The following is a 43406-nucleotide window of genomic DNA, read 5'->3' on the forward strand; positions in this document are numbered from 1 at the left end:
GGCCACCTCCGTCGCGCTCGCCTCGCGGGGGTGTTCGAAGTAGCCGAGGCGCTGAGCGGTACGGACCACCTCCCGCTGCCGGTCCGTGAGCCGCCCCCACTACGCCCACCGACTGCCCCCGAAGCGACTCGTCGCTCATGTGTGCGATTTGGTCTCGGTCCCCGTCAGTCGACGCCAACTCTCGACGGGGCTTTATTACGCGCTCCAGCGAGCGGCGGCGACGCGTACTCGTTCGGCTCGCTTTTTTTCCGACTTCGACCGTTTGATCGACATATGGGACGGCGGTCGCGGTCGTCTGACTCCGGTCCTGCCGATCGCTTCGGATCTTCCGGCACCGCCGGAGCCGACGGCGCTCCGGACGCGGTCGGGAGCGGAGCGCCGGTCGCCGCGAGCGACGGCGGCGTCGCCGACGCCGAGGCGGCCCGGAGCGGTTCGGACGGGTCGCGGGCGGCCGGCAGACCCGGCACCGCCGGCGTCCGCGTCGAGGTGGTCGTCCGCGACCCGACGCCGGCGCCGGTGGCGGCGGTGCTGCCGCCCGGCGCGGTCGCGGAGGACGTCGACCGCATCCGCGTCGACGACGGGGTGGTCTCGCAGTTCCGCGCCGACCGCGCCGTCGACGCCGAGCTCGTCTTCGACGGCGGCGACGAGTTCGTCTACCGCTGCCGGAGCAGGGCGCCGGGGCAGTTCCCCGCCGACGCGGTCGAGTCGCTCGGCTACCCGGTCTCGTCGGTGACGGTCCGGACGGCGCCCGACCGCGTCCGGCTCGGGCTGTCGCTGCCCGCGGCCGACCCGCTGGGCGACGTGATCGACGCGCTGGAGGCGACCGGCGAGTCCGCGCGGCTCGAACGGCTCACCAGCTCCGGCGGGGCCGACAGTCGATCGGACCCTGTCGTCGTCGACCGGGGGCGGCTCACGGACCGGCAGCGGGAGGTGGTCCGTACCGCTCAGCGCCTCGGCTACTTCGAACACCCCCGCGAGGCGAGCGCGACGGAGGTGGCCGACGCCATCGGCATCGCCCGCGCCACGTTCTCGGAACACCTCGCGGCCGCGCAGCGCCGCGTCTTCGAGGACCTCGTCGGCGGGTAGGTTCCCGCGCGCCGAGGGCGACCGCGGTATTGAAACCGTTCTGGCCCCGAGGAGAGGTATGTACCGGAGACGGTTCCTTCGACGGGCCGGTGCCGTCGGGAGCGCGGCGACGGCGGTCGGCCTCGCCGGATGCGCGGGCGTCGGCGGCGAACCCGGCTTCGACGTGGGGATGCTCGCCGCCGCGTATCAGCCCCGAGAGATCACGGTCTCGGTCGGCGACACCGTCGTCTGGGAGAACACGAGCGCGCGGTCGCACACCGTCACCGCGACCGAGGGCGGACTGCCTGACGGCGCGGAGTTCTTCGCCTCCGGCGGCTTCGACGACTTCGAGACCGCCAAGGCGGCGTGGCAGTCCGACTTCGGCGGCATCCTGAAGAACGGCGACCGCTTCGAACACACCTTCACGGTCCCCGGCGCCCACGAGTACGTCTGTATCCCGCACCGCGAGGGCGGCATGTACGGGACCGTCGTCGTCGAGGAGTGAGCCGTGAGCCCGCCCGCCCCCCGCCGAAATCCATTCCCGCCCGCGTCACGAACGAGGGGTGACTGAGAGATGGACCTCTCGCCGCTCCTCGGGACCGACGTCCTGCTGTTCCTCGCGATCGGGCTGCTCGGCGGCGCCCACTGTATCGGCATGTGCGGCCCGCTCGTCACCGTCTACGCGAGTCGGATGGACGCCGACGGCGGCCGGACCGACGGCGGCGGGGCGGGCGCCGCGCGCACGGCGGACAGGGCGACCGGCCGCGAGGGGCACCTCACCACCTACGAGGTCCGCCAGCACACGCTGTTCAACCTCGGACGCGCGGCGAGTTACGCGACAATCGGAACGCTGCTGGGCGCGCTCGGCGGCGCGGTGTTCGTCACCACCGCGACCCTGACCGGCGCCGCCGAAACCGTCCGCGGCGGGGTCGGCCTCCTCGTCGGCGCGGCCGTCATCCTCGTCGGCGTCAGGTACCTCTTCGGCGGCGCGACCGGCGGGGTCCACCTCCCCGGGCTCGAACGCGTCACCGGGTGGCTCACCGGGTACGTCGACCGCCTCGCGAACGGCCCGGGGATCGTCGCGCTCGGCGCGGTCCACGGGCTGTTACCCTGTCCGATCCTCTACCCGGCGTACCTCTACGCGTTCGCCAGCGGCTCGGCGGTCGCCGGCGGCGTCGCGCTCGGCGCGCTCGGGCTCGGGACGATCCCGGCCGTCTTCGCCTACGGGACGCTGATCGAGAGCGTCGACCCCGTCCACCGCCGCCGGGTCCACCGGCTGCTCGGCGTCGCGTTCGTCGCGCTCGGCTACGTGCTGTTCGCTCACGGGCTGATGTCCGTCGGGATCCACGTGCCGCACCCGCGGCTCCCGTTCTGGAACCCGCTCGACGCCGGCATGGGGGGTATGTGAAATGAGCGGGGCCGCTCGACCGCCGGACGCGGGCGACGACCCCTCCGCGTGTACCCTCTGTGAGCTTCCGACCGAGGGCGTCAACGTCACCGACGGCGAGGGCAACCGCTTCTGTTGTACCGGCTGCCGCGACGTGTACGCCGCGCTCGGCGACGTCGACGTCGACGCCGACGCGGTCCGCGAGCGGCGGCAGGAACGCGGCGACGACGGTGCGGGCGGGCCCGACGACCCCGACGCCAAGGGCGGGTCCGGCGACCGCGACGTGCCCGAGGGTCACGAGGCGACGTTCCTGGAGGTCGACGGGATGCACTGCGCGACCTGCGAGGCGTTCATCGAGACGGTCGCGACCGACGCCGACGGCGTCAGCGGCGCGAGCGCGAGCTACGTCACCGACACGGTGCGGATCGACCACGACCCGGACGCGGTCACCACCGACGACCTCACCGAGACCGTGAGCGGGCTTGGATACAGCGCGTACGACCGCGACGACGCCTTTTCGCGCCGACAGGCGCGGAACATGGCGACGGCGCGGCTCGCCGCGGGCGTCCTCGTCGGGATGGCGGTCATGCTCCAGTACATCGTCCTCATCTACCCGACCTACTTCGCGTTCCCGTTCTACAACGAGCGCACGCTGGAGTACCTCAACCAGGCGATGGCCTCGACCTCCGGAACGTACTTCTTCATCGTCATCGGCGTCCTCACCACCATCGTCCTCTTCTTCACCGGGAAGCCGATCCTGCGGGGCGCGTACGTCAGCGCGAAGACGCGCTCGCCGAACATGGACCTCCTCGTCGCCATCGCGGCAGTGAGCGCCTACCTCTACAGCACGCTCGCGGTGATATTCGTCGAGTCGCCCTCGATATACTACGACGTGACCGTCGCCATCGTCGTCATCGTCACCGTCGGCAACCACTACGAGGACTCGGTGAAGGACCGCGCGACCGAACTGCTCTCCGAGGTCACCGCCGTCCAAGTCGACGACGCCCGGCGGCTGACCGCGGACGGAGAGCCGGAGTCGGTCGCCGTCGACGCGCTCGAACCGGGCGACCGGCTCCTCGTGCGCGCCGGCGAGCGAGTCCCGGTCGACGGCGAGGCGGTCGACGGCGACGCCGCGGTCGACGAGTCGGTCGTCACCGGCGAGTCGCTCCCGGTCCGGAAGGTCGCCGGCGACGCGGTCGTCGGCGGCTCCGTCGTCGCCGACGGGTCGCTCACGGTCGCGGTCGGCCCGGACGCGACCTCCAGCCTCGACCGCGTCGCGGAGCTGGTGTACGACCTCCAGAGCGGGAACCACGGCGTCCAGAAGCTCGCCGACCGGCTCGCGACGGTGTTCGTCCCCGCCGTCCTCGGCATCGCGGTCGTCGCCGCGGGCGCGTCGCTCGCGCTCGGCGGGGCACCGACCGACGCGATGCTCGTCGGGCTGACGGTGCTGATCGTCTCCTGCCCGTGCGCGCTCGGGCTGGCGACGCCGCTCGCGGTCGCCGCCGGCATCCGCGACGCGCTGGAGCGCAACATCGTCGTGTTCGACGACACCGTCTTCGAGCGGATCCGCGACGCGGACACGGTGGTCTTCGACAAGACCGGGACGCTGACCACCGGCGAGATGCGGCCGATCGCCCGCGAGGTCGACGACGACCTGCTCCGGCTCGCTGCCGCGCTCGAATCGCGCTCCGCGCACCCGGTCGGGCAGGCCGTCGCGGCGGCGCGAGCCGAGGTCGGCACCGAGGGCGCCGCGCTCGGCGGCGCGACCGGCGACGGCACCGGGCCGGCCGTCGCCGACGGCGGCGCGGAGGCGGTCGACGCCTCGACGGAGGGGCCGGACCCCTCGGCCGACGCGGGCGGGCCCGCGGTCGAGTCCTTCGAGGACCACGCCCGCGGCGTCTCTGGCGTCGTCGACGGGGTCGAGGTCGTCGTCGGCCACCCGGACCTGTTCGACGAGCGCGGGTGGACCGTCCCCGACGCGGTCCGCGAGGCGGTCGCCGACGCGCGGGACGTGGGGCGCGTCCCGGTCGCGGTCGGCCGCGACGGCGCCGCGGAGGGGTTCCTCGTGGTCGGCGACGAGCTCCGCGAGGGCTGGGAGGAGACGGTGACGGCGCTCGATCGCTCGGGCGTCGAGGTGATCGTCCTCACCGGCGACGACGAGCGCGCCGCGACTGTGTTCGCCGAGCACGCCGCCGTCTCGTCGGTGTTCGCCGGCGTGCCGCCCGAGGGGAAGGCCGAGGCGGTCGGGCGGCTGAAGGAGCGCGGCGTCACCGTGATGGTCGGCGACGGCACCAACGACGCGCCGGCGCTCGCGGCGGCCGACCTCGGGGTCGCGCTCGGCGGCGGCACCGCGATGGCGGCCGACGCCGCCGACGTGGCGATCGTCGACGACGAGCTCGGCTCCGTGGCGACCGTCTTCGAGCTCGCCCGGGCGGCCGGCCGGCGCGTGAAGGGGAACATCGGCTGGGCGTTCTGCTACAACGCGGTCGCCATCCCGCTCGCGGCGACCGGACTGCTGAACCCCCTCTTCGCCGCCGTCGCGATGGGGGCGTCGAGCCTCCTCGTGGTGACGAACTCCTCGCGGGCGCTGCTCGCGGACGACTGAGGGCGGCCCGTGACGCGGCCGCGCCCGCCCCTACCGCAAGCGACTTTCGGCTCACGCGAGTAGACCTGAGCGATGACAGACCAACAGCAGCAGCCCGCGACGCCGACGCGGAACGGAATGCCCGTTTTCGGGCTCGGCACGTGGGAGAACGACGACCCCGCCCAGTGTACCGAGTCGGTCGCGAACGCGCTCGACGCCGGCTACCGCCACGTCGACACCGCGCAGATCTACGGCAACGAGGCGGCCGTCGGCGACGGGATCGCGAAGAGCGACGTCGACCGCGACGACATCTTCCTCGCGTCGAAGGTGTGGATCGACGAGCTCGCGCCCGCGGACGTCGCCTCGTCGACCCGCGAGAGCCTCGACAAGCTCGGCGTCGACGCGGTCGATCTCATGTACGTCCACTGGCCGGCCGGGGAGTACGAGCCCGAGGAGACGCTGCCGGCGTTCGCCGAGCTCCGCGACGACGGCCTGATCGACCGCATCGGCGTCTCGAACTTCGAACCCGAACACCTCGACGCCGCGACGGACGCGCTCGGCGAGGCGCCGTTCGCGAACCAGGTCGAGATGCATCCGCTGCTCCGTCAGGAGGAGCTCCGCGACTACGCCGACGCCAACGGCATCGAGCTCGTCGCCTACTCGCCGCTCGCCCGCGGGGAGATCCTCGACGACCCGGCGATCGCCGACATCGCCGAGAAGCACGGCGTCAGCGCGGCGCAGGTGAGCCTCGCGTGGCTGCGCGAGTCCGGCGTCACCGCCATCCCGAAGGCGACCGGGATCGACCACATCCGCGACAACCTCGCGAGCCTCGACCTCGAACTCGACGACGAGGACGTCGAGGCCATCGACACGCTCAGCCGGACCGACCGGCAGCTGAACCCCGACTTCGGGCCCGACTGGTAGGGCGTCCGGCTCACTTCGCCGCCCGCGGGAGCGACACCGTGATCCGGTTGCCGCGCTCGCGGCCGGCCGGATCGGAGTCGACCGCGACGTCCCCGTTGGACAGCTCCACGCTCCAGTAGACGACCCAGAAGCCGAGGCCGCTGCTGTGGTAGACGTGCGTCATGTCGTGGTCGCCGGTGAGCACGTCGGCCTCGACCGACGGTATCGCCGGGAGGTCGTCTTCGATCACGAGTTCGGCGCCGTCGTCGGTCCGACGCAGTCGGACCGTCACCGTCGGCCTCCCGTCGTCGCTGTGCTGAAACGGGTTCTCGAGGAGTTCGGTCACCGCCGACCGGAGTTCGCAGCGCCCGTCGACGGTGACCGCGTCGAGGCCGTCGACCGTGATCGACCCCTCGGGGTATCGGTCCCTGACGGTCTCGACGCACCCCTCGACCACGCTCCGGAGGTCGATCCGATCGGTCTCCCGCTGGTCGGTGATGAGATCGATGACCTCCCGTTCCTTCTCTGCGGTCTGGAGGAGGCGTTCGCCGACCCGTCGGATCACCGCCGTGTGTTCCGCCGCCTCCGGCACGTCGGCCTCGAGGTCCTCGACCGTCCCGAGGACGATGTTGAGTTCGTTCCGGAGGTTGTGGCGCAGGAGGTTGTCCATCACGACGAGCTGTCGTTCCCGACGGCGGCGGTCGGTGACGTCTTTGGTGAACCCCGTGATGCGGACGACCTCGCCGTCCTCGATTATCGGCTCGCCCTGGACCCACACCCACCGGTTGTAGTTCTCTTCGGGGTTCACCCGGTACTCAATATCGACGGAGTCGCCCGCGGCGAGCAGTTTCATCGCCTCCTCGACCGCGGGCCGGTCGTCCGGATGGACCGCGTCGAGGAACTTGTCCGGGTCGCCGCGGATCTCGTCAGTCGGTGTGCCGTATATGTCCTCGTACGCGGGGTTCACGAAGAGGAGCTCCGACCAGTCCGCGTCGAACATCCAGAGGACGTCGCCGGAGACCGCCGCGATTTCTTTGAGGTGGGAGGTGGCCTCCGCGCGCTGCCGCTCGGCGCGGACGCGGTCGGTCACGTCCCGCGAGCTGACGACGTACCCGTCGAGTTCGTCGTCGGTGAGATTCGACATCCGGCTCTCCAGCCAGACCCACGACCCGTCCGCAGTGCGGTGGCGGTACTCGACGGTCTCCTCGGCGAACCCGTCGCTGGTGATCGTTCGCTGGAACGCCGCACGGACCGCCTCACGGTCGTCCGGGTGTATGTACTCGAAGGCGACCTCGCCCACGAGCTCCGCCGGCGGGATGCCGAGAATCCGCTCTGAAGCCCCGTTGACGAACGTGAACCGACCTTCGTCGTCGACCAGGGCGATCTTGTCCTGGGCCTGATCGAGCAGCAGCCCGAGCGGTTCGGACCCGTTCATTCCCTCATGCTCCCACGCGTACGCGTATAATCGTCACGGCCGTTCGCGTCCGTCGGCGGTCACGGACGAACTACGCCACCGGAAGGGACCACGGCGTGTCGGGACGCGATCAGACGGTCCGAGTGGACCCCGTTCAGTCGTCGCTCGCCGAGAGCGCCTCTCGAATCTCTTCCAGCTTGAAATAGGATGCGAGACCGAGTATCGTCACGGGCCACAGACCGACGAACTGCCCGCGCTGCTTGTCGCCGCGCACGTAGTAGAAGTACAGCGCGAGCGCCACCGACCCCACGGACGCGAACACTGCGGGTCCGAGTCCGTCACTACCGACCTCTTCGACAACTTCTGCCGCCGTCTCTTCTGTTGTATCGCTCACATACGATTAACGCCCCAGACGGGCATATGTGTTTCCTTGCTGTGAGCCCTACTTCGGGCCGTATTCGTCTCACGTCGCCGGCGGCGGCGTCACGATGACCCCGACCGCTCGCTCCGAAACACGAGCACGAAGATCAGGACCGACAGCACGATCATGACCGCCGCGAACACGCGCTCGTCGTCTGTCACAGCGTCGACCGGACCTTGGAGCATACGTCCGGTACGGCCCCCACGCTAATGTATCTCGGTATCAGCGGCGAACGCGACTCGTCCCCGTCAACACTGGCGACTCCGCACGAGCGGACGCCGTCGCTCGGACCGCCGACGGCCGGCCCACCCTCCCGCGAACCGCACGAAACGATTTGAGGCCGCGGACCGTATTGCGAGCATGCGTGACATTAACCCGGACACGCTGATGCTGGTGGCGGGTGTGGCGATCTCACTGATCGCGCTCTTAGAGCTGTATCCGCTCTGGAAAAATCGGAGAGACGACCGACGGTGACGGCCGTCCCTTTCACACCGGACCCGCATTCGGCGGCCACGGCGCACCGACTCCCCGGCGGCCACGGCGACGGGCGTGCCGGTCCTGAGCGCGACACGGGGACCGGGCGGCGACCCTTCAGACGTGTTCCGCGAGGAAGTCGACGATCCCGCGGTACGCCTCGATCCGGTTGTCGAGCTTCGCGAACCCGTGTCCCTCGTCCTCGAAGATCAGTTTCCGCACCGGGACGCCCTGTTCGCGCGCCTCCTCGACGATCTGCTCCGCCTCGCCGACGGGCACCCGCGGGTCGTTCTCGCCGTGGAGGACGAACAGCGGGGCCGCGATCCGGTCGATGTTGTTGATCGGGGAGACGGACTCGAGGAACTCGCGGTCCGCGTCGAGCGAGCCGTACTCGGCCTCGCGCAGCGACCGCCGCCACTCCCCGGTGTTCTCCAAGAACGTCACGAAGTTCGCGATGCCGACGATGTCGACCCCGGCGGCCCACAGCTCCGGGTACTCGGTCAGCGACGCGAGCACCATGAACCCGCCGTAAGAGCCGCCCATCGCGACGACGCGGTCCGGGTCGACCTCGGGGTGGTCGTGGAGCCAGCCGACGCCCTCCCGGACGTCCTTTACCGAGTCCATCCGGTTCTCCACGTCGTCGAGCCCGGAGTACGCCTTCCCGTACCCCGAGGAGCCCCGGACGTTCGGTTCGAGGACCGCGTACCCGTTGTTCAGCAGGTACTGCGTCACAGCGGCGAAGGATGGCCGCCGCTGCGACTCCGGCCCGCCGTGGATGTCGACGACGACCGGGTACCCAGACTCCGGCGGCTCCGTCTCGGGCACGGAGAAGAACGCTGGGATCTCCCGGCCGTCGAACGTCGGGTAGTGGACCAGCTCGCGCTCGACGAACGTGTCCGCTGGGATCCCCGCGGTCGAGGCGCGCGTCCACCGCTCCGCCTCGCCGCTCGTCGCGTCGACGACGTGGACGTTCGCGTTGTGGGTGCTCCCCGTCGTCGTCACGGCGAACCGGTCGCCGTCGGGCCCGAAGCTCACGCCGCCGGCGACGCCGTCCGGGAGGTCCGGCTCCGGGAACTCGTCGATGCGGTCGGGGGCGACGAGTTCGCCCGCCGTGAGTTCGGTGTAGCCGTCGACGTTCCGGGAGTAGACCACCCGGCGGGAGGACTCGTCTATCGCGACGCCGTCGACGTTCCACTCGCCCCCGTCGGCGACGACGGCGAACTCGTCGGTCTCCAGGTCGATCCGCTCCAGGCGGAGCGTGTCGGTGTCGCGGTCGGTGACGAGGTACACGCTCTCGCCGTCGGGCCCCCACTCCGGACCGGCGTACCGCACGTCGCCCTCGTGGGGCGTGTGGTGGGTCAGGTCGCCGCTCGCGAGGTCGAGGGTGTACACGTCGTGGTCGAACGAGGAGTGCGCCTCGTGGACGATCAGCCGGTCGTCGCTCGGCGACCACCCGGCGACGGAGAGCCAGCCGTCCCCCTCGTGGACCAGTTCCGCATCGTCGCCGGTCTCGTCGCGGGCCTGAACGTACACGTCGAAGACGGCCTCGTCGCGGCGGTTCGACGCGAACGCGAACCGGTCGCCCGCCGAGTCCCAGCCGCCCCACCGGTGTTTCGCCTCCGGCTTGGCCGTCAGCTCGGTGATCCCCCCCGACTCGTAGTTGAGCAGGTACAGCTGCGCGCGCTCGTTACCGCCCTCGTCCATTCCGAACACCGCTTCGGACCGCTCCGGCGAGGAGTCGACGAAGGAGACCGACTCCTCGAAGAACGTGTGCTGCTCGGGCCACGACTCGGGCCCGCGGACCGACCACACCTGCCCCGTGCCGGTCGTGTCGAGGAGGAACGACAGCCGACCGTCGGGGCCGAGGTCGGCGCCGCCCGCGTTCCGCACGTTGAGGTAGCGTTCGATGTCGTACTGTCGCATGACACTCGGTTCCGCGCCTGCCGTGAAACCGTTTCGGGTGACGGAATCCTCGCCGCGGTCCCGCGACTCCTCGAGATGCCGTGTCTTTTTACCGACTCCCCCCGTGCGGTCGGCGTATGCGCGTCGCGTTCGCCTCGCTCTTCGCCCCCGGACACGGGGAGACCCCGGCGCGAACGCGGACCCTGCGGACCGCCCGCGCGCTCGCCGACCGCGGCCACGACGTGGTCTGGCTCTGCGCACAGTGGTGGGGCGGCGACCACGACGCCTTCGAGGAGGACGGGATCGAGTTCCGGGCGGTCACCGTCGAGCCCGCGCCGATCCCGTTCGCCGCGCGGCTCCCGGCCGCGGTCCGGCGCGCGGGAGCCGACGTGGTCCACGCGGTCAACAGCCCGCCGACGCCGGCGCTCGCCGCCACGGTCGCGGGGTCGCTCTCGCGGGTCCCGGTCGTCGTCGACTGGTGGCGCGACCACCCCGCCGACGCCCGCCGGTGGTACCGGCCGCTCGCCCGCCGCGCGGACGCGGTCTCGACCCCCTCGCGGACCACGAAGACCCGCGTCCGCGAGCACGGGGCGGACGGCGACGACGTGCGCGTGCTCCCCGAGAGCATCGACTTCGACGCGGTCGAGTCCGCCGGCGTCGACGACCGCTTCGACGCGGTGTACGCCCGGCGACTCGACCGCCACGCCAACGTCGAGACGTTCCTGCTCGGGCTCGCCGAGCTGCGCGGCCGCGACTGGACCGCGGCGGTGATCGGCGACGGCCCCGAGCGCGGCCGGATCGAGGCGACCGCCAGCGACCTCCGGATCGCCGACCGGGTCGAGTTCCTCGGCGACCTGCCGCTCGACGAGCGGCTCCCGATACTCAAGGGGACGCACGTCGCGGTCGCCACCGCCACGTGGGAGACGTTCGCGACCGACCTGCTGTGGGCGGTCGCGTGCGGCTGCGTCGCCCTCGTGGAGTACCAGGCCGACTCCAGCGCCCACGAGCTCGTCGAGGGGCGCGAGCGCGGGCGACTCGTCACGAGCCCGGCGGAGCTGGCCGACGAGTTCGTCGCGGTCGGCGACCTCGAACGCCGTGCGGTCGACCGCGAGTTCGCGTCGTTCGACCGCGAGGCGGTTATCGACCGGTACGTCGCGCTGTACGAGGAGCTCGTCGACGGGGAGTGACGGGACTGCGGGGTGACCCGCGAACGGAGGAAGAACCGCGAACTGTCGGGAGGACCGCGGACCGGCGCGACGGACGGCGAGAGGGGAGCGACCGCCCGCTACGCCTGGTCCTGCCCGGTGATCGTGCCGCCGTACTTCATGAAGACGAACGCCAGCCCCAGCGTGCTCACCATCGCGATGAACGTCGCGATGCCGAGCGCGCGGGCGGCGTCCGGGACGAACACCGCGTTCGACCCGCCGCCGCCGACCTCGACGGTGGGGATGTCCTCGCCGACGGCGAGGCCGGCGTGCATGCCGACCGCGGTGTGGGGCACGCAGTGGTAGTGGGTGATCCCGGCGTCCTCGCTCGACGTCTCGTACTCGTACGTCGCTCCCTCCTCGCCGACGGGGTCGCCGCTGTCGAGGCTGGCCGGGCCGCCGCCCTCGACCGTCTGGACGTTGTGGGAGCCGCCGGCGCCCGTCCACTCCCAGGTGATCGTCGTCCCCTCGTCGACCCACACGAGTGTCGGGTCGAACGCCAGGCCTTGGTCGCCCGCCCCGACCGAGATGGTCACCGAGTCCTGACCGCGGGCGTCGGTGTACGACCCGACGTTCCCTTCGGTCGCGCTGGGCCAGTCGGGCTCCACTTCCTGTGCCGCCGCCGTCCCCGCCGTCGCCGTCGCCGCGCCGGCGGCGGCCGCCGCACCGCCGGCCGTCCGCATGAACGCGCGCCGAGAGACGTCGTCCGAACTCATACGAGGCGGTTCGTGGTGACCCGTAGTGAATATGTTGATCCGAACGCGGCGTCGACCCCGCTCTACTTATAAGAAATCGCCGCCTCGGCGGCCGGAAATCACAGCGAAATCTACCGCCGGATCCGGTCGAGGTCGTCGACGAAGGCCCGGAGCGCCGAGCGCGTCACGTGCGGCATACACACGACGCGGAGTTCGCCGGCGCCGGTCCGCGACACCTTCCAGCCGGCGTCGCGGAGCGACTCGAACTCCGACTCGGGCACGTCGGCCGCGACGAGCGGGAGCTCCGGCTCGACGACGCGGTAGCCGCGATCCGCGAGCTCGTCGGCGAGCCAGTCGGCGTTGTCGGCCGCGCGTTCGGCCGCCTCGCGGTAGCCGTCGGGCCACAGCGCGTCCATCGCCGCGACGGCGCCCGCGACGCCCGCGCCGCTCCGGGTCCCGGTCAGCGTCGCCTGCGACCGGGACTCCAGGTAGGGGGTGTCGACCGCGAGCGCGTCGAGCGCGGCGTCCTCGCGCGCCAGCAGGCCGCCCGCCGGCACCGGGGCTTGCCCGTACTTGTGGGGGTCGATCGTCAGCGTGTCGACCGCGGCGTCGGCGAACGACCACGCGTGGTCGGTGAACGGGAGGACGAACCCGCCCCACGCGGCGTCGACGTGGAACCCCGCCCCGACTTCCTCGGCGATCGCCGCCAGCTCGGGGATCGGGTCGACCCGCCCGTACTCCGTGCTGCCGGCGACGCCGACGACGAGTGCGGTCCCGTCGTTGACCGCGGCCGCGACGGCGTCGACGTCGGCCCGGAAGTCGTCGTCAAGGGGGACCGTCCGCAGCTCGACCCCGAGCACCTCCGCGGCCTTCGTGAACGAGAAGTGCGCGCTCGCCGGCGCGACGACGTTGACCTCGTTCCCGTCGCTCCCGTCGTGTCGGTTCCGCGCCGACCGCACCGCCTGGACGTTCGCCTCGGTGCCGCCGGAGGTGACGTACCCCGCGGCGTCGGCGGGGGCCGAGTGGGCCGCGAGCGTCGCGAGCCCCTCGACCGCCCGGGCCTCCAGCTCCGCCACCGACTCGTACGTCGCGGGGTCGCCGGGGTTCGTCGCGAGGAATCGCTCGGCGGCCGCGCGGGCGTCCGGGTGCGGCTCGGTACACATCGAGGAGAGCACCCGGTCGAACGACTGCGGCTCCGGTTCCGGCTGTCGCATCTGCCACCCTGTTACGTGGGGCGGCTCTTACCCGTTCCGCTCTCGGCGCCGGGAGAGAAACGCACCGCGAGCGGACTCAGCGAACCGAATCGAGTAGGAGGCGCTGTTCGGTCCGCTTCACCTCGTGTTGGACGTCGCGGACCGCGTCGATGTTCGCCGAGATCGAGGAGACCCCCTTCTCGACGAGGAACTCGACCATCTCGGGCTTCGAGCCGGCCTGCCCGCAGATGCTCGTGTCGACGCCGAGCTCGCGGCACGTCTCGATGGTGTCGCCGATGAGCCGCAACACGGCGGGGTGGAGCTCGTCGAACCGGTCGGCGACGTGCTCGTTGTTGCGGTCGACCGCGAGCGTGTACTGGGTGAGGTCGTTGGTCCCGAAGGAGGCGAAGTCGATGCCCGCCTCGGCGAGCTCCTCGATCTGGAGCGCGCTGGCGGGCGTCTCGATCATCACGCCCCAGCGGTGCGTCTCTGGGTCGATCCCGGCCTCGCGCATGTGCCGCGCGATCCCCTCCACGTCGGCGGCGTCGTTGACCAGGGGGAACATCACCTCCAAGTTGTCGTACCCCATGTCGTAGAGGCGCGCGAACGCGGCCAGCTCCTGCCGGAACGGCTCGGGCTTGTCGAGGCTCCGGCGGATCCCGCGCCAGCCGAGCATCGGGTTGTGCTCGGCCGGCTCGCCCTCGCCGCCCTCCAGCTCGCGGAACTCGTCGGTCGGCGCGTCGATGGTCCGGACGCGGACCGGTCGCGGGTAGAACTCGTCGGCGACGCGCCGGACGCCCTCGATCAGCTCGTCCTGATAGGCGCGGGCGCCGTGGTCGGCGATGTACGTCTCGGGCGTCTTCCCGAGCGACAGCACCATATGTTCGATCCGGAGCAGGCCGACGCCGTCGGCGCCCGTCGCCGCCGCGCGCTCGGCCGCTTCCGGGATCGAGACGTTCACCTTCACCTCCGTCGCCGTCATCGGCTTGACGGGGGTCTCGGGGCGCGCGGCCTCGACCGGCTCGAACTCCTCGCCCGGCTCGGCCGACTCGTCCTCGCCGGCCCGGAGCGTCCCCTTGTCACCGTCGAGCGTGACCTGCTGGCCGTCTTCGAGGACGCGGGTCCCGTTGCCCGTCCCGACGACCGCGGGGACGCCGAGCTCGCGGGAGATGATCGCCGCGTGGCTCGTCATCCCTCCCTCGTCGGTGACGATGCCGGCGGCGCGCTTCATCGCCGGCACCATGTCGGGCATCGTCATCTCCGTCACCATCACGTCCCCCTCCTGTACCTGATCGAGGTGGTCGAGCTTGTGGACGAGCCGGACGGCCCCGGAGACCACGCCCGGGCTGGCGCCGAGCCCGTCGACGAGCACGTCCGCGTCGTCGTCGCCGCCCCGCGCAGTCGTCGCGCCCTCGCCGTCGGCGGCCGCCGCGTCGGCGCCGCTCGCTCCGCCCTCGTCGCCGGCGTCCTCTCGGATCGTCGTGATCGGGCGCGACTGGAGCATGTATATCTCGCCGCCGTAGATCGCCCACTCGACGTCCTGCGGGGCGCCGTAGTGGTCCTCCACGCGCTCGCCGAGCTCGACGAGGTCGCCGATCTCCCCGTCCGAGAGGACCCGCTCGCTCCGCCGGTCCTCGTCGACGTCGAGCTGGACCGTCTCGCCGGTGTCGGGGTCTTTCACCATCTCGACTTTCTTGTCCGCGACGGTGACCTCGTCGACCGCGCCGCGCTCGCGGTCGTACACGTAGTTGTCGGGCGAGACGGTTCCGGAGACGACCGCCTCGCCGAGCCCCCACGCCGCCTCGATGGTGACCTGCGGGTCGCCCGTCGAGGGGTGGCTGGTGAACATCACGCCGGACTTCTCGGCGTCGACCATCCGCTGGACGACGACCGCGATGTCGACGTCCGCGTGCGGGAACCCGCGCTGCTGCCGGTAATAGATCGCGCGCTGGGTGAAAAGCGAGGCCCAGCACTCCTTGACGCGCCGGAGGAGGTCGTCCTCGCGGACGTTGAGGAACGTCTCCTGCTGGCCGGCGAACGAGGAGTCGGGGAGGTCCTCGGCGGTCGCGGACGAGCGGACCGCGACGAACGCCTCCTCGCCCTCCTCGCCCATCGCCCGGTACTGTTCCAGTATCTCCTCGCGGACCTCCTCGGGGAACGGGGTGTCGAGGATCAGCCGCTCGGCGGTCGCCTCGGCCTCGCGGAGGGCGGCGGAGTCCTCCGGGTCCACGTCGACCGCGTCGAACAGCTCGTCGTCGATCCCGGCCTCCTCGATGAACGTTCGATACGTGCCCGCGGTGACGGCGAACCCCGGCGGCACCGGGAGCCCCGCACCGATGAGTTCGCCGAGCGACGCGGCCTTCCCGCCGACGGTCCCGACGTCGTCGGCGTCGACGTCCTCCAGCAAGAGTACTGCCATTCGTGTACCCGGAGGATCCGCGAGGCGACCTATGAAGCTTCCGGCATGAGAAACGGTGAATAAAACACAACTCGGGACCGAGTTGTCTCCGACGGCGCAGCATGGGGGATCGTCCCGGACGCGAACCCGCGAACGAGCGACGGGCACCGTGCGGTAGCCCGACCGGAAACAGTTCGTCGACGACTGAACACCGATCGTCCGTCAAAACGAGGGCCGGAGCGTCGGGGACAGCGAACCGGATACCGGTTCGTACAACCTCGTAATCGATGAATCGGCCTATACTTACCTCCCGTTCCGCGTTCGGATCCCGTAACGAGTTACAGGGGCTGTAACAGCATTCCGGACTACTGTCCTCGGCTCGGAGTTCGCGTCGTCAGCTCTCGTCGAGCCGCCGACGCTCGTCGCGCAGCAGTCGCTCCCAGAGCCCGAACAGGGCGCTGTCGAGGTCGTACGCCTCGTCGACGCGCCGGACCCAGCGGTCGTCGGCGAACAGGTGCCGCTGGAACCGACGCACGTCCGGCGAGAGGTGGTCCCGATCGCCGCCGTAGTACGACAGCGACTCCTCGCGGGTCCGCGCGATAAGGTCGGCGGGCACGTCGATGCCGTCCGCGGCCGCGACGTGGACGAACCACTCTAAGTGGAGCAGCGAGTCGGCGAGCAGGAACCGCTCGCGGAAGCCGGAGGCCCGCGACAGCGCCGGCGCGCCGTCGATCCGCACGTCGGCCGGCCGCGAGAACCGCGGCGCGGTCGCGGTCACGGACGCCCGGTCGGCGACCGCGCCGGCGACTCGGCGCAGCCGCCAGTCGCAGTACCGCACCGGCGCGATGAGCGCGAGCTCGTACCACGTCGGCAGCCACTCGCAGTACGGCTCCGAGAACGCCCCGTCCGCGAGCAGCGTCGCCGCGACCGACCGGGCCTCGTCCGGCGTCAGTTCGTCGGGGGCCGTCCGGAGGCGGCGCTCGACTCGGTCGCCGTTGAGGCTGTCGACGCCCGAAAAGCCCATTCCCTCGGCGACGCCGGCCGTGTACGCGCGGCCGGCGGCGTACCAGCTCGCGAAGTCGGCGGTCGTCGTCAGCCGCAGCAGTCGGAGGACCGTGATACTGACATGACGGGCCGGGCCGGAATAACCGTTCGGTCAGCGGTCGACCGCGCCCCCACTCACCGCACCGTCCCCGGCCGCCGCGTCGGCGTCGTCCCCGTCCGGTTCGGCCGATCCGTCGAGCGCGTCGTCGAGCCCCCACTCGGCCGCGCGGTCGCGGGCCTCGGCTCGCGCCTGCTCGCGGATCGCATCGATCCGGTCGTCGTCCGCGAGGAAGGCGGCGACGGCGTCGTCCTCGTCGTCGCCGTCGCGCAGTCGCTCTCCGGGCGCCGCGTCGCGGGTCCGCTCTGCGAGGGCGGCGTCGTCGGCCAGCTCGGTCGCGGCCGCGTCGGGCGCGACCCGCAGCGACTCCTCCTCGTGGGCCGCCGCCAGTCCGCTCCGGTCGACGGCGTACAGCTCGACGCGGTAGGGGCCGGGGACCGCGAGCTCCGCGAGCGCGTCCGGCCCGCCGCTGTCCGTCACCGTGTTGTACGCCAGCACGGGTACGCCGTCCTCGAAGGTGAGGACGCCGCGTGCCTTGCCCGAGAGCAGCAGCGTCTCCTGCGGGACGAGCGTCGCGTAGCCGGTCAGCCCGCGGTCGAGCGCGCGCGACAGCGTCGTTCCCACGTCGGAGACTACCCGCGAGCGCAGGAGCGTCCCCCGCGGGACGGTGAGGGTCGGCGACGCCGACCCGTCGCCCTCCGGGCTTCCGCTCATGGCGTGTCGGGCACGACCGCGCTGCGGAACCGGTCGGCGACCGCGTCGCCGTCGCCGTCGCGCACGTCGAGCCGGTCGGCGGCCCGCCGGTAGCGCGCGGCGGCCTCGCTCTCCGGCGCGTGCGCGATCAGCGGCTCGCCGGCCCGGCGCGCCGCGCGGACCGCGTCGCTCTCGGGGACGTTCGCGAGGACGGGGCCGCCGAAGTGGCGCTCCGCCTGCGCGGCGACGTCGTCGGCCCCGCCTCTGACCTTGTTGAACAGGACGCCGGCCGTCTCCGTGCCGTACGAGCGCGCGTACTCCTGGACCTTCAGGCCGTCAGAGAGCGCGGGGATCGTCGGCTCGACGACGACGACGACGCGGTCCGCGAGGACGACCGGCAGCACGGCGGACTTCGAGCCCAGCGCGGCGGGCGAGTCGAGCAGGAGCACGTCGGTGTCGCGCGCGAGCTCGGCCACCACGTCGCGGAGCCGCTCCGGCTCCGCGGCCTCGAAGCCCGCGAGCGAGGTGCCACAGGGGACGACCGAGAGTCCGAACCGCTCGTAGGTCGCCTCGTTCACGTCCGTCGCGGTGCCCTCGACGAGGAGGTCGTGAAGGGTAACCGCCGCGTCGTCGAGCCCGGCGTGAAAGAGGAGGTTCGCCATGCCGGTGTCGGCGTCCACGACGGTCACGTCGTGGTCGGCCGCGAGCGCCATCCCGAGCGCGAGCGTGCTCGTCGTCTTCCCCGTGCCGCCCTTCCCGCTGGCGACCGCGAACGCCTCGACCATACGCCCGGTCGCCCGGCGGTCCGAATAAATCCTCTTCATCGCGCTCGCCCGCTTCGCTCCTCGGCCGTGTCGGCGGCAGCGCTTTTGATCCCGCGGCGCGATGGGAGCACCATGGCCGAGACGATAGCCGCCGACGAGTTCCGCGACAGGATCGACGAGCGACGGCGCGGCGAGCGCTCGTTCGCCGTGGTCGACACGCGACCCGAGGAGAGCTTCGCGGGGTGGCGCGTGGCGGACGCGGTCCACTACTTCTACAAGCCGTTCCACGAGTTCGACGTCGACGACTTCGAACGCGAGACCGGGCTCTCGCCCGACGACAGCGTAATCACGCTGTGCGCGAAGGGGAAGGCCTCCGACGACTTCGCCGCCGAGCTCGACGCCGCGGGGTACGAGGACGTGACCGTCGTCGCCGACGGCATGCGCGGCTGGTCCGCGGTGTACGACAGCACCGAGGTCCCGCTCGGCGACCCGCCCGACGCGGCCCCGCCGCTCGACCTCGTCCAGGTCCAGCGCCGCGCGAAGGGGTGTCTGGGCTACCTCGTGGTCGGCGGTCGCGAGCCGGGCGACGCGGATCACGTTCCTGCCGACCGATCCGACGCCCGGGACGGCTCCGACCGCGTCGCCGTCGCTATCGACGTCTCCAGACACGGCGACGAGTGGGTCGAGGCGGCCGCCGAACGCGGCGCGTCGATCGCGGCCGCCGTCGACACGCACGTTCACGCGGACCACCTCTCGGGCGGCCGGGCGCTCGCTGACGACCTCGGTGTCCCGTACTACCTGCCCGCCGCGGCCGCTGCCCGCGACGTGGCCTCCGAGTTCGAGCCGATCGAACGCAACGAGACGCTGGACGCCGGCGGCGTCGACCTGAAGGCGCTTGCGACGCCCGGGCACACCGACGACGGCGCGAGCTACCTCGTCGGCGACGCGGCGGTGCTCACGGGCGACACGCTGTTCACCGACAGCGTCGGCCGGACGGAGCTCCAGTTCTCGGCGGACGACGGCGGCGAGGGCGGCGCGGACGGTGGAGGCGTCTCGGACGGGGGTGCCGCGGGCGCGGCCCGTCGGCTGTACGACTCGCTCCACGGGACGCTGCTCGCGCAGCCGGACGGCGTCGTCGTCTGCCCGGGCCACTTCGCCGTCGCGAACGACGGCTCGACCGGGGAGGTCGAGCCCGGCGAGCCCGTCTTCACGACGGTCGGCGCCGCGCGCGGCGAGATCGACGTCCTCGGCCTCGACGCGGACGACTTCGTCGAACGGATCACGCGGACGCTGCCGGAGAAGCCGCCGAACTACGAGTCGGTGATCGCGGCCAACCGCGGGGTCGAGTCGCCGGCGGACGAGACCGCCGCGATCGAACTCGAACTCGGTCCGAACCGCTGCGCCGCCGAGCCGGACGCCGGCTCCCCCGCGGACGACGACTGACGGCGTCGCGCCGGACCGCTTACTCGTCGTGGATGAAGACGAGCCGCTTCGACTCCGTGTTGACGAGACAGAGGTCGATCCCGTCGCGGGTGGCGCCGATCTGCTGCCAGCCGTGGTCGCTGACGAACAGCGTCTGGAAGACGCCGCGGTCGCAGTCCGGGTTCGGACAGCCGACCCCCGCGGCGTTCTTGTAGACGGTGGTCCCGCCGCCCGAACTCTGTCGCACCAGCCCGTCGGTCAGCGACCGGAACTCCTCGGCGGACATCGGACTCTCGGCGTCGTCGTCTCCCATGTCTCTGCGTTCGCGGGCGACCGTCTAAAAACCGCCTGCCCGTGGCAACAGGTGACACAGTGTCGGTCCGAAACGGCCTCCGCGCTCACTCCGCGTCGCCTTTCGCCCGCTCCGCGTGCGCGTCCGCGAGCCGCGTCGGCTCGGGGAGCTTGTAGCCCGAGCACAGCGCCGCGACGAGGTCGACGGCGCTCTCCGCGGACACGCGGTGCCCGGGACTGACGTAGAGGGGGTTCACCCGCCTGCTGTTCGGGTACTGGCGCGACTGGAACGCGTGGCCGATCACCGTCCCCGGCTCGGCCGTCGTCACCGCGTCGTCCGCGCGGATCGGCGTCCGCCAGCCCGCGGGGCGCTCGGCCGTCGGCTCGTCCGGCTCGCCGCAGAGGAGGCTCTTCGCGACGCCGACGCTCGGCACGTCGCACAGGACGCCGACGTGCGTCGCGAGCCCCGCCTCCCGGAAGTGGATCCGCCCGGAGCCGTCGCAGACCAGCAGATCGGCCTCGGCGTCGAGCGCGTCGAGCGCGGCCAGTATCGGCTCACCCTCCCGGAACGCGAGCAGGCCCGGAATGTACGGGATCGACAGCGGCGTGGTCGCGCTTGCGTACTCGACCACGGTCCCGCCGCGGAGCGCGACCGCGGCGGAGACAGCGGCGTCGGGACGGTCGCCCGCGCGGTCGGTGCGGAACGCCTGGTCGACGCCGACGACGGTGGGCACACCGGACTCCTCCACCGCGCCGCCGGTACCGGGGAGCGTCTCGTTCGCGACCGCGTCCGGGCGAGCCGGCGGGAGGCCGTCGGCGAGCGAGGCGGCCGACTCGACCGCGACGGCGGCCGGGTCGAGCGCGTGGTCGTCGTCGAACGCCGCGGCCGCCGCGATCTCGCGCTGGAGCGACTCCATCTCCTGCCGCGACAGCGACGGGTCGGGACGGAGATCGGGCCGCGCGAGGTCCATTAGAAGCGTCCGCCCGGACCGCCGGGGCCTCCCGGACCCCCGGGGCCGCGGGCGCCGCCCATCGAGACGCCGCCCATGCCGCCCGCGGAGCGGGCGAGCCCCTCGTTGCGCTTGCCGAACGCGAGCCCGATGGCGAACCCGATCAGGTGCGCGAGGTGCGCGATGCCGCCCACGCCGCCCGTGCCGCTCGTGACCACGAGCAGCGCGGAGACGACCGCGATCCCCCACGTGAGGTACTTGATCTTCATCGGGATGACGAAAAAGAGGAGGACCTGCATGTTCGGCCGCCAGACGGTGAGGACACCGAGGATCGCGAAGCCGGCGCCGCTGGCGCCGAGGACCCCCGTCGGCGGGGCGTTCGTCGCGATCGCGAAGAGGACGTGGCCGAGCCCCGCGGCGATCCCCGCCCCGAAGAAGAACGCCGCGAACCGCTTCGACCCGACGGCGCGCTCGACGAGGGGGCCGAAAAACAGGATGACCACGCTGTTGCCGATGATGTGGAACAGCTGTCCCGGGGCGTGCGAGAACACCGAAGTCACCCACGTCCAGACGTTCGTGACCGCCTCCGACTGGAGCACGAACAGGGTGTTGTGGAGCGATTGGCCGCCGACGAACAGCGCGACCCACTGCGCGACGAACGTGACCCACATCGCCAGCAGGATCGCGTACGTCGCGTTGTTGCGGAAGAAGCTCACGAACCCGCCGGTGCCGGTCTCGCGGTCGACCCGACGCTTGACGCGGTCGACGACTCCGCCCCCGCCGCCCCGCGCGTCGGCGGCGCCGCCCGCGGCCCCGCCCCCGCCGCCCTCGTCGAAGCCGCTGTCGAAGACCCCGCCGGGGTCGTCCCACTCGGCGAGGCCCGGACAGTTGTGGTTCTCGGGCAGTCGGTGCTCGGCGCAGAACGTCTGGCCGCACCGCTTACACTGGTACGGGAGGTTCTCGTACTCCCCGCATTCGTCGCACGTCGCCATTGACGACACTTACGCGGGCGGTCGTAAAGCGGTTTGGCTCCGTCCCGGGCGCGTCGGCCGGTCGGCGACGCGGCGAGCCGGGCCTGGCGACCGGATCGACGTGCGCGACGGCGACGCGGTCGCCGCGTTCAGTCCAGTACCCGCCCGGCGACGACCGCGACGGCGACCCCGGCGACCGCCACGCCGACGAGCGTCGGGACGAGTCGGCCGGACCCCCACTCCCACCCGAGGAATCGGGTGCCGACGACCGCGACGAGGGCGATGAGGAGGCCGAACGCGGAGACCACCGACGACTGATCCGATCCGATGAGGGCCATCTCACCGCCGTAGTTCGACGGCGGGCGTGAAAAGTGTCCGCCCCTACGCGCGCCCGGTTTGCTGTCCCTACGCGTCCGGCTCGCCGCCTCTACGCGCCCGGCTCGCCGCCTCGAAGCCTGTCGACGAGGGTTCGGAGCGTCGCGAGCGGGTACTGCCCCGGCGCGGTCGCCTCCGCGGGGTCGACGGGCGCGTAGCCGATCTTCGAGCCGTAGACCGGGGCGACCGCGCGGGTGTGACGCCCCGGCTCGCCCATACACATCGTCGCGACCCGATGGCCAGCGACGGTCGCCTCGTGGGTCGCCTCGAGCATCGCCAGCGCGTCCGCCGGGGCGGTCGCGGTCGTCGCTAGCTTCCCCACGTCGCCCTCGCTCGCGGCGTCGGCGAGCAGGTCGACCAGCGCGGCCGGCTCGGGCGTCGACTCGAAGTCGTGGACCGACGCGACCACCGCCACCCCCTCCCTTCGGGCCGCGTCACGCAGCGCTGTCGCGTGCGACTCCTCGGCCGGGTCCGGGTGCGTCCCGCGCAGCGCGGCGAGCTCCACGTCGACCGCGGCGACCGCGTCGCGGGCGACCGCGTCGGAGAGCGCGTCGTAGCGCGCGAGCCCGTCGGCCTCGCCGCCCTCCCACGACGCCCGGTTCGTGACGAGCAGGGGGAGCTCGCCGTCGTAGCTCGCCAGCTGGTCGCGCGGGGCGTCCGCGAGGTCCATCCGGAACTCCACCGCGTCGGCGTGGTCGCGGGCCCGCGGCTCCTCGGAGAGGTCGGCCGTGCTCGCCGCGAGGACGAACTCCTCGAACATACGCGGGCGTACCGCGGGCGGGGACTTAGCTGGTCGGGGTAGAACGGCGTGGGGGTCGGTCGGGTCGGCGGGGAAAGCGTCCGCTTACGCGACGAGGCCGTCCTCGGCCTCCAGCAGCTCGTGGTACCGGTTCCGGATGGTGACCTCGGAGATGTCGGCGACCTCCGAGACGGCGGCCTGCGTCGTCTTCTCGTTCGTGAGGAGCGCGGCGGCGTAGACGGCGGCCGCGGCGAGGCCCACCGGCGACTTACCCGAGTGGACACCCTTCTCCTTGGCGTTGCGGAGGAGGCTCTTCGCGCGCATCTCCGACTCCTCGCTCAGTTCGAGGTCGGAGGCGAACCGGGGGACGTACTGCTCGGGGTCGGCCGGCTTCACTTCGAGCTTCAGCTCGCGGACGACGTAGCGGTACGTCCGCGCGATCTCGGCCTTCTCGACGCGCGACACGTCGGCGATCTCGTCGAGGCTGCGCGGGACGCCGGCCATCCGGGCGGCGGCGTACACGCAGGAGGTGGAGACGCCCTCGATGGAGCGACCGGGGAGCAGGTCCTCGTCGAGCGCGCGTCGGTAGATGACCGAGGCCGTCTCGCGGACGTTATCCGGGAGCCCCTGCGCGCTCGCCATGCGGTCGATCTCGCCGAGCGCCTGCTTCAGGTTGCGCTCCTTGGAGTCGCGGGTGCGGAACCGCTCGTTCCACTTGCGGAGCCGCTGCATCTTCTGGCGCTGGCGCGCGCCGAGCGACCGGCCGTACGCGTCCTTGTCGCGCCAGTCGATGTTCGTCGAGAGCCCCTTGTCGTGCATCGTGTTCGTCGTCGGGGCGCCGACGCGGCTCTTCTCGTCCTTCTCGCGGGAGTCGAACGCGCGCCACTCCGGGCCGCGGTCGACCGAGTCCGCCTCGACGACGAGCCCGCAGTCGCTGCAGACGGTCTCCCCGTGTTCCTCGTCGTTGATGACGTGCCCGCCGCACTCCGGGCAGCTGAGCGTCTCGTCCGTGTTCTCCGATTCCTCCTCGTTCGTCTCCGTTCGGGAGCGACTCCCCCGTGTGTGTAGTCGTTCACTCATAGCTCGGTGGCCCCCGGAAACTGAAACTGCCCGAGAGCGATCTTACGTTACCGTCGGCAGAAGATAACTTAAAACGACCGGAACGTGTCGCTCGGATCTCGACAAAAGAACACGATCTATCACGCGTTTTCGCCGATCCCCGATCGGTCGGGACGCGCGGACGACCTCGGCCGCCCGCGGCCGCTATCACCGCCGCGGCGCCGCGTCAGCGGGGCGATCGAAACCGTTGAGACGACCGCGACCGGATCGGACGCCATGTCCGCGCCCCGTGTCGTCTCGCTCGCACCGAGCGCGACCGCGACGGTCGCCGGCCTCGGGGCGGCCGACCGCCTCGTCGGCGTCACCGCTCACTGCGACCTCCCGGACGGCTCCGACCCCGGGTCGGCGCACGGTTCCGATCCCCCGACCGCCGTCGGCGGGTGGCTGAACCCCGACCTCGACCGCGTCGCCGCCCTCGACCCGGATGTCGTCCTCACGAGCGACGCGCTCCAGGCCGACCTCGCGGCCGCCTGCCGCGACCGCGGCCTCGACGTCGCGCACCGCGAGCCCGCAACGCTCGACGGCGCGTTGGACGGGTTCGCGGCCCGCGGCGCCGACGTGGACCGCCCCGAGGCCGGCGAGCGCCTCGCGGCCGACGCCCGCGAGCGACTCGACCGGATCGGCGAGGCCGTCGCCGACCGCCGCCGTCCGACCGTGTACTGCGAGGAGTGGTCCGACCCGCCGATGGCAGCCGGCAACTGGGTCCCCGACGCCGTCCGCGCCGCCGGCGGACGCTACCCGTTCGCCGAGCCGGGCGAGCGCTCCCGCGAGGTGGAGCCCGCAGACGTCGAGCGCGCCGATCCCGACCACGTCGTCGTCCACGTCTGCGGGCACGGCGACCGCGTCGACCCCGCCGGCGTCGCCGGGCGCGAGTGGGTCGACGCCCCCGTTCACGTCCTGGACGACTCCCTCCTGAACCAGCCGAGCCCCGCCCTGATCGACGGCGTCGAGCGGCTGGCGCGCTTGCTCCATCCCGAGGCGTTTTCGGCGCCGGACGACGACGCCCGGACATGACGATCCTGCGAGTCGGCGTCGGCAGCGGCAACCCGGTGAAGCGGCGCGCGGTCGAGCTGGCGGTCGGGTCGGCGGGCGACGACGACCTCCCCGGCGGTCCGACCGGCGTCGCGGTCGAATCGGTCCCGGTCGACTCCCGCGTGAGCGAGCAGCCGACCGGCCACGCCGAGACGGTCGCGGGCGCGGAGAACCGGGCCCGCGCGGCGCTCGAACCCGACCGCGACCTCGGCGTCGGCATCGAGGGCGGCGTCGCGGGATTCGACGGCGCCGACGAGCGGTTCCTGATCATGTGGGCGGCCGTGACCGACGGCGACCGCGTCGGCCGCGCCGCCGGGCCGAGCCTCGCGCTCCCGGCGAACGTCGCCGCCCGCATCGACGACGGGGCGGAACTCGGTCCCGTGATGGACGACCTCCTCGGCACCGACGGCGTCGCGACGCGCGGCGGCGCCGTCGGAGCGCTCACGAACGGTCGCGTCGACCGGGCGGAGGCGCTCGCGGCCGCGGTGAGCGGCGCGCTCGGTCCCTTCGTCGCCGAACTGTACTGAGCCCGTCCGCGTCGCCGCCCCGGTTCGAAGACCGTACCCAAACCCGCTGCTGGGACGGGATTATCGCTCGTCTCACCGTGGAAAACCGCAGGACTACGGCGTGTTAACCCGACCTACCAACCGGCTTATGCGGGGTGATGACGTGATGGCTGTATGAGCACGGCTCACCCGGACGCGGTCGCAGCCGAATCGGCCGGCCTCTCCGCGAAACAGGCGCGTATCCTGCGGTACCTCCGCGAGAACGCGTCCGACCGGACGTACTTCAAGTCGCGGCTGATCGCCAACGACCTCGACCTCTCAGCGAAGGAGGTCGGCGCGAACATGAGCGCGGTCGTCGACGCGGCCACCGATATCGACGTCGAGAAGTGGGGGTACTCCTCCGGCACGACGTGGATGGTCACGGCCTGACCGAAGTCAGGGGTCGTACGCGACCAGCGACGCCGCCTCGTCGGCGAACGCGACGGCCTCGGCGTCGAATGAGTCGGCGTACCGGACGACGAGCGTGAGCAGCCGCTCCGGCTCGGTCAGCGCGTAGCCGTCGGTCCGGTCGAGGAGGCCCGCGCCCTCCAGGTCGGCGGCCGCCGCGCTTATCGTCGGCCGCGAGACGCCGAGGGCCTCCGCGAGGTCGGCGCCGGTGGCGCTCGGGTCGCGCAACAGCGCGAGGATCATCCCGCGGGGCGTCTCTCGCCGCAGGTAGCCGAGCGCCCGCTTGTCGGTCTCGTCGAAGCGCCCGGCGGGGAAGAAGCGCCGGTAGTCTGCGTCCTTCACCGACTCGATCTCACCCGCCTCTTCGAGCTTCCGGAGGTGGTACTGCGCCTCGCCGGTGCCGAGCCGGAGGTCGTCGCGGAGCTTCGAGAAGTGCGCGCCGGGGGTCGTCGGCACGTAGCCGCGGATCGCCTCCCGCGTCTCGTTCGCGTCCCCGCTTCCGTCGTCCGCGCTCGCGGTGCCGACGAACGGCGCGGCCGCTCCGACCGCGGCGAAGCGGCGGAGCGTCTCGCGTTTCCGTCCGTCGAACCCCTCTGTCACGCCGAGTAGTAGTCTACGCCCCGACAAAAACACTTCGTTCGATCCAATTCGGCGCGGAGAATCGACAGCCTTGACCGCGCTCCGCGCCGATTTACTGCTCCTTCTCCACTTCCGCCGCCTCTTCGTCGTCCATCTCTTGGATGACCTCGTCCGCGGACCTGATGCTCGCGCCGGCGTCGCCCGACTTCACGGCCTCGGCCTCCTTCTCTAACTCCTCGACGTTCATCTCCGCCGACTCCTCGATCTGGCCGAGGATCTCGTCGATGTCGTCGAGGCCGAGCATCTTCCGCGTGTCGGCGTCGAACTCCTTCCCGTCGAGCCCCTCCATCTCCTGGACGTCGGAGCCGGAGAGGGCCTTGCCGTAGCGGCCGACGAGGCTGGTGAGCTCCTGCGGGAGGACGAAGGTGGTGGACTCGCCTTTCCCGATCTCCTCTAGGGTCTCCATGCCGCGCTCGATGATGGCGCGTTCGCCCATCGACTCGGCGGAGCGGGCGCGGAGGACCGTCGAGATGGCGTCCCCCTGCGCTTCGAGGATCTGGGACTGCTTTTCACCCTGCGCGCGGATGATGTTGGACTGCTTGTCACCCTCGGCCTGCTCGACCGCGGAGCGGCGTTCACCCTGCGCTTCGAGGATCATCGCGCGGCGGCGGCGCTCGGCGGAGGTCTGCTGCTCCATCGCCTGCTGGACATCTTTCGAGGGGTTGACCTCGCGGACCTCGACGCTCTCGACGCGGATCCCCCACTCGTCGGTGGGCTCGTCCAGTTCCTTGCGAATCTTCGCGTTGATCTCTTGACGCTTGTTCAGCGTGTCGTCGAGCTCCATGTCGCCGAGGACCGCCCGGAGGGTGGTCTGCGCGAGGTTCGAGACGGCCTTCTTGTAGTCGTCGACTTCGAGGAACGCCTTCTTCGCGTCCATCACCTTGATGTAGACGACCGCGTCGGCGGTCACGGGAGAGTTGTCCCGCGTGATCGCCTCCTGCCGGGGCACGTCCAGCGTCTGGGTCCGCATGTCGAACGGGTACGTGCGGGAGACGAACGGCGGAATGAGGTTGATCCCCGGTTCGAGCAGTTTGCGGTACTCGCCGAAGACGGTGAGCGTCTTCTTCTCGTAGGCGTCGACGATCTCGAACGACTGCCAGAGCGTGACGACCACGAGCAGAAGCGCGAGCAGGCCGACACTCACGAGCCCGAAGCCGAGGCCGGCTTGGAGGGTGATCGGTTCCATGCCTCCTAGTTAGGCTATCCCACGGTTAATAGTTCGCCTGTCGACGCCGTACCGTCCCGCAGTCCCCGGGTCGCGGCGCCGCGGCCGCGCGCTGCCCGCTCCCGAAGCGTCACTCGTTCCCGTCGAACTCGGCCGCGACGTTCTCCAGCGCCGCCCGGAGTTGCCGCTCGTTGAACCGACGGACAACGGGTGCGCCGAGCCTCGTGAGCGCGTTCTCCGGCAGGCCGTACGTCGCGGCGTACGTCAGCTCCGTCCCCCGGTCGACGGGCTCGGTCCGGAGGTCGATGGTGCCGGTGAGCCGCCCCCGGAGTTCGAAGACGTGGCGCTCGGACGGCTCGTGGAGGGTCTGGACGATCTCGCCGTCGATGCCGACTCCCGCCATCCGGTAGGTGTACGAGAGGCGCTTCCCGCCGTTCGCCAGCGGTTCGACGTCCCGAACGTCCGTGAGCCCGGGCGTGACCGCCGCGTGGTTCGCCGGATCGTCGAGGAACGCGAACACGGACTCGGGGTCGGCCGCGACGACGATCACGTCGCTCGCGGCGAACGGATCGTCGCCCGCGTCCGGCCCGTCGTCGCTCGGGCTCGACTGCTCGTCGCTCATGCGGCGGCACCCCCGCTCACAGACCCCTGGGCCATCAGTTTGACCGGGGATCGACGTACGCCTCGACCAGCTTCCGCTCGGCCGCGCGGAGGTGCTGGTGGAACGTCTGTCGGGTGATCCCCATCCGCTCCGCGATCTCCGACCCGTCGACCGGCCGCGGCCACTCGAAGTAGCCGTTCAGCTCGGCGGTCTTCAGCGCCGCCCGCTGCCGGTCGGTGAGCCGCTCATCGACCGCGGCCGCGAACTCAGCGACGGTCCGGTCGCGGCTCTCGCGCTCGACGCGCGAGCGGAGCTCGACGCCCTCGTACTCGTCGCGGAACACGTCGAGGATCGACCGGACGTCGCGCTCGGGCGGCGCCTCTATCGTCAGCGTCGCTCCCTCCGGCGTGGCGGTCGCCTCGGCGACGACGCCGCCGTGATCGGCCAGCTGGGTGAGCGGCGGCGACTCGGTGACGGTGACGGCGAAGCTGACGCCGTCGTTCGTCTCCGAGACGGTCCGCATCGATTCGACCAACGGGAGGGAGGCGAGCTCGTCGAGGTCGACGCCCTCGCCGTCGGCGCGGAAGTACAGTTCGCAGGCGTCGTCGTCGAGTCGCGTCGTCCCGAGGTGTTCAACTTCCCCGCCGACCGCGTCTGCGATCCGCGCGAGCGACGCGGTCGAGTCGCGGATCCCGACCACGAGCTCCACCACGCGGTCGGTCGTGAGTATCTCCGTGGTCTCGATGGAGTGAAGCCCGTTCGCGATCATCTTCCCGACGGACTCGCACACCCGCCGCTCGCGGCGGTCGAGCACGTCCGCGCCGCTGCCGTAGATAGCCAACAGGCCGTACTGCCGCTCTCCGTACGTCAGCGGCACGACGAGGAGGCGCCGCCCGCCGGCGGTCTTCGGTTCGAGCGGGCCGTCGGCGACGTGCTCTATCGAGCCGCTGTGCGGCTCCCCCGTCTCGACCGTCTCCCGTACCTCCGCCGGCGTCTCCTCGATGTCGAACGTCGCGCCCGACTCGACCGCCACGCCGCTCGCGGCGCGTATCTCGAGCCGACCGGTCGCGGACGACACCTCGCCGATCCACCCGCCGGCGTACCCCGGTTCGCCGGCGACGACCTCGCACACGCGCTCCGAGATGACGCCCGAGTCGCGGTTCTCGACGAGGATGCGACTGATATCGCTGAACAGCCCGTTCACGCGGCCCAACACCCTGTCCAGCGAGCGCCGCTCCGTCGCGAGCTTCTCGGCGCGCTCCTCGGCGAGCCGCTCCGCCGCCTTCCGCTCGCTGATGTCGTTCTGGAACCCGACGTAGTGGGCCAGCTCGCCCTCCTCGTCGTAGATCGGCGCGACCGTCAGCTCGTTCCAGAACGGGGTCCCGTCGCGCCGGTAGTTCCGGATCTCGACGGTCGCCTCCTCCTCGTTCGCGATCGCTTCCCCGATCTCGTCGACGGTCTCCGGGTCCGTCCCCGGTCCCTGGAGGAACCGCGGGTTACGGCCGAGCGCCTCCTCGACCGGGTAGCCGGTGTGCTCCTCCCACGCGTTGTTGACGTACACGAGCGGGTAGTCCGGGAGGTCTGGATCGCTCATGCTGATCCCGATCGGCGCGTCCTCGACGGCCCGCGTCACCTCCCCCGCGGACGGCTCGTGGTCGGACACGTCCTGTCGCGGCTCCGAGGTCGGCACCCCCGAGCAGACCGTCGAGACGTCGGAGACGAGTCGTTCGATCGACGCCGACCCGTTCTTCTGGAGGAACCTGTCGACGCCGTTCTCGAAGGCGGCCTCGGGGACGCCCTCCTCGTCCGTCTCGGTAAACATCACGACCGGGACGCCCGCGTCGGACTCCTCGATCGCGGTCGCGAGCGCAACCCCGTCGTCGCCGGCGAGGGCGTACTCGCTGACGACGCAGTCGTACTCCCCGGTCGTCGCCTTCGCGACCGCGGACGAGGCCGTGTCAGTGCGCGTCACTTCGAACCCCGCGGCGCCGAGCGCCGTCTCAATCCGATCGCTCCCCTCCTCCGGGTGGACGAGGAGCGCCCGAGCGTTCGCCATGCTCCGCCCTTCGCACCGACACGGGTTAATGCTTGCCTGCCTTCCGGCGGTCCGGGTCTCCCCCCGCGGGTCGGACGACTTGGACGGCGTGGACCGACCGCCCGGGCTCCCGTCGGCTGTCCAGTTAGGGGGTGATTACTTTGTGGTCGGTAGGCGTAACGATCGACGTATGCTGTCGACGATAGTCGCCGCCGGACCGTCCCGCGAGCGAGCCCGGACACGATGAGCGTGCGCGTTCCGGTCCGCGAGCCGCCCGCGTCGGTTCCCGAAGACCGCGTCGGCCTCCCCGAAGCCGTCCTCGCCGACCTCGGCGTCGCCCCCGGCGGTTCGATCGCCGTCGAGGGGTCGCACCGCGTCGTCGCCCCGGTCGTCGCGGTCGACGCCCAGACGCGTGCCGTCTTCCTCCCCGAGCGGCTCCGCCGGAGCGCCGGACTCGATCCGGGTGACAACGCGACCGTCGCGGCGTCGTCGCTCCCGGCCGCGTCGTCGATCACGCTCCGGCACCGGCAGTCCGTCGACCTCGAGCGGAGCGAGGACGCCATCCGCCGCCGGCTCGATCGGCGGGCCGTGGCCGTCGGCGACGAGGTCGAGGTGACGCGCCTCGGCGGCGCGCTCACGCTCCGGTTCGACGTGCGGGACGTGACCCCCTCGTCGCCGGCGGTCGTCGGCGACGACACCGAGATCGCCGTCGCGGCCGACGACGGCCCGGACGTCGTCGCCGAGTCCCCGGGAACCGGTGGCCCCGGCGCCGGCGTCGTTCCGACGGCGACGTTCGACCGCCTCCTGGACGCCGTCTCCACGCGGTTCGACGCGGCGGAGACCTTCGAGTCCGCCGGCTCTCCGACGCTCGGGCTGCTCCTCCACGGGCCGCGCGGGTCGGGGAAGACGACGCTCGTCGAGGCCGTCGCGGCCGCGACCGACGCGACGCTCGTCCGCGCCTCGGCGGCCCGGCTCCGAGGCGAGCGGACGAGCGACCGCACGGACCGCCTCGACCGGCTCGTCGAGGCGGTTCCCGCGGGGGAACCGACGGTGGTCCTCCTCGACGACCTCGAAGCGCTCGGGGCCGACGACGGTGCCGACTCCGCGCTGGCCGACCGCCTCCGGTCGACGGTCGACGAGCTCCGCGCGGGGGACCGGACGGTCGTGATCGGCGCGACCACGGACCCCAGCGGCGTGCCGTCGGCGCTGCGCCGCGGCGGGCGGTTCGACCGCGAACTGGAGGTCGAGCCGCTGACGGCGGCCGAGCGCGCCGACGCGCTCGAAGCGCTCTGCGAGGGCGCGTCGCTCGCGATGGACGTCAACTTCGAGGCGGTCGCGGCGCGGCTCAACGGGTACGTGTTCGCCGATCTGGCGGTCCTCGCGGACGCGGCGCTGGAGCGCGCGGTCCGCCGCGACGGCCGGACCGCGATTCGGATGGCCGACTTCGACGCCGCGCTCGACGACGTCGAGGCCACCGGGCTGCGAGAGGTCACCGTCGAGTTCCCCGCGGTCGGCTGGGACGAGGTCGGCGGGCTCGACGAGGCGAAGCGGGAGCTGGTGCGCGCGGTGTACTGGCCCTTCGAGTACGCCGACCGCTTCGCGGAGCTCGGGATCGACCCCCCGTCCGGCGTGCTGCTGTACGGCCCCCCCGGAACCGGGAAGACGCTGCTCGCGCGCGCGGCGGCGAGTCTCAGCGACGCGAACTTCATCCCGGTGAACGGGCCCGAACTGCTCGACAAGTACGTCGGCGAGTCGGAGAAGGCGGTCCGCGACCTGTTCGCGACCGCCCGCGAGAACTCTCCGGCGGTGATCTTCTTCGACGAGGTCGACGCGATCTCGCCCCGGCGCCGCGGCGACGACACCGGCGCCGGCGAGCGCGTCGTGTCGCAGCTGCTGACCGAACTCGATGGGCTGGAGCCGCTGACCGACGTCGCGGTGATCGCGGCGACGAACCGCCCGGACGCCATCGACGAGGCGCTGCTCCGGCCGGGCCGGATCGAGAAGGCGGTCGAGACGCCGCTCCCCGATCGAGACGCCCGCAGGGAGATCCTGGAGATCCACGCCCGCGAGATGCCGACGGCGGCCGGCGTCGACCTCGACGCCCTCGCCGACCGCACCGGCGGCTACAGCGGCGGCGACATCGCGGCGCTGGTCCGGGAGGCCGGGCTGCTCGCGATCGAGGACGCGATCGTCGACGACGGACCGGTCGACCCGACCGTCGGGCGTGACCACTTCGAGCGCGCGCTCGCCGAGACATCGCCCTCGACCCGGGACGGGAGGGCCGACGCCGGGCTGCCTGAGAAGTGAACGGTCAGGCAACGGGCGCGGCTCGTGCGGAGAACGACGGCACCGCCGCGATCGGCGGTGCGACGCGAGCCGCGCTTCTCGCCCGCCTCAGTCCGACTCCTCGTGGAGGTTGAGGACGAAGTAGACGACGCCGATCATGGCGACCAGCTCCAAGGCCGCCATCGTCCAGAACCGGGCGTTGAACCCGCCTCCCGGCTCCTGTAGCGTCGGGATCAGGAATATCCCGACGAGCGCGGTCACGACGCAGGCGGCGAGTCCGACGACGGACCGTGTACGCAGCACTGGCGGCTGTTCGGTGGTAGTGTCAGTCATGTCGAAAAATGAACGCTGGAAACGGTTGAACCGTGTTGTTCTGCCGCGTCGGGTCCGCTAGCCGATCAGTCCGCGGCGGAGGCCTCGGCGCCCGCGGAGGGCTCCGGTGCCTCGGTGTCGCCGAGGATCGCGCGGCTGCGGAGCAGGATGAAGCCGAACCCGACCTTGGCGGTCACGTCGAGCACCATGAACAGGAGGGTCTCGATGCCGAGGCCGACGACGCCGGCACCCTCGGTACCGATGATCCACAGGATCGGGTAGGCCGTCCAGAGCACCAACACCAACGCCGTAAGGGTGTTGAACGTGCTCGCGACCTCGGGACCGCGCTCCTTCGCAGCGGCGCGCAGGCTCGTGGCGAGGAAGTACAGCACGACGATCATGCAGATCGTGCTGAACAGCCACCACGTGTACCGCGCGAGCGGCGTGTGCGAGAGCGCGCCGACGAGTCCGGTGACGATCATCAGCGCGTCGACGCCGACGAGCGTGCCGATGCTCACGCGGTCGACCTTCGCCAGCAGCGCGAGGTCGAGCAGCAGCAGCGGCGTGGTGAACAGCCAGTCCGCGTACCGCGCGTAGTAGATGTCCAGCATTTCGCTGCCGACCTGAACTTCCGTCAGGCCGATGCCGAAGAACATCGACAGGTACGCTGCCGACGCGATCCCCGGCACGAGGATCGTGATCGAGTAGTACTCACGGGCCTCCTTGTCAGTGACCCCCCATCCTTTAACGATGAAGTAGAAGGTCCCGATGAGCATCAGTAGCGTGCCTATGCCCAACCAGAGCGTCTCGGGGCGACCGTCCCCGAGCAGATCAGCTCCAACGGCTGCGGTTAGCGCTATCGGGTCCATACCCACTTCGTTATACTGTGTATATTCTATTCAGATCGATGCCAACCTAGTCAGGTATCGCCCCGTGACGACGCCCCCTTCTGGCGCGGGGTCCGGCGCCGGTCGACCCTGACGGGCCGCGGGTCGGGGTGACGTTGTCGGCCTGAAAGTAATGACCCTGGGGCTCTACCAGTCTCGTATGGCAGACGACGACGCCGAGGCGGAAGCCGAACAGCGTAGCGAAAGCACTGCGGAACAGGAAGCGGAGGAGACCGACGACGTCACCATCGACGTCGAGGCGATAGACGCCTACGAGCAGCGCATCGAGGAGCTGTCCACCGCGGTCGAGGAGCGCGAGGAGACGATCGAGGAACTCCAATCGGTCGTCGAAGAGCAGTCCGAACAGATCGAACGGCTCGAAGGGCAGTTCCTCGATCTGTCCGCGCGCGTGGCGGACGGACGGAACATCGGCGTCTGCCCCGAGTGTAACGGCCCCACGGAGAAGAAGGAGCGGCTGTTCAGATCGGACACGATCGAGTGCACGCGTTGCGGCGAAGTGATTCACACGTACTGACGCCGCCGCCCGAACCGCCCCCTTCGGAGCGGTGAAACGCCCGCGGAGACGGTCGCAGGGACGACCCGAATATAAAACACCGAATAATGGCGACGAGGCCCTAACCCGGTAACGGCCGTACATACGTCCATGTCGACGACGACGGCGAGCCCGGTGCGGCGACTCCTCGGTGAACCGGAACGGACGGCCATCGGTGCCTCGCGCGTGGCGCTGCTCCTCCTCGCGGTCGGATTCGGCGCCCTGTCCGCGGTCGGCACCGACGTGTCGCTCCGGACTCAGATGATCGCGTACCTCGTCGGGATGGTCGCGTTGAACCTCCCGCACGGGGGGTACGAACACTTCTCGAATCTCCGCCGGCGGGGGCTCCCGTTCGGCGCGCGGTACGTGGCGCTCTACCTCGGCTTCGTCGCGTCGTTCGTGGCCCTGTTCGTCGTCGCGCCGCTGCCCGCGCTCGCGCTCGCGTTCGGGACGGCGGTCGCGAAGGGCGGGCACGGCGACCTCCGCGTGATGGACGCGCTGATCGGAACCGACCACCTCCCCACCAAGCCCCAGCGAGCGCTCGCCGCGCTGATCCGCGGCGGCGCCGTGATGATCGTCCCCGCCGTCTTCTGGACCGAGACCTACTACAGCTTCACCGGCATCATGTTGGGCGTCTTCGACGGTCGGTTGGCCGGCCCGGCCGCCTCGAACCCGGGGACGTTCACCACGGCGCTCGGCGCGGTCTTCGGGCTCGGCGTGATGACGCACCTCGGCGGCGGCCTCGCGACTAGCCTGCGCTCGACCGGCGGCGTCAGCCGGTCGTGGCTCCTCGACGCCGCGGAGACGCTGCTGCTCGTCGCGTACTTCGCGCTCGTACCCGTGGTCGTCGCCATCGGGCTCTACTTCCCGCTGTGGTACTCGCTTCGGCAGTCGGCGCGGAGCATGGTCGTCGAACAGGAGCAGCCCGACCGGACGGAAGGCGTCTCGCTCGTCGTCGCGTGGGGCGTCCTCGTCGTCGGGGCGCTGGTCACGGCGAGCGTCGCGACCGCCCTGTGGACCGTCGCGCCGAACCCGCTGGCCGGCGGCTCGCTGCTCTCCGGCGCGGTCGCCTTCTACACCATCTTCGTCTGCGTCATCGCGATGCCGCACGTCGTGGTCGGCGAATGGCTCGACTTCGGCCGCGGCATCTGGTACGTCCCCTGACCGAGGCGTCTTGGCCTCGCGGCCGCGCCCTCCGTTTCGGTCGACACACACCTCGGCAGTCCCGGACTCTCGCGACCGGGCCGCCGCCGCGCGGTCGACGAGATAACAAACCCTAAAACCCGGCTCGGCGACCGATACGGTATGCCTCTGCGGTTCGCTCGGCGGCTCGGGCTCGCGGACGCGGTGACCGTGGCCAACGCCGCCGTCGGGTTCCTCGCCGTCGTCGCCGCGACGGTCGACGTCGCGCTCGCGGCCAGGCTCGTCCTCCTCGCCGCCGTCGCGGACGGGCTCGACGGGGTCGTCGCCCGCCACCGCGGGTCGACTCCCGCCGGCCCGTACCTCGACTCGCTGGCCGACGTCGCCTCCTTCGGCGTTGCGCCCGCCGCGCTCGTCGCCGCCGTCGTCCGCGACGGGCGCTCGCTCGCGACGGACCCCGCGCTCGTCGCCACCGTCGTCGGCGCGGGCGCGCTGTTCGTCGCCGCCGCGGTCGCCCGCCTCGGCCTCTACACGGCCGACGAGGACGGCGCCCGCGAGACGGTGGGCGTTCCGACGACGCTGGCCGCGACGGTGCTCGCCGCCGCCGTCATCGCGGGCTACACCGCCCCGGTCCCGCTCGTCGCGGCCACGACGGCGTTCGCGCTGCTCATGGGGTCGACGGTCACCTACCCGGACCTCCACGCGCAGGACGCGCTCGTGATGGGGGTCGTTCAGGCGGCCGTGATCCTCACCCCCGCCGGTCACATGGCGACGAGCGCGCTCCCGGCGTGGATCGGCGAGGGGTTCGCGTTCGCGCTACTGTTCCTCGCCAGCGGCTACCTCGTCCTCGGCCCGCGGTTCTACTGGGGCGACGGGATTCAGGCGCCGCCGGAGCTCCGGCGGTGACCGAGCGGCCGCGAGCGCCTCCGCTGGCGGGTCGGGACTCGCGAAGAAATACCGAAGCGGCGTCCCGTCGACGCCGACTACAGCAGGTCGTCGAACTCCTTGTACCGGGTGATGTCGACGCCGTCCTCGGTGACGACGGCGACGTTGATCCCGTTGCCCGAGGCGAGGTCGCGCTCGACGGCGGACTGGATCGCCTTCGCGGCGATGGTCTTCGCCTCGTCGATGCTGACCTCGTCGTCGTACTCCTGCTCTAAGACACCGAGCGCGTACTGCGACCCGGAGCCGGTGACGGTGTACTCCTCCTCGGTCGTGCCGCCGAGGGCGTCGATGGAGTAGATGTGCGCGCCCTCGTCGTCGACGCCGCCCAGGATCGGCTGGACGACGAAGAACGCCCCGGAGCGGAGGAGGTTCCCCGTCAGGGTCGACAGCGCTTCCATGGACATGTCCTTACCGCGGCGGGCCTCGTAGAGGCTCGTCTCGGCGCGAAGCGTCGAGATGAGGTTCTGGGCCGCCGAGACGGAGCCCGCGATGGTCAGGGCGCCGCGCGGGTGGATCTCCTCGACCTTCTGGACGTCCTTCGAGGAGACCATGCCGCCGAGGGAGGCGCGCATGTCGGTCGCCATCACGACGCCCTCGTCGGCCTTGATGCCGACGGTAGTGGTCCCCGTCTTCATCTCGCCGTCGCCCTCCGCCTTCGCGGCGCGGCGCTCGCTGTGTTCGAACTCGCCGAGCTCCGGTCCGAAGACAGGCTGGTCGCGGCCGAGGTCGGCAGCCGGCCCGTCTGAGAGGTCGCCAGTCGGTGTTCGCATTACGCCCACATTCGCCCGGCGCGCTGATAAAGGCAACCCTTCGGGGGCCGCCGACCGGTTCCGACGGGCATATCCGTCGCCGGGCCGCGACCGGCCGACCGCGGCGGGGGACGCTGGATCGCGACGGACCTCGGAGCGGGCGCTGCGGGGCTGCGACGGGCACGAGGAGAGCTGTGCGGATTGCGGGTCGAAGGAGGGTCTCTCCGTCGCTCGGCGTCTGGTCGGTCGCGGAGAACGAGCTACTGTCGGCGCGCGATCACTCCTGGTCGACGGCCTCGGTGGTCGTCTCGACGAGCCGACCGACCGGGACGTTGATGCCGAGGTGCTGACGCGCGAAGACGGCCACCGGGAACAGCGAGATTCCGACGGCGACGGACGCTTGGTGCAGCCCGAAGAGGGCCGCGGTACGGATGCGGTCGAACATTGGACTTCTGTCACACCCCAACGGAGGGGTATATAAATATCTTCCGTGGGCCGCGCCGAGGACACCTCGACGCTGTCTTGCGGTTTCCAGTTATTGATTAACGATCCTGAAATATCTCTCGTTCCGCGTCGATCGACGCGTATCCCAGCCCGGTTTGACCTCGTTTATTCTCATAACTTATGAGGATCTTCGTCGCCTCGTGCGCCTCGCATCGGCTCGCTCGCCGCCGCGGGGCGTCCCCGAGTCGCTCGCGCCGGACCGAACGGGATTTAACGGCCTGCGCGCCTACCCTCTCGCGTGCAGAACGTCACGGACCGGATCCGGAACCCCTTCGGGATGCGCCCCGACTGCCCCTCGTTCGTCCCCGGCTACGGCGACGCCAACGCCGACTTCCACGTCGTCGGCGACCGCCCGGGCGTCCACGGCGGGACCGCGGCGGGCGTCCCGTTCACCGGCGAGGCGTGGTCGCCCGCGTTCCTGTCGGCGCTCTCGGACGCCGGACTGATCGCGGGTGTCGCCGAGGGAGTCGCCCCCGACGGCGTCGCGCGCGACGGCGACCCGACGGCGGTCGACCCCGTTCGAACCGGCCGAACGTTCCTCTCGTACCTTCACATGTGCGCGGGCGAGGCGCCGCCCGACGAGGCCGCCTACGCGGACATGGAGCGGTTCTTCGACGCGGAGCTCCGCGCCATCGCCGCGCACGTGCTGCTCCCGGTGGGCGCGCGGGCGACCGAACACGTCCTCGAAACCTACACCGCCCGGGCTCGGAAGACCGAGATAGACATGGACGGGCTCCACGGCGAGGAGCTGCTCGGCGCCGGCTGGCTCGTCGTCCCGATCAAAGACCCCGCCGACTGGGCTGACGGCGACGCCGATCGGCTCGTTGACTCGCTCCGAGAGCTCCGGTCAACCGACTTCCGCCGCGAGAGCGACCTCGGTCGCTTCATCGCCGGCAGCGACCCGTACCTCGTCCGCTGACGCGGCGATCGCTCGCCGAGCCCGCGACCCGGCCTCCCCCGTCCGGATGGACGTGAACTTTCCCCGGCAAAGCGCGCTACCGATACGGCGATCCGGCAGTAATCGCTCACATCTGCGGCCGATCGTTTTCTATCGCGGCCGCGAGGGTGTCATATTTGTCACTACTATCCGGATTTTATACCTGTCCCGCCGATCCGTGAGTAGACGCCCGACCGATCGGGCGTCGGCCGCAGGACTGGTACTCCCCGCGGCGACTTGGTCAGTCCCGGCCCTCACCGGCCGGTTTTTCCTCGCTACACAGCGCCTCGACGTACTTCCCGACGTGGTCGTCCATTCGCCGCTTGTAGCCCGCCTGCCGCGCGAGCCGGTCGAGCTCGCGGGAGACGTACGTGCCGTACTGGACCGCCTTCTTTTCCGCGGCGTGGACCGACTCCGGCAGCCGCCGGCTCGCGACGCGGCGGAGCGCGACCTTCCGCTCGTCGCCGTCGACGAGCAGGGCGTCCGGGAGCGCCAGCGCGGCGCCGACGACACGGTCGTCGAGCAACGGCGTCGCGGGCTCGACCCCCGCGGCGCGGAGCGCGAGCACGTCCCGCTCCAGCTGATCGGGCAGCGTCCGGACGGTCTCGGTCCGGGCGCCGCGGACGGTGTCGGCGTCGACCCGGGAGTCCTCGGCGGGGTCGACGACCTTGCTGTACCCGCCGAACAGCTCGTCGGCCCCCTGTCCGACTGCGAGGCGATCGAACCCGTCGGCCGCGGCCGCTTCGGCCGTCATGAACAGCGGCACCGCGATGGACGCGTCCATCGGGTTCCGGCGACCGGTCGCGGCCGCCACCGCGCGGACCGCTCGCGTGAGGTCGTCATGCGTGACCTCGACGACGCGCAGGTCGCGGTCCATCGCGCTCGCGGCCTCGCGCGCCGCAGCGATGTCGTGGCTCCCCTCGAAGCCGGCGACGTAGCAGGGGGCCTCCGGGACGGCCGCGGCGACGAGGCCGGAGTCGACGCCGCCGGAGAAGGCCACCGCGAGGTTGCCGTCACTGCTCTCGTCGTCTCCCCCAGACCGAGTTGATGCCGCGAGGTCCCCGAGCGCCGCGCTCACCGCGCCGTCGACCGCCGCCAGCGCGGCCTCCGGATCGGCGGTCGGAGCCGGGTCGGGAAGCCGCCAGACGCGTTCGGTACCGCCGGCCGAGACCACGCTCCCCGCGGGCACCGGCTCTGGATCGGCGAGCGCGCCGCGGTCGAAGGCCCACGCGTCGGTCGCCGTGGGAATGCGGGCGGTCCCCGGATCGAGCGCCTCGCACTCGACGAACAGCGGTTGTCGGCCGAGGACATCGCGGACGAGCACCGGGCCGTCGCGGTCCCGCGGGTCCAAACTCGGCGGCTCGGCCAGCAGCCCGGCGAAGCCGCACCCGCCGGGGAGCGGGTCGCCGTCGCGGAGCGCGGCACGGACGCGGTCCGCGGGGGCGCCGCGGAGGTCGGACGAGGAAGGGGCCGTCATCGCGGTCACCGGAGGGCGTCGAGCGCGCGGAGCGCGCGGCGCTTGGCGCCCCCGCCGAACTGCCGGAGCGAGACCCGCCACGGGGTGCGCTTGCCGACGACGCTCGTCCGCCCGTCGGCGATCCCGTCGAGGATCGCGTCCGCGGAGCGCTCGTCGGCGCCGACCTCCGTCACCGCCTGCCCGACCATCTCGGAGATGTGGGCGTCGCTGCCGGCGGTCATCGGGAGCCCGTTGCGGACGGCGAACTTCTCGGCCTGTCGGTTCGAGCGCCCGGTGAACAGCCGCGAGTTGTACACCTCGATCGCGTCCGCGCTCGCGAGCCGCTCGTCGCTGACGTGCGCGGCGACGCCGTGGCGGGACTTCTGGAAGGGGTGGGGGACGACCGCGATCCCGCCCTGGTCGCGGATCCGGTCGAGCGTCTCGTCGAAGGGGAGGCCGCTCTCGACGCGCTCGTCGATGCCGAACGCGAGCACGTGGCCGACCGCGCAGGTCACCTCCATGCCGACGATGCCGACGAGCCCGTAGTCGGGGGCCTTCTCGGCCGCCTCGATGCTGGCGTCGATCTCGTCGTGGTCGGTGACGGCGAGCGCGTCGAGCCCGACCGCGGCCGCCTGCTCCAAGAGGAGGTCGACCGGGTCGCGCCCGTCGTACGACAGCGCGGAGTGCGCGTGGAGCTCGACCGATAGCACGCCCGACGGTTCGAGCGTGGTGATGAAAAGCGCCCCGGTCCGCGCCGGTTCACGCCGCTTCGCGGTGATCGAACCCCATTTCGACGATCTGTTATCTAAAAGCAACTGCGGTGGCGCGTGCCGACGAGCGGCCGGAGGGCGCGAGTCGCACGCGCGAGGGAGTCGCGAACGGTGCGATGTGCGAGCGAGGCGAGCACCTCGGTTGCGAGCGGTGAAACCGCGGGCAGTGAGCGACGGGGCTGGGGAGGCGTGAGGTGCTGTGCGCGAGTCCTCGCGGCGAGGCTTTGGCGGCGTTCGCCACCGGTCCGCCCTCGGTTGTTTATATACGGACGGCGGAACCGATGAAAAAGAACCCCCAACCACCGAGTGCTAACTAAAACGCGCTCCCGCCTACGGTCTTCCGATAGGTCGCGCGCCCGGTGTGGCTCGACTCGTCCCACGACTCCACGTCGACGACGACCCGAGTGTCGACCGCGTCCCCGGGCGCGCCCTCGATCCGGAGCGTCGAGTCGCCGATGCGCGCGACGTGTACGCCGCCGTCGGACTCGCCCGTCACCATCACTTCGATCGCGTCCCCGGCCGCGTAGTCCGGTGTCGATCCCCGGAACGACCACCCGGCGAGGAACTTGTCGAAGACGCTCATGCGCGGGACACCTCCTCGGAGGCGCGGTCGGGGATGTACTCCCGCCCGAAGCCGGTGATCGCGGCGATGATGAATATCGCCACGAGGAACCAGCCGTGGAAGACGTACGGCACGACTTCGATGGGGTTCACGACCATCTCGGGACCGTACTGGGACCCGAGGCCGTCCGGCCCGACCATCACCTGGTACCCGACCAACACGCCGCCCGCCCACGGGAAGATGTAGCCGAGCGCGGAGGTGTTGGCGTCCAAGATGTTCGCGCGCCGGTAGCCGTTGATGTTGAACTTCTCGCCGATCCGGGCGACGTACGGGGCGATCGCGATCTCCGCCGCGGTGTTTATCGTGATCATCCCGTTGATCGTCGCGGTGCCGAGGACCATCGTCAGCTCCGCCCGGCGGACGGTCGTCGCGACGCGGTCGAGGAGGAACGTCTGGATCGCCTCGAAGCCGCCGCCGCGGATCATGATCTGCGCCATCGCGACGATGAGAAGGGTGAGAACGATCAGCGGGAAGAACCCGACCGCGCCCGTGTAGAGGCTCCCGCCGACGCCCGCGGTCTCGCCGACCTCGACGACCGGGAGCCCGGAGAGCGGCCCAGCCTCCGTCACCGTGAAGGCGACGATGTCGCTCGCGCTCGACAGCCCGAACAGGAGGTTGGACGCAACCGCCACGACCAGCCCCCACGAGATCGCCTCGACGATGTGACGGCCCGCGACCGCGGTGACGATGACGACTCCCATCGAGAGCAGGTGGACTAGTCCGAGGGCGTTCGCGGACTCGCGGAGCGCGACGGCGCCCTCGAGGCTCACGCCGGCCATGGCCGAGCCGGCGATCAGGTACGCGGCGAACGCCGGGACCGCCGCCGCGATAGCGTACTTGAACCGCGAGGCGACGACCCCGCCGATGTCCGCGTCCTGAGTCACGGCGCTCACGATCGTCGTGTCGCTGACGGGCGCGAGGTTGTCGCCGAAGACGGCGCCCGACAGGATCGCGGCGAACAGCAGCACGGGGTTCGCGCCGATGAGCACGCCGGCCGGGAAGAACAGCGTCACGAACGCGACGGTCGCCCCGTATCCGGTGCCGATCCCGGTCGCGAGGAGGCCGCAGAGGATGAACGCGGCCGCGGGGAACGTCGACGCGCCGACGTTCAGAGCGTCGGCCGCGAAGATGAGCCCCTCGACGAAGCCGCCGGCCTGGAGCGTCTGGGCGAACATCCCGGCCCAGAGCCACGCGACGATCGCGGTCGCGGCCACGCGCTGGGTCATCCCTTCGAAGATCGTGTCGGCGTACGCCTTCCAGTCGCCGCGGACGAGGAACATCCCGAGCGTCGTTCCGACCAACGCGCCCACGACGAGCCCGTTGGTGTCACCGATCCCGAGGACGCCGCTCTGGAAGATCGCCCAGGCGATGAAGAAGACGAGCGGGAGGGTGCTCGCCCACTTTCCCCCGCGGAACTCGATCCGCGGGTCGTCGCTCCCTTCCTCGCCGACGCCGAAGTCGCTGCCGTCTGGGGGGTCACCGCCGTCGGTCGCGGCCGGGGTCCCCGCTGTCGTGTCGGTCATTTATCTCTCACACGCCTTCGGAGACCGACGGCTCACGTAAATCCCCGTGTGCGCTCCGTCAGACGGACCGGGAGCGTTCGCCCGACGGAATCGCCTCACGCGGGGGTCGCGTTAAGTTTGGCGTGAATTGTGGTAGACGGCGAGGGCTTCGAGCCAATTTTGAGCTGTCTCTAACGCGACATTGCTGAAACTATTCGCAAACGATGATGTTCGTCGTTCTATTTCCCAAA

The 43406-nt window shown here is 71.4% G+C and carries 43 protein-coding genes and 2 pseudogenes; 15 read left to right on the forward strand and 30 right to left on the reverse strand.

What is annotated here, in order from left to right; all coding sequences use genetic code 11:
- Positions 1 to 96 (reverse strand): annotated as a pseudogene (locus tag EXE51_RS15160) (helix-turn-helix domain-containing protein); the annotation flags it as partial.
- Between the two features lie 177 nt (positions 97 to 273).
- On the opposite strand from EXE51_RS15160, the gene EXE51_RS15165 reads away from it, so the two are divergent.
- From EXE51_RS15165 to EXE51_RS15185, 5 genes are all read left to right on the forward strand, one after another.
- Positions 274 to 1086: a helix-turn-helix domain-containing protein gene (locus tag EXE51_RS15165; RefSeq protein WP_089307941.1), complete on the forward strand. Its 813-nt coding sequence runs from the start codon at positions 274 to 276 to the stop codon at positions 1084 to 1086.
- A 58-nt stretch (positions 1087 to 1144) separates the two neighbouring features.
- Positions 1145 to 1570, forward strand: coding sequence for a plastocyanin/azurin family copper-binding protein (locus EXE51_RS15170; RefSeq protein WP_137692974.1), 426 nt, complete (start codon positions 1145 to 1147; stop codon positions 1568 to 1570).
- A 69-nt stretch (positions 1571 to 1639) separates the two neighbouring features.
- Positions 1640 to 2473, forward strand: a complete 834-nt coding sequence (locus tag EXE51_RS15175) for a sulfite exporter TauE/SafE family protein (RefSeq protein WP_094583235.1) — start codon at positions 1640 to 1642, stop codon at positions 2471 to 2473.
- A gap of 1 nt (position 2474) precedes the next feature.
- On the forward strand, positions 2475 to 5057 hold the full coding sequence (locus EXE51_RS15180) for a cation-translocating P-type ATPase (RefSeq protein WP_137692975.1): 2583 nt from the start codon (positions 2475 to 2477) through the stop codon (positions 5055 to 5057).
- 117 nt (positions 5058 to 5174) lie between these two features.
- A complete protein-coding gene (locus EXE51_RS15185) occupies positions 5175 to 5960 on the forward strand; it encodes an aldo/keto reductase (RefSeq protein ID WP_137692984.1) in 786 nt (261 codons plus the stop codon).
- 10 nt (positions 5961 to 5970) lie between these two features.
- Here EXE51_RS15185 and EXE51_RS15190 read toward each other — a convergent pair whose 3' ends face one another.
- The 4 genes from EXE51_RS15190 to EXE51_RS15200 all read right to left on the reverse strand — a co-directional run bounded on the left by EXE51_RS15190 (position 5971) and on the right by EXE51_RS15200 (position 10171).
- Positions 5971 to 7374, reverse strand: coding sequence for a PAS domain-containing sensor histidine kinase (locus EXE51_RS15190; protein WP_176454912.1), 1404 nt, complete (start codon positions 7372 to 7374; stop codon positions 5971 to 5973).
- A gap of 133 nt (positions 7375 to 7507) precedes the next feature.
- On the reverse strand, positions 7508 to 7747 hold the full coding sequence (locus EXE51_RS15195; RefSeq protein ID WP_049932464.1) for a hypothetical protein: 240 nt from the start codon (positions 7745 to 7747) through the stop codon (positions 7508 to 7510).
- Positions 7748 to 7836: 89 nt separating this feature from the next.
- Positions 7837 to 7959, reverse strand: coding sequence for a hypothetical protein (locus EXE51_RS18150; protein ID WP_255509926.1), 123 nt, complete (start codon positions 7957 to 7959; stop codon positions 7837 to 7839).
- A 406-nt stretch (positions 7960 to 8365) separates the two neighbouring features.
- Positions 8366 to 10171: a S9 family peptidase gene (locus tag EXE51_RS15200; RefSeq protein WP_137692976.1), complete on the reverse strand. Its 1806-nt coding sequence runs from the start codon at positions 10169 to 10171 to the stop codon at positions 8366 to 8368.
- Positions 10172 to 10287: 116 nt separating this feature from the next.
- Here EXE51_RS15200 and EXE51_RS15205 point away from each other — a divergent pair, with 116 nt between their 5' ends.
- A complete protein-coding gene (locus EXE51_RS15205) occupies positions 10288 to 11337 on the forward strand; it encodes a glycosyltransferase (RefSeq protein ID WP_049932468.1) in 1050 nt (349 codons plus the stop codon).
- 98 nt (positions 11338 to 11435) lie between these two features.
- Here the strand turns inward: EXE51_RS15205 and EXE51_RS15210 are convergent, their stop codons facing one another.
- The 6 genes from EXE51_RS15210 to EXE51_RS15235 form a co-directional block, all read right to left on the reverse strand.
- Positions 11436 to 12071, reverse strand: a complete 636-nt coding sequence (locus tag EXE51_RS15210) for a halocyanin domain-containing protein (protein ID WP_049932469.1) — start codon at positions 12069 to 12071, stop codon at positions 11436 to 11438.
- A 110-nt stretch (positions 12072 to 12181) separates the two neighbouring features.
- Positions 12182 to 13264, reverse strand: a complete 1083-nt coding sequence (gene mfnA, locus EXE51_RS15215; RefSeq protein ID WP_137692977.1) for a tyrosine decarboxylase MfnA — start codon at positions 13262 to 13264, stop codon at positions 12182 to 12184.
- A 76-nt stretch (positions 13265 to 13340) separates the two neighbouring features.
- Positions 13341 to 15662: a phosphoenolpyruvate synthase gene (gene ppsA / locus EXE51_RS15220; RefSeq protein ID WP_094592645.1), complete on the reverse strand. Its 2322-nt coding sequence runs from the start codon at positions 15660 to 15662 to the stop codon at positions 13341 to 13343.
- Between the two features lie 373 nt (positions 15663 to 16035).
- Entirely contained in the window at positions 16036 to 16665 is a 630-nt protein-coding gene (locus tag EXE51_RS15225; protein WP_049932475.1) for a hypothetical protein, read from the reverse strand.
- A gap of 132 nt (positions 16666 to 16797) precedes the next feature.
- Positions 16798 to 17457 (reverse strand): hypothetical protein, encoded by a 660-nt coding sequence (locus tag EXE51_RS15230; protein WP_094495232.1) that lies wholly within the window; start codon positions 17455 to 17457, stop codon positions 16798 to 16800.
- The gene (locus EXE51_RS15235) at positions 17454 to 18221 is read right to left on the reverse strand and encodes an AAA family ATPase (protein ID WP_089307936.1); all 768 of its coding nucleotides are present in this window, start codon (positions 18219 to 18221) and stop codon (positions 17454 to 17456) included. The genes EXE51_RS15230 and EXE51_RS15235 overlap by 4 nt, the downstream gene beginning before the upstream one ends.
- A gap of 111 nt (positions 18222 to 18332) precedes the next feature.
- On the opposite strand from EXE51_RS15235, the gene EXE51_RS15240 reads away from it, so the two are divergent.
- Positions 18333 to 19643: a rhodanese-like domain-containing protein gene (locus EXE51_RS15240; RefSeq protein WP_094519379.1), complete on the forward strand. Its 1311-nt coding sequence runs from the start codon at positions 18333 to 18335 to the stop codon at positions 19641 to 19643.
- 19 nt (positions 19644 to 19662) lie between these two features.
- Here the strand turns inward: EXE51_RS15240 and EXE51_RS15245 are convergent, their stop codons facing one another.
- From EXE51_RS15245 to EXE51_RS15270, 6 genes are all read right to left on the reverse strand, one after another.
- Positions 19663 to 19935 carry a hypothetical protein gene (locus tag EXE51_RS15245; RefSeq protein WP_004596496.1) on the reverse strand — a complete coding sequence of 91 codons (273 nt, stop codon included), beginning with the start codon at positions 19933 to 19935 and terminating at the stop codon, positions 19663 to 19665.
- Between the two features lie 85 nt (positions 19936 to 20020).
- The gene (locus tag EXE51_RS15250; RefSeq protein ID WP_137692978.1) at positions 20021 to 20884 is read right to left on the reverse strand and encodes an endonuclease V; all 864 of its coding nucleotides are present in this window, start codon (positions 20882 to 20884) and stop codon (positions 20021 to 20023) included.
- Positions 20884 to 21855, reverse strand: a complete 972-nt coding sequence (locus EXE51_RS15255; protein WP_137692979.1) for a rhomboid family intramembrane serine protease — start codon at positions 21853 to 21855, stop codon at positions 20884 to 20886. The genes EXE51_RS15250 and EXE51_RS15255 overlap by 1 nt, the downstream gene beginning before the upstream one ends.
- Before the next feature lie 128 nt (positions 21856 to 21983).
- A complete protein-coding gene (locus EXE51_RS15260; RefSeq protein ID WP_049932484.1) occupies positions 21984 to 22172 on the reverse strand; it encodes a hypothetical protein in 189 nt (62 codons plus the stop codon).
- Positions 22173 to 22261: 89 nt separating this feature from the next.
- Positions 22262 to 22969 (reverse strand): type I 3-dehydroquinate dehydratase, encoded by a 708-nt coding sequence (locus EXE51_RS15265; RefSeq protein WP_049932486.1) that lies wholly within the window; start codon positions 22967 to 22969, stop codon positions 22262 to 22264.
- An 84-nt stretch (positions 22970 to 23053) separates the two neighbouring features.
- Complete coding sequence (locus tag EXE51_RS15270; protein ID WP_006114298.1) at positions 23054 to 24028, reverse strand: transcription initiation factor IIB family protein; 975 nt, start codon at positions 24026 to 24028, stop codon at positions 23054 to 23056.
- Between the two features lie 255 nt (positions 24029 to 24283).
- Between EXE51_RS15270 and EXE51_RS15275 the strand changes: the two genes are divergently transcribed.
- The 3 genes from EXE51_RS15275 to EXE51_RS15285 all read left to right on the forward strand — a co-directional run bounded on the left by EXE51_RS15275 (position 24284) and on the right by EXE51_RS15285 (position 26034).
- Positions 24284 to 25081 carry a helical backbone metal receptor gene (locus EXE51_RS15275; RefSeq protein ID WP_094495237.1) on the forward strand — a complete coding sequence of 266 codons (798 nt, stop codon included), beginning with the start codon at positions 24284 to 24286 and terminating at the stop codon, positions 25079 to 25081.
- A complete protein-coding gene (locus tag EXE51_RS15280) occupies positions 25078 to 25626 on the forward strand; it encodes a DUF84 family protein (RefSeq protein WP_049932488.1) in 549 nt (182 codons plus the stop codon). Before EXE51_RS15275 ends, EXE51_RS15280 begins: the two co-directional genes overlap by 4 nt.
- Before the next feature lie 153 nt (positions 25627 to 25779).
- Complete coding sequence (locus EXE51_RS15285; protein WP_049932489.1) at positions 25780 to 26034, forward strand: hypothetical protein; 255 nt, start codon at positions 25780 to 25782, stop codon at positions 26032 to 26034.
- Positions 26035 to 26040: 6 nt separating this feature from the next.
- On the opposite strand, the gene EXE51_RS15290 is transcribed toward EXE51_RS15285, so the two are convergent.
- The 4 genes from EXE51_RS15290 to EXE51_RS15305 form a co-directional block, all read right to left on the reverse strand.
- On the reverse strand, positions 26041 to 26652 hold the full coding sequence (locus tag EXE51_RS15290; RefSeq protein ID WP_049932491.1) for a MarR family transcriptional regulator: 612 nt from the start codon (positions 26650 to 26652) through the stop codon (positions 26041 to 26043).
- Positions 26653 to 26743: 91 nt separating this feature from the next.
- The gene (locus EXE51_RS15295; protein ID WP_085682739.1) at positions 26744 to 27877 is read right to left on the reverse strand and encodes an SPFH domain-containing protein; all 1134 of its coding nucleotides are present in this window, start codon (positions 27875 to 27877) and stop codon (positions 26744 to 26746) included.
- Between the two features lie 109 nt (positions 27878 to 27986).
- Positions 27987 to 28478 (reverse strand): SRPBCC family protein, encoded by a 492-nt coding sequence (locus tag EXE51_RS15300; protein ID WP_086219634.1) that lies wholly within the window; start codon positions 28476 to 28478, stop codon positions 27987 to 27989.
- Between the two features lie 34 nt (positions 28479 to 28512).
- Positions 28513 to 30513 (reverse strand): bacterio-opsin activator domain-containing protein, encoded by a 2001-nt coding sequence (locus tag EXE51_RS15305; RefSeq protein WP_089307933.1) that lies wholly within the window; start codon positions 30511 to 30513, stop codon positions 28513 to 28515.
- A gap of 222 nt (positions 30514 to 30735) precedes the next feature.
- Between EXE51_RS15305 and EXE51_RS15310 the strand changes: the two genes are divergently transcribed.
- Positions 30736 to 32799, forward strand: coding sequence for an AAA family ATPase (locus EXE51_RS15310; RefSeq protein WP_137692980.1), 2064 nt, complete (start codon positions 30736 to 30738; stop codon positions 32797 to 32799).
- Between the two features lie 87 nt (positions 32800 to 32886).
- Here the strand turns inward: EXE51_RS15310 and EXE51_RS15315 are convergent, their stop codons facing one another.
- Together EXE51_RS15315 and EXE51_RS15320 are read right to left on the reverse strand one after the other, a co-directional pair.
- The gene (locus EXE51_RS15315; RefSeq protein ID WP_049931340.1) at positions 32887 to 33111 is read right to left on the reverse strand and encodes a hypothetical protein; all 225 of its coding nucleotides are present in this window, start codon (positions 33109 to 33111) and stop codon (positions 32887 to 32889) included.
- Positions 33112 to 33176: 65 nt separating this feature from the next.
- Positions 33177 to 33959 (reverse strand): bacteriorhodopsin, encoded by a 783-nt coding sequence (locus EXE51_RS15320; protein WP_080508572.1) that lies wholly within the window; start codon positions 33957 to 33959, stop codon positions 33177 to 33179.
- Between the two features lie 178 nt (positions 33960 to 34137).
- On the opposite strand from EXE51_RS15320, the gene EXE51_RS15325 reads away from it, so the two are divergent.
- The 3 genes from EXE51_RS15325 to EXE51_RS15335 all read left to right on the forward strand — a co-directional run bounded on the left by EXE51_RS15325 (position 34138) and on the right by EXE51_RS15335 (position 36576).
- A complete protein-coding gene (locus EXE51_RS15325; RefSeq protein WP_049931338.1) occupies positions 34138 to 34512 on the forward strand; it encodes a SlyX family protein in 375 nt (124 codons plus the stop codon).
- 129 nt (positions 34513 to 34641) lie between these two features.
- The gene (locus tag EXE51_RS15330; RefSeq protein ID WP_137692981.1) at positions 34642 to 35694 is read left to right on the forward strand and encodes a Brp/Blh family beta-carotene 15,15'-dioxygenase; all 1053 of its coding nucleotides are present in this window, start codon (positions 34642 to 34644) and stop codon (positions 35692 to 35694) included.
- A 141-nt stretch (positions 35695 to 35835) separates the two neighbouring features.
- Entirely contained in the window at positions 35836 to 36576 is a 741-nt protein-coding gene (locus tag EXE51_RS15335) for a protein sorting system archaetidylserine synthase (protein ID WP_137692982.1), read from the forward strand.
- A 77-nt stretch (positions 36577 to 36653) separates the two neighbouring features.
- Here EXE51_RS15335 and psmB read toward each other — a convergent pair whose 3' ends face one another.
- Together psmB and EXE51_RS17820 are read right to left on the reverse strand one after the other, a co-directional pair.
- Positions 36654 to 37385, reverse strand: a complete 732-nt coding sequence (gene psmB / locus EXE51_RS15340; protein ID WP_049931335.1) for an archaeal proteasome endopeptidase complex subunit beta — start codon at positions 37383 to 37385, stop codon at positions 36654 to 36656.
- Between the two features lie 256 nt (positions 37386 to 37641).
- On the reverse strand, positions 37642 to 37809 hold the full coding sequence (locus EXE51_RS17820) for a hypothetical protein (RefSeq protein ID WP_167373065.1): 168 nt from the start codon (positions 37807 to 37809) through the stop codon (positions 37642 to 37644).
- 297 nt (positions 37810 to 38106) lie between these two features.
- On the opposite strand from EXE51_RS17820, the gene EXE51_RS15345 reads away from it, so the two are divergent.
- Positions 38107 to 38787, forward strand: coding sequence for a uracil-DNA glycosylase family protein (locus EXE51_RS15345; protein WP_049931334.1), 681 nt, complete (start codon positions 38107 to 38109; stop codon positions 38785 to 38787).
- 259 nt (positions 38788 to 39046) lie between these two features.
- Here EXE51_RS15345 and EXE51_RS15350 read toward each other — a convergent pair whose 3' ends face one another.
- The 5 genes and pseudogenes from EXE51_RS15350 to EXE51_RS18015 form a co-directional block, all read right to left on the reverse strand.
- Positions 39047 to 40282, reverse strand: a complete 1236-nt coding sequence (locus tag EXE51_RS15350; RefSeq protein WP_137692985.1) for an asparagine synthase C-terminal domain-containing protein — start codon at positions 40280 to 40282, stop codon at positions 39047 to 39049.
- 5 nt (positions 40283 to 40287) lie between these two features.
- A complete protein-coding gene (locus tag EXE51_RS15355; protein ID WP_049931333.1) occupies positions 40288 to 40971 on the reverse strand; it encodes a PHP domain-containing protein in 684 nt (227 codons plus the stop codon).
- Positions 40972 to 41344: 373 nt separating this feature from the next.
- Positions 41345 to 41614, reverse strand: a complete 270-nt coding sequence (locus tag EXE51_RS15360) for a hypothetical protein (RefSeq protein ID WP_049931332.1) — start codon at positions 41612 to 41614, stop codon at positions 41345 to 41347.
- Positions 41611 to 43176 (reverse strand): Na+/H+ antiporter NhaC family protein, encoded by a 1566-nt coding sequence (locus EXE51_RS15365; RefSeq protein ID WP_137692983.1) that lies wholly within the window; start codon positions 43174 to 43176, stop codon positions 41611 to 41613. The genes EXE51_RS15360 and EXE51_RS15365 overlap by 4 nt, the downstream gene beginning before the upstream one ends.
- Before the next feature lie 111 nt (positions 43177 to 43287).
- Positions 43288 to 43406, reverse strand: a pseudogene (locus EXE51_RS18015) (IS6 family transposase); the annotation flags it as partial.

Source organism: Halorubrum sp. CGM5_25_10-8B, assembly GCF_005435095.1.
Lineage (GTDB): Archaea > Halobacteriota > Halobacteria > Halobacteriales > Haloferacaceae > Halorubrum > Halorubrum ezzemoulense.

Coding starts and splice junctions, on each gene's coding strand:
- EXE51_RS15335 (WP_137692982.1), top strand. CDS start 35,836: ATGCCTCTGCGGTTCGCTCGGCGGCTCGGGCTCGCGGACGCGGTGACC.
- EXE51_RS15190 (WP_176454912.1), bottom strand. CDS start 7,374: ATGAACGGGTCCGAACCGCTCGGGCTGCTGCTCGATCAGGCCCAGGAC.
- ppsA (WP_094592645.1), bottom strand. CDS start 15,662: ATGGCAGTACTCTTGCTGGAGGACGTCGACGCCGACGACGTCGGGACC.
- EXE51_RS15285 (WP_049932489.1), top strand. CDS start 25,780: ATGAGCACGGCTCACCCGGACGCGGTCGCAGCCGAATCGGCCGGCCTC.
- EXE51_RS15180 (WP_137692975.1), top strand. CDS start 2,475: ATGAGCGGGGCCGCTCGACCGCCGGACGCGGGCGACGACCCCTCCGCG.
- EXE51_RS15235 (WP_089307936.1), bottom strand. CDS start 18,221: ATGGTCGAGGCGTTCGCGGTCGCCAGCGGGAAGGGCGGCACGGGGAAG.
- EXE51_RS15310 (WP_137692980.1), top strand. CDS start 30,736: ATGAGCGTGCGCGTTCCGGTCCGCGAGCCGCCCGCGTCGGTTCCCGAA.
- EXE51_RS15325 (WP_049931338.1), top strand. CDS start 34,138: ATGGCAGACGACGACGCCGAGGCGGAAGCCGAACAGCGTAGCGAAAGC.
- EXE51_RS15185 (WP_137692984.1), top strand. CDS start 5,175: ATGCCCGTTTTCGGGCTCGGCACGTGGGAGAACGACGACCCCGCCCAG.
- EXE51_RS15255 (WP_137692979.1), bottom strand. CDS start 21,855: ATGGCGACGTGCGACGAATGCGGGGAGTACGAGAACCTCCCGTACCAG.
- EXE51_RS15360 (WP_049931332.1), bottom strand. CDS start 41,614: ATGAGCGTCTTCGACAAGTTCCTCGCCGGGTGGTCGTTCCGGGGATCG.
- EXE51_RS15350 (WP_137692985.1), bottom strand. CDS start 40,282: ATGACGGCCCCTTCCTCGTCCGACCTCCGCGGCGCCCCCGCGGACCGC.
- EXE51_RS15225 (WP_049932475.1), bottom strand. CDS start 16,665: ATGGGCTTTTCGGGCGTCGACAGCCTCAACGGCGACCGAGTCGAGCGC.
- EXE51_RS15165 (WP_089307941.1), top strand. CDS start 274: ATGGGACGGCGGTCGCGGTCGTCTGACTCCGGTCCTGCCGATCGCTTC.
- EXE51_RS15250 (WP_137692978.1), bottom strand. CDS start 20,884: ATGGACCTCGCGCGGCCCGATCTCCGTCCCGACCCGTCGCTGTCGCGG.
- EXE51_RS17820 (WP_167373065.1), bottom strand. CDS start 37,809: ATGTTCGACCGCATCCGTACCGCGGCCCTCTTCGGGCTGCACCAAGCG.
- EXE51_RS15300 (WP_086219634.1), bottom strand. CDS start 28,478: ATGAGCGACGAGCAGTCGAGCCCGAGCGACGACGGGCCGGACGCGGGC.
- EXE51_RS15200 (WP_137692976.1), bottom strand. CDS start 10,171: ATGCGACAGTACGACATCGAACGCTACCTCAACGTGCGGAACGCGGGC.
- EXE51_RS18150 (WP_255509926.1), bottom strand. CDS start 7,959: ATGCTCCAAGGTCCGGTCGACGCTGTGACAGACGACGAGCGCGTGTTC.
- EXE51_RS15315 (WP_049931340.1), bottom strand. CDS start 33,111: ATGACTGACACTACCACCGAACAGCCGCCAGTGCTGCGTACACGGTCC.
- EXE51_RS15280 (WP_049932488.1), top strand. CDS start 25,078: ATGACGATCCTGCGAGTCGGCGTCGGCAGCGGCAACCCGGTGAAGCGG.
- EXE51_RS15260 (WP_049932484.1), bottom strand. CDS start 22,172: ATGGCCCTCATCGGATCGGATCAGTCGTCGGTGGTCTCCGCGTTCGGC.
- EXE51_RS15205 (WP_049932468.1), top strand. CDS start 10,288: ATGCGCGTCGCGTTCGCCTCGCTCTTCGCCCCCGGACACGGGGAGACC.
- EXE51_RS15365 (WP_137692983.1), bottom strand. CDS start 43,176: ATGACCGACACGACAGCGGGGACCCCGGCCGCGACCGACGGCGGTGAC.
- EXE51_RS15265 (WP_049932486.1), bottom strand. CDS start 22,969: ATGTTCGAGGAGTTCGTCCTCGCGGCGAGCACGGCCGACCTCTCCGAG.
- EXE51_RS15230 (WP_094495232.1), bottom strand. CDS start 17,457: ATGAGCGGAAGCCCGGAGGGCGACGGGTCGGCGTCGCCGACCCTCACC.
- EXE51_RS15275 (WP_094495237.1), top strand. CDS start 24,284: ATGTCCGCGCCCCGTGTCGTCTCGCTCGCACCGAGCGCGACCGCGACG.
- psmB (WP_049931335.1), bottom strand. CDS start 37,385: ATGCGAACACCGACTGGCGACCTCTCAGACGGGCCGGCTGCCGACCTC.
- EXE51_RS15170 (WP_137692974.1), top strand. CDS start 1,145: ATGTACCGGAGACGGTTCCTTCGACGGGCCGGTGCCGTCGGGAGCGCG.
- EXE51_RS15305 (WP_089307933.1), bottom strand. CDS start 30,513: ATGGCGAACGCTCGGGCGCTCCTCGTCCACCCGGAGGAGGGGAGCGAT.
- EXE51_RS15240 (WP_094519379.1), top strand. CDS start 18,333: ATGGCCGAGACGATAGCCGCCGACGAGTTCCGCGACAGGATCGACGAG.
- EXE51_RS15295 (WP_085682739.1), bottom strand. CDS start 27,877: ATGGAACCGATCACCCTCCAAGCCGGCCTCGGCTTCGGGCTCGTGAGT.
- EXE51_RS15175 (WP_094583235.1), top strand. CDS start 1,640: ATGGACCTCTCGCCGCTCCTCGGGACCGACGTCCTGCTGTTCCTCGCG.
- EXE51_RS15210 (WP_049932469.1), bottom strand. CDS start 12,071: ATGAGTTCGGACGACGTCTCTCGGCGCGCGTTCATGCGGACGGCCGGC.
- mfnA (WP_137692977.1), bottom strand. CDS start 13,264: ATGCGACAGCCGGAACCGGAGCCGCAGTCGTTCGACCGGGTGCTCTCC.
- EXE51_RS15330 (WP_137692981.1), top strand. CDS start 34,642: ATGTCGACGACGACGGCGAGCCCGGTGCGGCGACTCCTCGGTGAACCG.
- EXE51_RS15270 (WP_006114298.1), bottom strand. CDS start 24,028: ATGAGTGAACGACTACACACACGGGGGAGTCGCTCCCGAACGGAGACG.
- EXE51_RS15245 (WP_004596496.1), bottom strand. CDS start 19,935: ATGGGAGACGACGACGCCGAGAGTCCGATGTCCGCCGAGGAGTTCCGG.
- EXE51_RS15320 (WP_080508572.1), bottom strand. CDS start 33,959: ATGGACCCGATAGCGCTAACCGCAGCCGTTGGAGCTGATCTGCTCGGG.